Origin of the sequence: Streptomyces sp. NBC_00400 (assembly GCF_036048035.1) — a bacterium.
Classification (GTDB): domain Bacteria; phylum Actinomycetota; class Actinomycetes; order Streptomycetales; family Streptomycetaceae; genus Streptomyces.
The window spans coordinates 3,185,154-3,240,728 of record NZ_CP107940.1; the positions used below are offsets into that span (position 1 = coordinate 3,185,154).

General features: G+C 70.8%; 55 protein-coding genes (1 of these 55 cut by a window edge). 23 read left to right on the plus strand and 32 right to left on the minus strand.

Going from position 1 to position 55,575, the window contains the following annotated elements; genetic code table 11:
• The first annotated feature begins 29 nt into the window (after nt 1-29).
• A complete protein-coding gene (locus OHS81_RS13875) occupies nt 30-1,133 on the plus strand; it encodes a citrate synthase 2 (protein ID WP_328385086.1) in 1,104 nt (367 codons plus the stop codon).
• 227 nt (nt 1,134-1,360) lie between these two features.
• Nucleotides 1,361-1,891, plus strand: coding sequence for a hypothetical protein (locus OHS81_RS13880; protein WP_328385087.1), 531 nt, complete (start codon nt 1,361-1,363; stop codon nt 1,889-1,891).
• Between the two features lie 85 nt (nt 1,892-1,976).
• On the opposite strand, the gene OHS81_RS13885 is transcribed toward OHS81_RS13880, so the two are convergent.
• Entirely contained in the window at nt 1,977-2,876 is a 900-nt protein-coding gene (locus OHS81_RS13885) for a LysR family transcriptional regulator (RefSeq protein ID WP_328385088.1), read from the minus strand.
• A 107-nt stretch (nt 2,877-2,983) separates the two neighbouring features.
• Here OHS81_RS13885 and OHS81_RS13890 point away from each other — a divergent pair, with 107 nt between their 5' ends.
• Complete coding sequence (locus OHS81_RS13890; RefSeq protein ID WP_328385089.1) at nt 2,984-3,520, plus strand: allene oxide cyclase barrel-like domain-containing protein; 537 nt, start codon at nt 2,984-2,986, stop codon at nt 3,518-3,520.
• A 358-nt stretch (nt 3,521-3,878) separates the two neighbouring features.
• Here the strand turns inward: OHS81_RS13890 and OHS81_RS13895 are convergent, their stop codons facing one another.
• From OHS81_RS13895 to OHS81_RS13915, 5 genes are all read right to left on the minus strand, one after another.
• Nucleotides 3,879-4,508: a TetR/AcrR family transcriptional regulator gene (locus OHS81_RS13895; protein WP_328385090.1), complete on the minus strand. Its 630-nt coding sequence runs from the start codon at nt 4,506-4,508 to the stop codon at nt 3,879-3,881.
• Nucleotides 4,496-5,266 (minus strand): enoyl-CoA hydratase family protein, encoded by a 771-nt coding sequence (locus OHS81_RS13900; RefSeq protein ID WP_328385091.1) that lies wholly within the window; start codon nt 5,264-5,266, stop codon nt 4,496-4,498. Before OHS81_RS13900 ends, OHS81_RS13895 begins: the two co-directional genes overlap by 13 nt.
• Nucleotides 5,263-6,888, minus strand: coding sequence for a 4-coumarate--CoA ligase family protein (locus tag OHS81_RS13905; protein WP_328385092.1), 1,626 nt, complete (start codon nt 6,886-6,888; stop codon nt 5,263-5,265). Before OHS81_RS13905 ends, OHS81_RS13900 begins: the two co-directional genes overlap by 4 nt.
• Before the next feature lie 592 nt (nt 6,889-7,480).
• Nucleotides 7,481-7,696 (minus strand): DUF397 domain-containing protein, encoded by a 216-nt coding sequence (locus tag OHS81_RS13910; protein WP_328385093.1) that lies wholly within the window; start codon nt 7,694-7,696, stop codon nt 7,481-7,483.
• The gene (locus OHS81_RS13915) at nt 7,693-8,649 is read right to left on the minus strand and encodes a helix-turn-helix domain-containing protein (RefSeq protein WP_328385094.1); all 957 of its coding nucleotides are present in this window, start codon (nt 8,647-8,649) and stop codon (nt 7,693-7,695) included. The genes OHS81_RS13910 and OHS81_RS13915 overlap by 4 nt, the downstream gene beginning before the upstream one ends.
• Before the next feature lie 211 nt (nt 8,650-8,860).
• On the opposite strand from OHS81_RS13915, the gene OHS81_RS13920 reads away from it, so the two are divergent.
• The 3 genes from OHS81_RS13920 to OHS81_RS13930 all read left to right on the plus strand — a co-directional run bounded on the left by OHS81_RS13920 (nt 8,861) and on the right by OHS81_RS13930 (nt 10,441).
• A complete protein-coding gene (locus tag OHS81_RS13920) occupies nt 8,861-9,229 on the plus strand; it encodes an ATP-binding protein (RefSeq protein ID WP_328385095.1) in 369 nt (122 codons plus the stop codon).
• Nucleotides 9,226-9,720 carry a hypothetical protein gene (locus tag OHS81_RS13925; protein ID WP_328385096.1) on the plus strand — a complete coding sequence of 165 codons (495 nt, stop codon included), beginning with the start codon at nt 9,226-9,228 and terminating at the stop codon, nt 9,718-9,720. The genes OHS81_RS13920 and OHS81_RS13925 overlap by 4 nt, the downstream gene beginning before the upstream one ends.
• A gap of 214 nt (nt 9,721-9,934) precedes the next feature.
• Nucleotides 9,935-10,441 (plus strand): hypothetical protein, encoded by a 507-nt coding sequence (locus tag OHS81_RS13930; protein ID WP_328385097.1) that lies wholly within the window; start codon nt 9,935-9,937, stop codon nt 10,439-10,441.
• Nucleotides 10,442-10,578: 137 nt separating this feature from the next.
• On the opposite strand, the gene OHS81_RS13935 is transcribed toward OHS81_RS13930, so the two are convergent.
• From OHS81_RS13935 to OHS81_RS13965, 7 genes are all read right to left on the minus strand, one after another.
• Nucleotides 10,579-11,742: an acyl-CoA dehydrogenase family protein gene (locus OHS81_RS13935; RefSeq protein ID WP_328391142.1), complete on the minus strand. Its 1,164-nt coding sequence runs from the start codon at nt 11,740-11,742 to the stop codon at nt 10,579-10,581.
• A 73-nt stretch (nt 11,743-11,815) separates the two neighbouring features.
• On the minus strand, nt 11,816-13,843 hold the full coding sequence (locus OHS81_RS13940; protein ID WP_328385098.1) for an acetyl/propionyl/methylcrotonyl-CoA carboxylase subunit alpha: 2,028 nt from the start codon (nt 13,841-13,843) through the stop codon (nt 11,816-11,818).
• A 7-nt stretch (nt 13,844-13,850) separates the two neighbouring features.
• Nucleotides 13,851-15,449 (minus strand): acyl-CoA carboxylase subunit beta, encoded by a 1,599-nt coding sequence (locus OHS81_RS13945; RefSeq protein WP_328385099.1) that lies wholly within the window; start codon nt 15,447-15,449, stop codon nt 13,851-13,853.
• On the minus strand, nt 15,446-17,122 hold the full coding sequence (locus tag OHS81_RS13950) for an acyclic terpene utilization AtuA family protein (protein ID WP_328391144.1): 1,677 nt from the start codon (nt 17,120-17,122) through the stop codon (nt 15,446-15,448). Before OHS81_RS13950 ends, OHS81_RS13945 begins: the two co-directional genes overlap by 4 nt.
• A gap of 128 nt (nt 17,123-17,250) precedes the next feature.
• Entirely contained in the window at nt 17,251-18,078 is an 828-nt protein-coding gene (locus OHS81_RS13955) for a TIGR03084 family metal-binding protein (RefSeq protein WP_328385100.1), read from the minus strand.
• 387 nt (nt 18,079-18,465) lie between these two features.
• Nucleotides 18,466-18,675 (minus strand): hypothetical protein, encoded by a 210-nt coding sequence (locus OHS81_RS13960; protein WP_328385101.1) that lies wholly within the window; start codon nt 18,673-18,675, stop codon nt 18,466-18,468.
• A 17-nt stretch (nt 18,676-18,692) separates the two neighbouring features.
• On the minus strand, nt 18,693-19,592 hold the full coding sequence (locus tag OHS81_RS13965; protein ID WP_328391146.1) for an EamA family transporter: 900 nt from the start codon (nt 19,590-19,592) through the stop codon (nt 18,693-18,695).
• A 180-nt stretch (nt 19,593-19,772) separates the two neighbouring features.
• Between OHS81_RS13965 and OHS81_RS13970 the strand changes: the two genes are divergently transcribed.
• Complete coding sequence (locus OHS81_RS13970; RefSeq protein ID WP_328385102.1) at nt 19,773-20,678, plus strand: LysR family transcriptional regulator; 906 nt, start codon at nt 19,773-19,775, stop codon at nt 20,676-20,678.
• A gap of 260 nt (nt 20,679-20,938) precedes the next feature.
• Nucleotides 20,939-21,556, plus strand: a complete 618-nt coding sequence (locus OHS81_RS13975) for a GOLPH3/VPS74 family protein (protein ID WP_328385103.1) — start codon at nt 20,939-20,941, stop codon at nt 21,554-21,556.
• Between the two features lie 457 nt (nt 21,557-22,013).
• Here the strand turns inward: OHS81_RS13975 and OHS81_RS13980 are convergent, their stop codons facing one another.
• A complete protein-coding gene (locus tag OHS81_RS13980; protein ID WP_328385104.1) occupies nt 22,014-22,802 on the minus strand; it encodes a calcium-binding protein in 789 nt (262 codons plus the stop codon).
• A gap of 427 nt (nt 22,803-23,229) precedes the next feature.
• On the opposite strand from OHS81_RS13980, the gene OHS81_RS13985 reads away from it, so the two are divergent.
• Both OHS81_RS13985 and OHS81_RS13990 read left to right on the plus strand, forming a co-directional pair.
• Nucleotides 23,230-24,156: an aminoglycoside phosphotransferase family protein gene (locus OHS81_RS13985; protein WP_328385105.1), complete on the plus strand. Its 927-nt coding sequence runs from the start codon at nt 23,230-23,232 to the stop codon at nt 24,154-24,156.
• A gap of 175 nt (nt 24,157-24,331) precedes the next feature.
• Nucleotides 24,332-24,604: a hypothetical protein gene (locus OHS81_RS13990; RefSeq protein ID WP_328385106.1), complete on the plus strand. Its 273-nt coding sequence runs from the start codon at nt 24,332-24,334 to the stop codon at nt 24,602-24,604.
• A gap of 255 nt (nt 24,605-24,859) precedes the next feature.
• Here OHS81_RS13990 and OHS81_RS13995 read toward each other — a convergent pair whose 3' ends face one another.
• The gene (locus OHS81_RS13995) at nt 24,860-25,267 is read right to left on the minus strand and encodes a hypothetical protein (RefSeq protein WP_328385107.1); all 408 of its coding nucleotides are present in this window, start codon (nt 25,265-25,267) and stop codon (nt 24,860-24,862) included.
• Nucleotides 25,268-25,744: 477 nt separating this feature from the next.
• Nucleotides 25,745-25,924, minus strand: a complete 180-nt coding sequence (locus OHS81_RS14000; RefSeq protein ID WP_328385108.1) for a hypothetical protein — start codon at nt 25,922-25,924, stop codon at nt 25,745-25,747.
• A 314-nt stretch (nt 25,925-26,238) separates the two neighbouring features.
• On the opposite strand from OHS81_RS14000, the gene OHS81_RS14005 reads away from it, so the two are divergent.
• From OHS81_RS14005 to OHS81_RS14020, 4 genes are all read left to right on the plus strand, one after another.
• Complete coding sequence (locus OHS81_RS14005) at nt 26,239-26,496, plus strand: hypothetical protein (RefSeq protein ID WP_328385109.1); 258 nt, start codon at nt 26,239-26,241, stop codon at nt 26,494-26,496.
• On the plus strand, nt 26,471-26,998 hold the full coding sequence (locus tag OHS81_RS14010) for a DUF6879 family protein (protein ID WP_328385110.1): 528 nt from the start codon (nt 26,471-26,473) through the stop codon (nt 26,996-26,998). The genes OHS81_RS14005 and OHS81_RS14010 overlap by 26 nt, the downstream gene beginning before the upstream one ends.
• Before the next feature lie 21 nt (nt 26,999-27,019).
• A complete protein-coding gene (locus OHS81_RS14015) occupies nt 27,020-27,874 on the plus strand; it encodes a helix-turn-helix domain-containing protein (RefSeq protein WP_328385111.1) in 855 nt (284 codons plus the stop codon).
• A 73-nt stretch (nt 27,875-27,947) separates the two neighbouring features.
• Entirely contained in the window at nt 27,948-28,586 is a 639-nt protein-coding gene (locus tag OHS81_RS14020) for a DUF5753 domain-containing protein (RefSeq protein ID WP_328385112.1), read from the plus strand.
• A gap of 108 nt (nt 28,587-28,694) precedes the next feature.
• Here the strand turns inward: OHS81_RS14020 and OHS81_RS14025 are convergent, their stop codons facing one another.
• From OHS81_RS14025 to OHS81_RS14035, 3 genes are all read right to left on the minus strand, one after another.
• A complete protein-coding gene (locus OHS81_RS14025; protein WP_328385113.1) occupies nt 28,695-28,817 on the minus strand; it encodes a DUF397 domain-containing protein in 123 nt (40 codons plus the stop codon).
• 271 nt (nt 28,818-29,088) lie between these two features.
• Nucleotides 29,089-29,298, minus strand: coding sequence for a DUF397 domain-containing protein (locus tag OHS81_RS14030; RefSeq protein ID WP_328385114.1), 210 nt, complete (start codon nt 29,296-29,298; stop codon nt 29,089-29,091).
• A gap of 27 nt (nt 29,299-29,325) precedes the next feature.
• A complete protein-coding gene (locus OHS81_RS14035; protein ID WP_328385115.1) occupies nt 29,326-30,177 on the minus strand; it encodes a helix-turn-helix domain-containing protein in 852 nt (283 codons plus the stop codon).
• Nucleotides 30,178-30,366: 189 nt separating this feature from the next.
• Here OHS81_RS14035 and OHS81_RS14040 point away from each other — a divergent pair, with 189 nt between their 5' ends.
• Nucleotides 30,367-30,936: an ATP-binding protein gene (locus OHS81_RS14040; protein WP_328385116.1), complete on the plus strand. Its 570-nt coding sequence runs from the start codon at nt 30,367-30,369 to the stop codon at nt 30,934-30,936.
• 879 nt (nt 30,937-31,815) lie between these two features.
• Nucleotides 31,816-32,259: a hypothetical protein gene (locus OHS81_RS14045; RefSeq protein WP_328385117.1), complete on the plus strand. Its 444-nt coding sequence runs from the start codon at nt 31,816-31,818 to the stop codon at nt 32,257-32,259.
• Between the two features lie 62 nt (nt 32,260-32,321).
• Here the strand turns inward: OHS81_RS14045 and OHS81_RS14050 are convergent, their stop codons facing one another.
• From OHS81_RS14050 to OHS81_RS14060, 3 genes are all read right to left on the minus strand, one after another.
• On the minus strand, nt 32,322-33,305 hold the full coding sequence (locus tag OHS81_RS14050) for a LysR family transcriptional regulator (protein ID WP_328385118.1): 984 nt from the start codon (nt 33,303-33,305) through the stop codon (nt 32,322-32,324).
• Between the two features lie 207 nt (nt 33,306-33,512).
• Nucleotides 33,513-36,488: an FAD-binding and (Fe-S)-binding domain-containing protein gene (locus OHS81_RS14055; protein ID WP_328385119.1), complete on the minus strand. Its 2,976-nt coding sequence runs from the start codon at nt 36,486-36,488 to the stop codon at nt 33,513-33,515.
• 142 nt (nt 36,489-36,630) lie between these two features.
• Nucleotides 36,631-38,223, minus strand: coding sequence for an FAD-binding oxidoreductase (locus OHS81_RS14060; RefSeq protein WP_328385120.1), 1,593 nt, complete (start codon nt 38,221-38,223; stop codon nt 36,631-36,633).
• Between the two features lie 54 nt (nt 38,224-38,277).
• On the opposite strand from OHS81_RS14060, the gene OHS81_RS14065 reads away from it, so the two are divergent.
• Together OHS81_RS14065 and serC are read left to right on the plus strand one after the other, a co-directional pair.
• Nucleotides 38,278-39,357 carry a helix-turn-helix transcriptional regulator gene (locus OHS81_RS14065; protein WP_328385121.1) on the plus strand — a complete coding sequence of 360 codons (1,080 nt, stop codon included), beginning with the start codon at nt 38,278-38,280 and terminating at the stop codon, nt 39,355-39,357.
• A 125-nt stretch (nt 39,358-39,482) separates the two neighbouring features.
• A complete protein-coding gene (gene serC, locus OHS81_RS14070; protein ID WP_328385122.1) occupies nt 39,483-40,601 on the plus strand; it encodes a phosphoserine transaminase in 1,119 nt (372 codons plus the stop codon).
• A 121-nt stretch (nt 40,602-40,722) separates the two neighbouring features.
• Here serC and OHS81_RS14075 read toward each other — a convergent pair whose 3' ends face one another.
• From OHS81_RS14075 to OHS81_RS14090, 4 genes are all read right to left on the minus strand, one after another.
• Complete coding sequence (locus tag OHS81_RS14075) at nt 40,723-42,603, minus strand: BRCT domain-containing protein (protein WP_328385123.1); 1,881 nt, start codon at nt 42,601-42,603, stop codon at nt 40,723-40,725.
• A 140-nt stretch (nt 42,604-42,743) separates the two neighbouring features.
• Nucleotides 42,744-43,589, minus strand: coding sequence for an SDR family oxidoreductase (locus tag OHS81_RS14080; RefSeq protein WP_328385124.1), 846 nt, complete (start codon nt 43,587-43,589; stop codon nt 42,744-42,746).
• An 84-nt stretch (nt 43,590-43,673) separates the two neighbouring features.
• Entirely contained in the window at nt 43,674-44,546 is an 873-nt protein-coding gene (locus OHS81_RS14085) for an ABC transporter permease (RefSeq protein ID WP_328385125.1), read from the minus strand.
• Nucleotides 44,543-45,619: an ATP-binding cassette domain-containing protein gene (locus tag OHS81_RS14090; RefSeq protein ID WP_328385126.1), complete on the minus strand. Its 1,077-nt coding sequence runs from the start codon at nt 45,617-45,619 to the stop codon at nt 44,543-44,545. The genes OHS81_RS14085 and OHS81_RS14090 overlap by 4 nt, the downstream gene beginning before the upstream one ends.
• A gap of 97 nt (nt 45,620-45,716) precedes the next feature.
• Between OHS81_RS14090 and OHS81_RS14095 the strand changes: the two genes are divergently transcribed.
• A complete protein-coding gene (locus OHS81_RS14095; protein ID WP_328385127.1) occupies nt 45,717-46,487 on the plus strand; it encodes a TetR/AcrR family transcriptional regulator in 771 nt (256 codons plus the stop codon).
• Between the two features lie 37 nt (nt 46,488-46,524).
• Complete coding sequence (locus OHS81_RS14100; protein ID WP_328385128.1) at nt 46,525-46,980, plus strand: PPOX class F420-dependent oxidoreductase; 456 nt, start codon at nt 46,525-46,527, stop codon at nt 46,978-46,980.
• An 82-nt stretch (nt 46,981-47,062) separates the two neighbouring features.
• Here the strand turns inward: OHS81_RS14100 and OHS81_RS14105 are convergent, their stop codons facing one another.
• Both OHS81_RS14105 and OHS81_RS14110 read right to left on the minus strand, forming a co-directional pair.
• Nucleotides 47,063-47,707, minus strand: a complete 645-nt coding sequence (locus OHS81_RS14105; protein ID WP_328385129.1) for a dihydrofolate reductase family protein — start codon at nt 47,705-47,707, stop codon at nt 47,063-47,065.
• Nucleotides 47,708-47,867: 160 nt separating this feature from the next.
• A complete protein-coding gene (locus OHS81_RS14110) occupies nt 47,868-48,863 on the minus strand; it encodes a hypothetical protein (protein ID WP_328385130.1) in 996 nt (331 codons plus the stop codon).
• A 167-nt stretch (nt 48,864-49,030) separates the two neighbouring features.
• Between OHS81_RS14110 and OHS81_RS14115 the strand changes: the two genes are divergently transcribed.
• Nucleotides 49,031-49,714 carry a GDSL-type esterase/lipase family protein gene (locus OHS81_RS14115; RefSeq protein WP_328391148.1) on the plus strand — a complete coding sequence of 228 codons (684 nt, stop codon included), beginning with the start codon at nt 49,031-49,033 and terminating at the stop codon, nt 49,712-49,714.
• Nucleotides 49,715-49,830: 116 nt separating this feature from the next.
• Entirely contained in the window at nt 49,831-50,829 is a 999-nt protein-coding gene (locus OHS81_RS14120) for an aldo/keto reductase (protein WP_328385131.1), read from the plus strand.
• Nucleotides 50,830-51,105: 276 nt separating this feature from the next.
• On the opposite strand, the gene thpR is transcribed toward OHS81_RS14120, so the two are convergent.
• From thpR to OHS81_RS14135, 3 genes are all read right to left on the minus strand, one after another.
• Entirely contained in the window at nt 51,106-51,675 is a 570-nt protein-coding gene (gene thpR / locus OHS81_RS14125) for an RNA 2',3'-cyclic phosphodiesterase (protein WP_328385132.1), read from the minus strand.
• Nucleotides 51,676-51,881: 206 nt separating this feature from the next.
• Nucleotides 51,882-53,318: an MFS transporter gene (locus OHS81_RS14130; protein WP_328385133.1), complete on the minus strand. Its 1,437-nt coding sequence runs from the start codon at nt 53,316-53,318 to the stop codon at nt 51,882-51,884.
• 28 nt (nt 53,319-53,346) lie between these two features.
• Nucleotides 53,347-53,811 carry a MarR family winged helix-turn-helix transcriptional regulator gene (locus OHS81_RS14135; protein WP_328385134.1) on the minus strand — a complete coding sequence of 155 codons (465 nt, stop codon included), beginning with the start codon at nt 53,809-53,811 and terminating at the stop codon, nt 53,347-53,349.
• Nucleotides 53,812-53,941: 130 nt separating this feature from the next.
• On the opposite strand from OHS81_RS14135, the gene OHS81_RS14140 reads away from it, so the two are divergent.
• Complete coding sequence (locus tag OHS81_RS14140; protein WP_328385135.1) at nt 53,942-54,145, plus strand: hypothetical protein; 204 nt, start codon at nt 53,942-53,944, stop codon at nt 54,143-54,145.
• Here OHS81_RS14140 and OHS81_RS14145 read toward each other — a convergent pair.
• A protein-coding gene (locus tag OHS81_RS14145; protein ID WP_328385136.1) for an NCS2 family permease crosses the window boundary here: on the minus strand, nt 54,138-55,575 show its 3' portion. It continues 35 nt past the right edge of the window; 1,438 of the gene's 1,473 nt are visible here — the last part of the coding sequence; the start codon falls outside the window, past its right edge; its stop codon occupies nt 54,138-54,140. The two genes, OHS81_RS14140 and OHS81_RS14145, sit on opposite strands and share 8 nt — an antisense overlap.

The window sequence follows — 55,575 nt, forward strand, 5'->3', positions numbered from 1 at the left end:
TTGCCGTCCCCATTTTGAGGAGCTGCCTGATGTCCGACTTCGTACCCGGGCTCGAGGGAATCATCGCGTTCGAGACGGAGATCGCCGAACCGGATAAGGAAGGCGGCTCGCTCCGCTACCGCGGGGTCGACATCGAAGATCTCGTCGGGAAGGTGTCCTTCGGAAACGTCTGGGGGCTGCTGGTCGACGGGGCCTTCAACCCGGGTCTGCCGCCCGCCGAGCCGTTCCCGATCCCCGTGCATTCCGGTGACATCCGGGTCGATGTGCAGTCGGCGCTCGCCATGCTCGCGCCCGTGTGGGGCCTCAAGCCGCTGCTGGACATCGACGAGGCGACGGCCCGTGACAACCTTGCCCGCGCCGCGGTGATGGCCCTGTCGTACGTGGCCCAGTCGGCGCGCGGGCCGGGCCTGCCGATGGTGCCGCAGAAGGAGATCGACACGGCGGAGACCGTCGTGGAGCGCTTCATGAAGCGCTGGCGCGGGGAGCCCGACCCCCAGCACGTCAAGGCCGTCGACGCGTACTGGACCTCGGCCGCCGAGCACGGCATGAACCCCTCCACCTTCACCGCCCGGTCCATCGCCTCCACGGGCGCGGATGTGGCGGCCGCGCTGTCCGGTGCGGTCGGCGCGATGTCCGGCCCGCTGCACGGCGGCGCGCCGTCCCGTGTCCTCGGCATGATCGAGGAGATCGAACGGTCCGGCGACGCCTCCGCGTACGTCCGGCGGGCGCTGGACGCGGGCGAGCGGCTGATGGGCTTCGGCCACCGCGTCTACCGCGCGGAGGACCCGCGGGCGCGGGTGCTGCGGCGCACCGCCCGGGACCTGAACGCCCCGCGCTTCGAGGTCGCCGAGGCCCTGGAGAAGGCCGCGCTGGAGGAGCTGCGCAGCCGCCGCCCCGACCGGGTGCTGGCCACCAACGTCGAGTTCTGGGCGGCCATCGTCCTGGACTTCGCCGAGGTCCCGGCGCACATGTTCACCTCGATGTTCACCTGTGCCCGTACGGCCGGCTGGAGCGCGCACATCCTGGAGCAGAAGCGGACGGGCCGACTGGTCCGGCCGTCGGCCCGGTATGTGGGGCCGGCCGCGCGCGGCCCGGAGGAGATCGCGGGGTTCGGGGACATCGCGCCTCGCTGACCGCTGCGCTTGGCTGGTGTCCCACGTTGTCGGCTGTCTCGCCGTGGTTGGTCTCGCCGTTGCTCCCCCGCTGCCTAAAGGGCGTGGGAGGTACCCCCTGCGGCGGGCGGGTCCGCTGCGCGGGGCTGTCGGGTGCCGGTGAGGGACGGGAAAAGGCTGGTGGGGGGGCGAACGTGGCTGCTCGGGCGGGAGTCGGCCGGGGAGGGCGAGAACTAGGATCGCCTCTCATGCGGATCGTCCGGATCGCGCTCCTGGTGGCGGGAGCCGTTGTCGCGCCCTTCGTCGGGTTTGTTCTCGGCGCGATGGCTGCCGCCGTCCTCGCAAGGTCACTGACCGGTGACCCGGCCACCGTGGACACGGCGATCCCGCTGGTGGGCATCGGCGGAGCTGCTGCCGCCGTCATCGGCTGGACCAGGCTGCTGCACCTCGCGCACCACCGGCACCTGCGACGGCTGCGCCGCTCCGGCCCGGCCCTGGAGGGGAGGGTCGTCGCGGCGCGCACCTCGTTTGCCAAGAACCCGCGGGGCCCGGGCCACTGGACGGTGCGGCTCAAGGTGGCCTGGACGGAGCCCAGCAACGGACGCACACACGAGGCAAGCAAGGCCTTTCGGTTCTCCGAGCGGAACGGCGAGGGCGCCCGCGACTTCCAGCGTCGCCACCGTGCCGAGTCGGCGATCGGCGTGCTGGTGCTGCCCGGTCGGCGGCGCGGGTTCTTGCTCGACGTCCCGGAGCTGCCCGCCTGGTGGGATCGCCGGTAGCACCCTCTCCAGCCCGGTCACGCCCAAGAGCAGCTAACCATCCGAGCGGGAAGCCGTCGTGGGCAGCTGAGGCCGGAACGGGTCTTCAGCGCTTTTCCCCGGGCTTGCCGGTACTCCAGTTCCAGCTGGTGAGGGTGGTGCGCATCAGCCGGGCGGCGGTCGACAGGTGGCTGCCTGCGCCCCAGCACAGGGTGACCGTGCGACGGCAGTCGGGGCTGTCGACGGGTATCCAGGCGAGGGCAGTGCGTGTGGCCTTGGGGCGGGCGAACGAGGGAACGAGAGCGATGCCGAGTCCCGCGCTGATCAGGTCCGCGATAGCGCTGTGCTCGTCGCTTTCGCAGACGATCTTCGGGGTGAGGCCTCGGGCGGCGAAGAGCTGATCGAGCAGTCGGCGTAGCCAGTGTCCCTCGCGGGCGGTGACGAAGGGCTGGTCGGCGAGTTCGTGGATGCTCACGGACGTACGGCCTGCAAGTGGATGATCGAGTGGCGTGCCCACCCCCACTGCCTCGTCGAACAGTGGCACTGTCTCCAGGCCCTCGGCGTGGATCGGCTGCGAAGCGACACACAGGTCGACATCCTGGCCCCGCAGGCGGCGGGCCATGTCCTCGGCCGGCGACCAGTGGAGCTCGACTTCGACAGCGGGATGGGCGCGCTTGTAGGCCGCCAGTGGGCCGGTGAGGGTGAGGAAGGTTTCCGACGCCAGTCTCACGGTGCCCAGGCCGTCGCTGGTGGCCTCGGCGACGGCGCGTTGTCCGGCCTGGAGTTCACCGAGGGCGCGTTCGACGTGATCACGGAAGAGCTTGCCCGCGTCGTTCAGCCGGAGCCGATTGCTCCGGTCGAAAAGCGGTGCACCCAATTCGCTCTCCAGCCGGGCGATGGTGCGACTCAGCGACGGCTGCGCGATGTGCAGTTCGTCGGCTGCCCGGCTGAGGTGTTCCAGCCGGGCCACCGCCAGGAATTGCCTGAGCGAGTTCAGCTCCACCATACCTCCGAAACTATGCCGCCATAGCGATATTGATCTTAGACAAGATAACTCACCGGTCATAGCGTCGAGGTGTTCGCATAGGGAGATCACAGCGAGGAGAAACCACCATGGTCACCAGCAGTCCGGGAACCGCTGGCGTGCGTCGGGGGGAGCGGGGGAACAACAGCCCAAGAGCGGCGCTCATAAAGCTCTTTGCGGTATCGCTGGTCACCGCTCTGGTCGGCGTCTGTGCTGTGGGCAGCGCAGACGCCGATACCCCGGAAAGGGGACAAGCCGATGTCCTCGAACTCAAGATTCAGAACGATCAGCACGCGACTACTGATCTCGGCCCGGCAGGGCCGAGCTTGGGCGATATGGACGTCTACTCCGGCACCGCCATAAGGAACGGCCGCAGAGTCGGACGTGGAGGCGGGTCGTGTCAGGTCGTTCACATCAATGGCAAAGACCTCACGACGCAATGCTTGATCACGATAGAACTTGAGCGCGGCTCTCTGACAATGCAGTCGCTCTGGGGCAGCGGAAAAAGCTCGCTGGACATGGCCATCACCGGCGGCACGGGCATCTACAGCAATGCGCGGGGTACTGCTCGCTACTGGGACATCGCGACGCCGAATGAGAGGTTGCGGGCCGAAATCTTGCACTGATATGTGCAGCGAATTCCCGAGCCCGGAGCCGTGAGGCGAGCCGCGTCGGGCGATGACTGGTTTGATCTCTGCCGCAGCGATGCCGACGAATGCGCCGGCCAGGACACGGATATCTTCCGCGGGTGCCGGACGCGCCGAGGGGGACGCGGTGGAGCCGGGCTCGGTCCCGGCTCCACCGGGCGAAGTGCCGGTGGCCCGTCTGCCGGCACGGGCCGAAGACGCACCGGAGCCGTCGCCACGTACGGCCCCGCGCAGCGGGCCCGGCCGCCGCTGGGGGTACCTCCCGCGCCCTTCAGGCAGTGGGGGAGCAACGGCGAGACGCACCACGGCGGGAAAGCCGGCAACGGGGGAAGGCGCCCTACCCGGCAGGGGCAAGCACGGCGTCAATAATCTTCGCCCACTGCTCGACGACCCGGTCGCGACGGGTCTTGTCATCGGTCAGCAGATTGGCGAGGCCCAGGCCGCGGGCCATGTCGAGCAGGCCCTGGACGGTTTCCCGTACGCCGGGCACGGCCTCGTCGGCGTCGAGCAGGGCCACCGCCGTGCGGTGTGCCTCGCGGCCGACCTTGGCCTCCAGGGCGGTGACCCGCTCGCGTAGCTGCTCCTCGTCGGAGGCGGCCACCCACAGGTGCAGCGCGGCGCGGAACAGCGGGCCCGTGTAGAGGCCGACCAGCTCCTCGACGATGATCCAGGTGCGGGCCATGGAGCCGGCCGGCGGCAGATTGCGGGCGACCGCCTTGACCGCGCCCTGCCGCTTCTCCGCGACGTGTTCGACGGCCGCCGTGAAGAGGTCCTCGCGGGTGCGGAAGTGGTGCTGGGCTGCACCCCGCGAGACACCCGCGCGCTCGGCGACCACGGAGACCGTGCTGCCGCTCCAGCCGCGCTCGGCGAGGCAGGAGACGGCGGCCTCCAGCAGTTTGAGGCGGGTGGCGCGGCTGCGTTCCTGCTGGGGCTGTTTGGGGCCGCGGGCCGGGGTCACCGCGCCCATGCCGGGGCCCGCCGCTCCAGGAAGGCGGTCATGCCCTCGCGGGCCTCGGCAGAGCCGAAGAGCCGCGCGGACTGGTCGGCGAGCGCTTCGGTGTCGCGGTCGAAGGCGGCCAGCACCTCGGCGGTGACCAGCTTCTTCGACTCTGCCAGGCCCTGTGGTGAGCCCTTGCGCAGCCCGTCCAGTACGGGGGCGAGGCCGGTGTCGACATCGTCGGCCGCGAGGGTGACCAGGCCGATCCTGGCCGCCTCCGCCGCACCGAACTTCTCGCCGGTCAGGTAGTAGCGGCCCGCGGCGCGCGGGTCCAGCCGCGGCAGCAGCGGCAGGGAGATGACGGCGGGGGCGAGGCCGAGGCGGGCCTCGGTGAACGCGAAGGTGGTGTCAGGGCCCGCGACGGAGATGTCGCAGGCGCCGAGCAGGCCGAGGCCCCCGGCCCGGACGTGTCCGGTGACCCGGGCGACGACCGGTTTGGGCAGCGCCACGATGCTGCGCAGCAGCCGGGCCAGGCCGAGCGGCCCGTCCTTCGCCGAGCCCGCGGTGGCCTCGGAGAGGTCCGCGCCGGCACAGAACGTGCCGCCGGTGTGGGTGAGCACGACGGCGCGGGTGGCGTCGTCGGCGGCGGCGTCGGCGAGGGCCTGGCCGAGTTCGGCGACCAGGCGGGTGGAGAGGGCGTTGCGGTTGTGCGGGGAGTCCAGGGTGAGGGTGGTGATGCCGTGCTCGTGGGAGCGCGGGACCAGGGTCGTGGCGGGTGCGTCGGTCATCGGGGCGTCGAACTCCTTTCCCTGGCGCGCAGTTCGCGCCGCAGGATCTTTCCGGTGGTGGCGCGCGGCACGCTCTCCAGGAATTCCACGCGGCGCACTTTCTTGTAGGGGGCGACCTGGTCCGCAACGTACGCGATGACCTCGTCCTCGCTCAGGCTGGCCCCCCGCTGCCGGACCACGAACGCCTTGGGCACCTCGTTGCCGTCCGCGTCCACGACGCCGATGACCGCCGCGTCGGCGATGGCGTCATGCCCGAGCAGCAGCGCTTCGAGATCGGCGGGGGCGACCTGGTACCCCTTGTACTTGATCAACTCCTTGACCCGGTCGACGACATACAGCCAGCCGTCGCCGTCCGTCCGCCCGACGTCGCCGGTGTGCAGCCAGCCGTCGGGGTCGATCATCGCGTCGGTTTCGGCGGGCCGCCCCAGATAGCCCTTCATGACCTGCGGTCCGCGGATCAGGATCTCGCCGCTCTCCCCCGGCGGCACGTCCTCGCCGGTCGCCAGGGACACCAGGCGCATCTCGGTGTTGGGGATCAGCTTGCCGACGGCGCCGGGCGGCGGGTTCGGTGCGTCGAGAGGGACGCAGTGCGTGCCCGGCGACAACTCGGTCATGCCGTACGCCTGCAGGACCGGCGGCAGGCCGAGCCGCCGGGAGCAGGCCGCCGCCAGCTCGGCGTCCAGGGGCGCCGCGGCGGAGACGAGGTAGCGGAGGGAGGAGAGGTCGTAGTCGGCGACCAGCGGGTGTTTGGCGAGGGCGAGGACGATCGGGGGCGCGACGTAGACGGCGGTGATGCGGTGCTTCTCGATCGCGTCGAGGAACTGCCGCAGGTCGAAGCGGGGCAGCACCACGACGGTGGCGCCGTTGCGCAGGGGTGCGTTCATCAGGGCGGTCAGACCGTAGATGTGGAAGAAGGGCAGCACCGCCAGCACCCGGTCGTCCGGTTCGCTGGAGACCAGCGGGGTGAGCTGGGCGAGGTTGGTGGCGATGCTGCGGTGGGTGAGCATCACGCCCTTGGGGGTGCCGGTGGTGCCCGAGGAGTAGGGCAGGACGGCCAGGTCGTCGGCCGGGTCGAGGGGGACGGACGGTTCCGGGTCGGTGCAGGCGACGAGGTCCTGGACCGAGCGGTGGCCCTCGGCCCGGTCGCAGACGAGGATCTCGGCGATCCCGCCGGACTGCTGTGCGGCGCCGCGCGCGGTGTCCAGCAGCGCCGGTACGGTCACGATCCAGCGGGCCCCGGAGTCCGCCAGCTGTGTGGCGAACTCGCCCTCGGTGGCCAGCGGATGGACGGTGGTGACCGCCGCCCCGCAGCGCGAGGCGGCGTAGAAGACGACGGGAAAGAGCACGCTGTTCGGGCTGTGCAGGGCCAGCACCTCGCCCTTGCGGACCCCGGCCGCGGCGAGGGCGGCCGCGAGCCGGCGGGTGAAATGATCCAGCCGGTCGTAGCCGAGGGTGGTGCCGTCGAGGCCGTCGACCAGGGCGGGCCGGTCGCCGTACTCCGCCACCCGCCCGAGGACGGCCTCGTGGATCGGCAGTTCCACGGGCGCGACGTCGGCGTACTCGCTGCGGAACACGTGGGAAGCGTGGGATGCGTGGGATGTGCGGGACGCGTGGGACACCATGCCGGGGCCTTTCCCTTCGAGGGTGGGTGCGGCGGGGCGGTGCGGGGCGGGTACGGGCGGGGCGGTACAGGTCCGCCCCGTCGGCCGATCGGACGGTCTTCGGCTGCCGGCCGACACGGGCAGCAGCATGGCCCACTCAGTACGGCTTGGGCAGTCCCAGTGACCGGTGCGAGACGTGAGGGAGAATCGTCTCGCGGCTGACCGACGCGAATCCGCACCGGATGTGGGTCGGCGTCTCTAAAGGGACTCCTGCGCACATGAGTTCCATCCCCTCGCGGCACTGGACTAGCGGCCTTCAGAGAGTGACAGCGACACCAAGAACAATCAAGCGTGCTTGCATAATTTGCCGCGCACCGAGGACCGCCCAGCCACCCGAGTGGGCCCGCTGTGCACCAGCACAGCACTTCGCGCCGGCCGGCCTCCTCCCGCATGGCCTCCAACAGCGCACCCAACCGCGGACGTTGCTGGGTAAGTGCGTCGTCACCGAAGTCGATCCAACGGCCACGCCTTCCCCACAGGCTCGACGGCACCAGTACGGCGAACGGCCCGCCCCGAATACCCCGGGACAGGCCATTCCATCAATGCTGTTCGACTACTGGTTGAACCGACCCTCGCTGACCGCGTCAACGAAGCCGGCCACCTGAGCGCGGCTCAGCAGCAGCGCGGGCCCGTTCGGGTTCTTACTGTCCCGCACCGCGACCGACTCGCCGTCGACGATGCCGAACTCGACGCACTGTGCTCCGGTGTCGGACCGCGACGACTTCCACCAGTCCACGGCAAGCGTCGAGGCGTCGTCAATGTGGCTCATACTTGATCCCTTATCTCTGCGATGCGATCGGCGGATGCCTCGACCGGCAACGCTGCTGCGCGCAGTCGCTCGAAAGCGTCCTGATAGACGCCCACCTGTTCCCGTTCCTCCACGTAGAGGGCAGAGGTCAGGCTTTCCGTGTGGACGACATCGAGGTCTGGATGTCCCTCGAATCCGAGGACCGAGAACGACCCCAATTGCCCAACGTGGGGTGGGGAGTCCGTCGGCAGAATCTGAATGTTGATGTTGGGTCGCCTGCTCAGTGAGTGCAGCCGCGACAGCTGATCGTGCATCACGCCTTCGCCGATACCACGCGTACGCAGTGCGCCCTCAGCGATGATCGCCCACAGGTCGAGCGGCTGTTCACGCGTCAGCACGCTTTGACGTGCGAGACGCACCTCGACCAGAGCATCGATTCTGCCCTCGACAGCGGCCGACATCGCCGTTGCCGTGATGATCTCCCGAGCGTATTCGCCCGTGTGCAACAGCCCCGGAATGGCGCCCATCTGCCATGTACGGATGTTCGTCGCCTCAGCCTCCAGGCTGATCAAGTCTTCATAGACCGGCGACAGTACGCCGCGGTAGCTGTGCCACCACCCGCGCCGTGCGCCCTCGCGCGTGAGGGCGAGCAGGGCGGCGCGCAACTCCTCGTCGTCCATGCCGTACAGATCGAGCAGCATCTCAACGTCAGCCGGCTTGGCCGCGCTCCGGGCAGTCTCGATGCGAGACAGCTTGGGAACGTTGATGCGGCCGGCCGACTTCTCGGCGACCTCTTCGAGCTTGAGGTCGAGGGCGTCCCGCAACGCGCGCAGCTTGGTGCCGAGCCTGCGCCGGCGGACCGTTGGTGCGCTCACGTACCCCTCCATTCCTGAGTCCTGGCCGACAGTCTGCCGCTTGAACTCCAGCCATGTCACCCGGCAAACCCCCAGCACGACGGACAATCTCGCAGCCATATGCAAATTCTCATTTCACTCCTGAGAGGGTTGCACATCTGGTGTGAGAGAGAGCACTCTGGTCCGACGAAAAGTGACCGTGCCAGCCGTTGGCGTCACGAAGCGCTGCGCCGCTTGGCACTGCCTGTAGGGAGTTTGCATGGCGACCATGCGGCCTTATGCATTACAGGAAGGGTGCTGTCACCCGCCGTCCGAGGTGCCGAGACAGGCGGTGATCCCCAGTAGCCCAGAAGCACCCGCCGCGGCCCGCCGCTTCGTCTCCGAGGTCCTGGCGCAACACGCCCCGAACCTCGCCGAGTCGACAGTCGACGACGTACGGCTCATCACCTCCGAGATGGTGACGAACGCCTACCGCTACGGGACCGAACCGGGCGACTCCGTACTCGTCGTCATCGTGCCCGCGATCGAACTGGTGCGGATCGAGGTGCACGACCCGCGCCGCAAGCGCCCCGAGTACAAGCCCGAGTCCGTCACTCGGGCCCGCGGCCGCGGCCTGTTCATCCTGGATGCCCTTGCAAAGCGGTGGGGTGTCGACGACCGGCCGTTCGGCAAAATCGTGTGGGCGGAGGTGGCGTGTTGACCGCCACCGCACGCCCCCTCCGGGCCATACCTGGCCCCGGGTTCATCGCCCGCGTTGTCGTGTCGACGTGGATCGATTGGGTGCGCAATGTCGAGGACGCCGTTCCGTGGCTGCTGATTGGCCACCCGTCCGCGCGGCCTCTGGTGGAAACGCGCGAGACCGTCGAAGACAGCCTCTTGGGCATGGCCGATGCGATGGAGCTGTCGCCCCCGAACGAACTCGTGCCGGACATCGGTGATCGCCTGCTGATCGGCGGGCGCATAACGGCCCTTGATTACGGCCACCCCATGTTCGTACTCGAGGTGCCCAAACCATCGGCGCAGTGGCGCGCACTGGTCGCCCGCGGCGGGCACACGTGCGTGACACTCTGCCTCGACCCGATCTCGGCCGGCGCCAACCGGGATGCTGTCGAGGCGTGCCTCTCGCGCTCGATCGCTAACGGGCGGGCCCTCATGGGTGCCGCATCCGCGCGCGTCGGTAGCCGGCCCTAGACCGGCTGGGGTCGCGACGCCGACGTTCCGCCTTCCGCGGCCTCCGGCCCCGGCCACCCCCGGGTTGGCCGGGGCCTTCCCGTGCTTGAAACGCAGACGGCCCATGCACCCCTTCCCCACCCCAGATACGGTCGGCACGGACACCACCGGACCGCTCCGCGAGGCCCGGGACCGCATCCGCGAGCTGCTGGCAACGTAGGGAGACCCGGAGAGCATGACCACCATCGCCGTTACCGGCCACATGGACCTCACCGAGAGCACCGTGCCGCTGGTGCGGGAGGCACTGCGGAACCTGCTGCACGAGCACCGCGCGGGCGAGTTGACCGGGATCACCTGCCTGGCACGCGGCTCCGACACCCTGTTTGCCGAGGCGGTCGTCGAAGCCGGCGGGCGTCTGGTCGTCGTCCTGCCCTCGCGGGACTACCGGCAGGCGAAGGTCAAGCCCGATCACGCCGCTGCCTTCGACCGGTTGGCCGCTGCTGCCGAGGTGGTGACCATGCCGTACGACGCGGCGAACCGGGAAGCGTACGAGGCGGCCAACGGAGAACTGCTCAAGCGGGCCGACCGGCTCGTGGCGGTGTGGGACGGCATGCCCTCCACGGGGAAGGGCGGCACCGCCGACACCGTTGAGCTGGCCCGCGATGCCGGGTTGCCGGTCGATGTCGTATGGCCGGGCGGGGCGGAGCGCGGCGCCCAGGGGAACGCGTCCGCATCGTCATAGCCGTTCATGGCGTCACGGCCGGTCCGCATCGTCATGGCTGTTCGGGCCGTCACGGCCGTTCGCGGTGACCTTGCCCGGCGCCCGCCAGCGCCCGCCGGTGCCGGCCCGGCACGGCACGGCACGGCAGCATGGCGCACTCAGTACGACTTGGGCAGGCCCAGTGACTGGTGTGAGATGTAGTTGAGGATCATTTCGCGGCTGACCGGGGCGATCCGCGCCACCCGGGCGGCGGTGATCAGGGAGGCGAGGCCGTACTCCTGGGTGAGGCCGTTGCCGCCGAGGGTGTGGACGGCCTGGTCGACGGCGTGGACCGCGGCTTCGGCCGCCGCGTACTTGGCCATGTTGGCGGCCTCGCCCGCGCCCATGTCGTCGCCCGCGTCGTAGAGGTGCGCCGCCTTCTGCATCATCAACCGGGCGAGTTCCAGCTCGATATGGGCCTGGGCGAGGGGGTGGGCGAGGGCCTGGTGGGCGCCGATGGGCTCCTTCCACACCTGGCGGGTACGGGCGTAGTCGAGGGCCCGGGCGAGGGCGTAGCGGCCCATTCCCAGGGCGAACGCGGCGGTCATGATCCGCTCCGGGTTGAGCCCGGCGAAGAGCTGGAGGAGTCCGGCGTCCTCGTCGCCGACCAGCGCCTCGGCGGGCAGCCGGACCTCGTCCAGGGTCAGTTCGAACTGCTTCTCCGGGGCGGCGAGTTCCATCGCGATCGGGCTGCGGCCGAAGCCGGGGGTCTCGCGCGGCACGATGAACAGGCAGGGCTTGAGGCGGCCGGTGCGGGCGTCCTCGGTGCGGCCGACGATCAGGGTTGCGTCGGCGATGTCGACGCCCGAGATGAAGACCTTGCGGCCGTTGAGGACCCAGTCCCCGCCTTCCCTGCGGGCGGTGGTCGTGATGCGGTGCGAGTTGGAGCCGGCGTCCGGCTCGGTGATGCCGAAGGCCATCTTGCGGGAGCCGTCGGCGAGGCCGGGCAGCCAGGTCCGCTTCTGCTCCTCGGTGCCGAACCGGGCGATGACCGTGCCGCAGATGGCGGGCGAGACGACCAGCATCAGCAGCGGACAGCCGGCCGCCCCCAGCTCCTCCAGGACGAGGGAGAGTTCGACGATGCCGCCGCCTCCCCCGCCGTACTCCTCGGGGAGGTTGACGCCGAGGTAGCCCAGCTTGGCGGCCTCCGCCCACAGTTCGTCGGTGTGCGTGCCCTCGGCCACGACCCGGGTGACGTAGTCGCGGCCGTAGCGCTTGCCGAGCGCGGCGACGGCGTCGCGCAGGGCGCGCTGTTCCTCGGTCTCGATCACAGGGTTGCTCATGGCGCTGCTCATGACGGCTCCTTGTGTGCGGTGGGTGAGGTGCGGTGGGTGAGGTGCGGTGAGGTGCGGTGGGTCAGCCCGTCCCGGTCGCCTCGGCCGTCCCGGTCGCCTCGGCCGTCCCGGTCGCCTCGGCCGTCCCGGTCGCCTCGGCCACGACGGCCAGCAGGGCCCCGACCTCGACCTGTTGGCCGGTACGCACGGGCAGCGCGGTGACGATGCCGGCGGCCGGGGCGGTGATCTTGTGTTCCATCTTCATCGCCTCCAGCCAGAGAAGGGGTTGGCCGGTCTCGACCCGGTCGCCCTCGGTGAGGCCTTCCGCGATCCGTACGACCGTGCCGGGCATCGGCGCCAGCAGCGAGCCGGGTTCCGTACGGGCCGTGGGGTCGGGGAAGCGGGGCAGGGCGGTGAAGGCGTAGGAGGCGGGCGCGGTGGCGCCCGTGCCGGGGGCGGGGGGCGCGTCGACGTGGACCCGGTCGCCGTAGCGGGTGACCGCGAACGGCCGTCGCAGGCCGTCGACTTCGAGCACCACCTCGTCCGGTCCCAGGGCGAGCAGCCGGACGCCGGGGAAGTCCTCGGCCGACAGCCCGTCCCGGCCGAGCCGGTAGCGGATCTCGTACGCGGTGCCGGAAGAGGTGCCGGTGGTGGTGCCGGTGGAGGTGCCCGCGCAGGCGTAGGTCTTGGTCTGCGGTCCGGAGGGGACGTTGCGGAAGCCCCCGAAGCGGGAGCGGCCGTGGGCGTCGGCGAGGGCCGCGGCGAGTGCGAAGAGGCCTGCCCCGGCGTCGGCGGGCTTGGTCAGTGCGGGGAGGTTGCGGTCGTAGAAACCGGTGTCCAGCGCCGCGGGGTCGGTGAACTCCGGGTGGCGCAGGGAGCGTACGAGCAGGTCGCGGTTGGTGACCGGGCCGTGGATACGGGCGCGCTCCAGGGCGCCCGCGAGTTTCCGTACGGCCTCGTCCCGGGTGGGCGCCCAGGCGATGACCTTGGCGAGCATCGGGTCGTAGTGGACGCCGATGGTGTCGCCGTCGGTCACCCCGGAGTCGAGGCGGACGCCGTCGGGCAGCTCCAGGCGGTGCAGGGTGCCGGTCTGCGGCTGCCAGCCGGCCGCCGGGTCCTCCGCGTACAGCCGCGCCTCCACGGCGTGTCCGTGCGGCCGCGGCGGTTCGGCGTCCAGGGGGCGGCCCTCGGCGATGCTCAGCTGGAGGGCGACGAGATCGAGGCCGTGGACCGCCTCGGTGACCGGGTGTTCGACCTGCAGGCGGGTGTTCATCTCCAGGAAGTACGCCCGTCCGTCCGCGGAGACCAGGAACTCCACGGTGCCCGCGCCCCGGTAGCCGATGGCGCGGGCGGCCTGCTCGGCGGCCCGGTGGAGGGTGGTGCGCAGCTCGTCGGAGAGTCCGGGGGCCGGGGCCTCCTCGATGACCTTCTGGTGGCGGCGCTGGAGGGAGCAGTCGCGGGTGCCGAGCGTCCAGACCGTTCCGTGCGCGTCGGCGAGGAGCTGCACCTCGACATGGCGCCCGCCCACGACGTACGGCTCGACGAACACCTCGCCGTCCCCGAACGCGGATGCCGCCTCGGCCGCTGCTGCCTTCAACTCCCCTTCGAGTGCGGCAAGTTCGGTGACCATGCGCATTCCGCGGCCGCCGCCGCCCGCCGCCGCCTTCACCAGCAGCGGCAGATCGGCCTCGGTGGCCCGTGCGGGGTCGAGGGGGGCCAGCAGCGGCACCCCGGCCCCGGCCATCAGCTCCTTGGCCCGTGTCTTGGACGCCATGGCCTCGATGGCGGCAGGTGGCGGCCCGATCCAGGCCAGGCCCGCTTCGGCCACCGCGGCGGCGAAGGCGGCGTTCTCGGAGAGGAAGCCGTAGCCAGGGTGGACCGCGTCGGCGCCCGCGGACCGCGCGGCCCGCACCAGCAGATCGCCGCGCAGATAGGTGTCGGCCGGGGCGTCGCCCGGGAGCCGTACGGCGGTGTCCGCCTCGCGGACGTGCGGGGCGTCCGCGTCCGCGTCCGAGTGCACGGCGACGGTGGAGACGCCCAGCTCACGGCAGGTGCGGAAGACCCGCCGGGCTATTTCGCCGCGGTTGGCGACAAGGAGGGAACGGATCACTTCTGCCTCACATCCGGAAGACGCCGAAGCCGCCCCGCGCGCCCTCGACCGGCGCGTTGTGGAGGGCGGACAGACACAGGCCGAGGACGGTCCGGGTGTCGCGCGGGTCGATGACACCGTCGTCGTAGAGCCGTCCCGACAGGAACATCGGCAGCGACTCCGACTCGATCTGCTGCTCGACCATGGCGCGCAGCCCGGCGTCCGCCTCGTCGTCGTAGGGCTGTCCCTTGGCCGCGGCCGAGGCGCGGGCGACGATCGAGAGCACCCCGGCCAGTTGCTGGGGTCCCATGACGGCGGACTTGGCGCTCGGCCAGGCGAACAGGAACCGGGGGTCGAAGGCGCGGCCGCACATGCCGTAGTGCCCGGCGCCGTAGGAGGCGCCCATCAGGACGGACAGGTGCGGGACCTTCGAGTTCGACACCGCGTTGATCATCATCGCGCCGTGTTTGATGATGCCGCCCTGCTCGTACTCCTTGCCGACCATGTAGCCGGTGGTGTTGTGGAGGAAGAGGAGGGGGATGTCGCGCTGGTTGGCCAGCTGGATGAACTGGGCGGCCTTCTGGGACTCCGCGCTGAAGAGCACGCCCTGCGCGTTGGCGAGGATGCCGACCGGGTAGCCGTGCAGCTCGGCCCAGCCGGTCGCCAGGCTCGGCCCGTAGAGCGGTTTGAACTCGTCGAAGTCCGAGCCGTCCACGATCCGGGCGATGACCTCGCGGGGGTCGAAGGGTGCCTTGAGGTCGCCGGGGACGATGCCCAGCAGCTCTTCCTCGTCGTACGCGGGTGGCGCCGCGGGTCCCGGATCGGGCTGCGGTTTGCGCCAGTTGAGGCGGGCGACCACCCGCCGGGCCCGGCGCAGCGCGTCCGGCTCGTCCACCGCGAAGTAGTCCGCGAGCCCGGAGGTGCGGGCGTGCATCTCGGCGCCGCCCAGCGACTCGTCGTCGCTCTCCTCGCCGGTCGCCATCTTCACCAGCGGCGGCCCGCCGAGGAACACCTTCGCGCGCTCCTTGACCATGATCACGTGGTCGGACATCCCCGGGACGTACGCGCCGCCCGCGGTGGAGTTGCCGAACACCACGGCCACGGTCGGGATGCCGGCCGCGGACAGCCGGGTGAGGTCCTTGAACAGCGCCCCGCCCGGGATGAAGATCTCCTTCTGGCTGGGAAGATCGGCGCCGCCGGATTCGACCAGCGAGATCACCGGCAGCCGGTTGGCGAAGGCGATCTCGTTGGCCCGCAGCGCCTTCTTGAGCGACCAGGGGTTGCTGGCGCCGCCGCGCACCGTCGGGTCGTTGGCGGTGATCAGGCACTCCACACCGGCGACGGTGCCGATGCCGGTGACCAGCGAGGCACCGACCTGATAGTCGCTGCCCCAGGCCGCGAGCGGCGACAGCTCCAGGAACGGCGTATCGGGGTCGAGCAGCAGCTCGATCCGCTCCCGGGCGAGCAGCTTGCCGCGCCCCCGGTGCCGGGCGACGTATTTCTCCCCGCCCCCCGCGGTCGCCTTGGCGTGTTCGGCCTCGGCCTCCGCGAGCTTCGCGAGCATCGCCTCCCGGCGCTCCGCGTACTCGGCGCCCGCCGTGTCGAGCCCGGTTTCGAGCACGGTCAAAACAACACCTCCGGTATGTCCATGTGCCGCGCGCGCAGCCACTCCCCCACGGCCTTGGCCTGCGGATCGAACCGCGCCTGGGCCGCGACGCCCTCGCCGAGCAGCCCGTCGACGACGAAGTTGAGCGCGCGCAGATTCGGCAGTACGTGCCGGTCGACCGGCAGCTCGGCGGTCTCCGGCAGCAACTGCCGGAACCGCTCGACGGTCAGCTCATGTGCCAGCCACCGCCAGGCCCGGTCGGTACGGGCCCACACCCCGACGTTCGCCGAGCCGCCCTTGTCGCCGCTGCGGGCACCGGCGACCAGGCCGAGGGGCCCGCGCCGGGTGGCCCCGGCGGGCAGCGGCTCGGGAAGCGGCGGATCGGGCAGTCTCGTGAGCCCCCGCGTCCCGGGCGCCGGGGGGATGGCGACCCGGGTGCCGTCCGCCAGTACGGCCACCTGCGGCACCCCGGCCGCGTCCACCGCCACCGCCTCGAAGACCCCGTACGGGGTTCCCCTACCGGGCGGCGCGGTGACATGGAAGCCGGGGTAACTGGCCAGCGCCAGCTCGACGGCGGCGCCGCTGACCACCCGTCCCACCGCGTCCTGGTCGGCGTCCCGCACCACCAGCCGCAGCAGTGCGCTCGCCTCCTCCTGGACCTCCGCGTCCTCGTGGTCGGTGCGGGCCAGCGTCCAGCGCACCTCGGCCGGCCGGTTGCCCGCCGCGTCGAAGGCCGCCTCCATCTGCCGGCGGACCAGCACGGCCTTGGCCGTCACCTCCAGCCCGGTCAGGACGAAGGTGACCTCGTTGCGCCAGCCGCCGAGGCGGGTCAGCCCGGTCTTGAGGGTCGGCGGCGGCGCCTCGCCGCGCACCCCGCTGATCCGGACCCGGTCCGGGCCCTCCTCCGCCAGCCGCACGGTGTCCAGCCGCGCCGTCACATCGGGCCCGGCGTAGCGGGCACCGGCCGTCTCGTACAGCAGCTGGGCGGTGACCGTGCCGGCGGTGACCGCGCCGCCGGTCCCCGGGTGCTTGGTGATCACCGCGCTGCCGTCGGCGGCGATCTCGGCGAGCGGGAAGCCGGGCCGCAGCAGGTCATGGGCGCCGAAGAAGGAGTAGTTGCCGCCGGTGGCCTGGGCACCGCATTCGAGGACGTGCCCGACGGCCACCGCGCCGGCCAGCTGGTCCAGATCCCCGGGCCGCCAGCCGAAGTGCGCCTGGGCCGCGCCGCTGACCAGCGCGGCATCGGTGACCCGCCCGGTCACCACCACATCCGCACCGGCCCGCAGACACGCCGCGATCCCCCCGCCGCCCAGGTAGGCGTTGGCGGTCAGTACCCCTTCGCCCCACCCCCCGCGCGCCAGCAGATCATCGCCCTCCACATGCGCCACGCTGACGGACACCCCGACCTTGTCCGCCAACTCCCGTACGGCATCGGCGAGTCCGGCCGGATTCAGCCCGCCCGCGTTGGCGACGATCCGCACCCCGCGCTCGGCGGCCAGCCCGAGCCCGTCCTCCAACTGCCGCAGGAAGGTCTTGGCGTAGCCGCGCGCGGGGTCCTTCAGACGGTCCCGGCCGAGGATCAGCATGGTCAGCTCGGCGAGATAGTCGCCGGTCAGGACGTCCAGGGGGCCGCCGGTCAGCATCTCGCGCAGCGCATCGAAGCGGTCGCCGTAGAAACCGGAGGCGTTGCCGATGCGGAGGGTGGCGGGGTCGGCACCGAGGGGGCAGGGGGGCGGGGGCGAGGGCGGGGTGTTTGTGGTGGGGTGCGTGCCGGGGGTGGGGGTGCCGCGGGTGGGGGTGCCGCGTGCGGGGGTGCCGTCGGTCACGAGGTGCCGCCCTTACGGGATGTCCCCCGATGATCCTTCCCGGACGGCTCCCGGCCGTTGCCCGGCGGGCCCGCGAAGGCCTGGGCGATCTCCAGCCACCGTTCCGCGTCCGCCCCTTCGGCCCGCAGGGACGGCAGGTCGGCACGGTGTGCCCGCTGGGTCACCAGCAGACAGAACTCCAGCGCGTCCCCGGTCACCCGCTGCCCGGCTTCCGCAGGCCCGTACTCCCACACCGTGCCGTCCGGACCTCGCAGGTCGACCCGGAACTCCTCCTCGGGCGGGGTGAGTTGATGCGTCGCATAGGCGAAGTTACGGGTCCGCACCCCGATCCGGGCGATATGCCGCAGCCGGGCGGTGGGCCGGCGGGTGACACCCAGCGCATCGGCCACGTCCTGGCCGTGCGCCCAGGTCTCCATCAGCCGGGCGGTGGCCATCGAGGCGACGCTCATCGGCGGGCCGTACCAGGGCAGCTTCTCGCCCGCCGGACGGGCGGCGAGCGCCCGCAGCAGCTCTTCGCGGTCGTCGCGCCAGCCGGCAAGCAACTCGGCGGGCGGCACCTTCGCCCCCGCCTCGGCAGCCTCGTCGACAAAGGTCAGCGGCGAGGCCAACGCCTCCTGCGCGGCCCGCGCGAATCCCTCCGGGTCGGTGGCCGAGAGCAGGGCCTGCCGGTCGGTCCAGGCGAGATGGGCGATCTGGTGGGCGACGGTCCACCCCTCGGCGGGCGTCGGCGCCGCCCAGCGCTCCGCCTGCAGCCCGGCGACCAGCGCGTCCAACTCCTCGCTCTCCGCCCTGAGATCGGCCAGTACGGCGCCGGGATCGGACACGCGACACTCCCCTCATCGACGCGACTGCCGTAACAGCAGGGCGTGTTGGCATGCGACGACGGCCGCGGCACAGAGCGGCGGCCCGCCGGTGTGGTGCGGGTGCGGTGTGGTGCGGGTGCGGTGCGCTCCGAGCGTGGCAGCGCCGACAGAAACAATCAAGCACGCCTGCATGATTTTCTGATCCGTCGATGGCTTCGAGCCATGGTTTGCCGCATGAGGCATGAGACATGAGGCATGAGACATCGGACATGGCGGGGCGAGGCTGACGTCTACGAGGCGGTCCCCCCGAGCGGGGACGATCCCGTGGGGTCAATCCGGTGGGGTCAACCCGGTGGGGTCAACCCGGTGGCGGCAATCCAGTGATCAGCCGACGCCGCCGAGCGCCGCCTACCGCTCAGGAGCACGGCGACGAGCAAGGGCACCGGGGTCGATGTCGACCGGGAAGGGACGTTCGACGGCGGTCGTCTCCGCGGCCTGGACGAGGCGGTCGAGGTAGCCGCCGTTCTCCAGCTCGCCGAGGTAGAGGCGCGGTGCCGGCTCCAGCTCCAAGCGCCAGTAGTGGGCGATCCCCGCCGCGGCGTAGAGAGCCGGCTTCATTTCAGGTCTTGCACCTGTCAGTGCGCCCCCGCCCCCGCACCCCGTACCGCCCCCACACTCGCCGCCACGACCAGCCCGATCGCCAGCACCTCGGCCCAGCCCAGCGCCTGGTGCAGGACGAGGAACCCGGCGGTGGCCGCGGCGGCCGGCTCCAGGCTCATCATCACGGCGAAGCCGGAGGCCGGGAGCTTGCGCAGGGCGAGCAGTTCCAGGGTGTAGGGCATGACGGACGACATCAGGGCGACGGCGGCGCCCAGCCCCACCGTGACCGGGTTCAGCAGGGCGGCGCCCGCGCCGGCAATGCCGAACGGCAGGCTGAGCAGCGCCGCGACGGTCATCGCCAGTGCCAGCCCGTCCGCCTGCGGGAAGCGCTGCCCCGTACGGGCGGACAGCAGGATGTAGGCGGCCCACAGGCCACCGGCCGCCAGCGCGAACGCCGCGCCGGTGAGGTTCAGTCCGTCGAAACCCTCGCGTCCCAGCAGCACCACTCCGCCGAGAGCCAGCGCCGCCCACACCAGGCTCAGCAGCCTGCGTGAGGTCGCCACCGAGAGGATCAGCGGCCCAAGGAACTCCAAGGTGACCGCGGCGCCCAGCGGGATGCGGTCGATCGCCTGGTAGAAGAGCGAGTTCATACCGGCCAGTGCGACGCCGAAGGCGAGCACCGTGGCCCAGTCGCCCCGCGAGTGGCCGCGCACCTTGGGACGGCAGACGACCAGCAGCACCAGCGAGGCGACGACCAGCCGCAGCGTGACCACGCCCAGCGCACCGGCCCGCGGGAAGAGCAGCACCGCCACCGACGAGCCGAACTGCAGCGAGACGATCCCGCCGATGACCAGCGCCACCGACACGAGCCGCCCGCGCGCACCCGACGCCCCGGCGGTCCCGGCGGCCCCGGCCTGGGCCTCGGCCGTCAGCACCTCGGGCGAGGGCGGCACGGGGTGCGGAATCCCCCCGCCGTCACCGCCGGACACGGTAGGGACGGGAGCGACAGGGATACGGCCATCGGGGCTCTCGGACGATGCATTCACGCCACCACGCTACGGGGCCTTCTTCCGGTCCGTGAAATGCCTTTTCCCCTGTTGTTATGCTCCCCACGCATGAGCATCGAGCTGCGTCATTTCCGCTGCTTTCTCGCCATCGCCGACACCCTGAGCATCACCCGTGCCGCCGAGCGCCTGCACCTGACCCAGCCGGCCGTCTCCCGCACCCTGCGCCAGCTGGAACAGGAACTGGGCCTCCGCCTCGTCGACCGCTCCACCCACCACCTCGCGCTCACCCCCGACGGCCTCTCCTTCCGCGACCAGGCCGCGATCGCGGTGACCGCCTTCGACCGGGCACTCGGCCAGGCACCGCACACCGCCTGGCCGCTGCGCCTGGGCCACGCCTGGTCGGCCGCCGGTACGGACACCACCGCACTGCTCCGCCGCTGGCACGAGGAGCACCCGGCAACCCCGCTCGAACTCCTCCGCATCGACGACCGCACGGCCGGTCTCGCCCGCGGCGATGTGGACGCGGCCCTGCTGCGCGGCGAGGTCCGCGCCCCCGGCCTGATCACCGACCAGCTCACCACCGAGCCCAGGGTCGCCGGCCTCCCCGCCGACGATCCGCTGGCCCACCGCACCGCCCTCTCCCTCACCGAGCTGACGGACCGCACCATCGCCCTCAACACCGTCTCCGGCACCACCACCCTCGACCTGTGGCCCGCAGCAGCCCGCCCCGCCTCCACGATCACCATCGGCAACACCGACGACTGGCTGGCCGCCATCACCGGCGGCCGCGCCGTGGGCGTCACCACCTCCGCCACCGCCGACATGCACCCCCACCCATCCATGGCCTACGTCCCCCTGACCGACGCCCCGCCCGTCCCGGTGGTCATCGCCTGGCGCGACGGCCCGGGACACCCGCGGATCCCGGACCTGGTCAGACTGGCCCACGAGGTCATCGGGAGGGCGGCGGGCGGAGGGGCACCGCGCGCCGGGGGAATGACACCGGACACCGGCTGAGGCGACGCCGACCGCTGCCCGCATCACGACGCCGACCGCTGCCGCATCACGAAGTCCGCATCACGAATCCGGAATCCGTGGGATGCAGCCACCGCCTTCGCTCCATAAGCTCGTAGGAGGAACGCCCACCGGCGGGCGGCGAGACCCACCCGGCGCCACACCGGATGCCGGGGCCGGTCGCCGGGCGACGCGTCGCGCCTGATGCCCAAGCGAGTTCTTGCTCGTGCTCGTGCTCCTGATGCCCTGACGTGGAGCCCTTCATGACCACACCGCGGGACCTGTTGTTCGTCGCCATGGACCTGGAATCCAGTCGCACTCTGGAGCGCGGCAATCTGTCGCTCGCGCTCGCGGGCGCCGAGCTGATCGACCTCCTGGAGGCGCAAGCCGTCAGCCTGGACGGCGACCGCATCGTGCCGGGCTACCGGCCGGCCGTGGCCGACCGCCTCATGGACGAGGCCGCGTCGTCACTCGACCAGCAACCGCCGTACGAGTCCGTCGACGACTGGCTGTGGCGCCGAGGCCGCGGCCTGTCCACGGCCTACCTGACCGCCTTCGAGGCGGAAGGACAGCTCACTCGGCAGCCCCGCAGCCGCTGGATCCCCTTCCGGTCCGGCGGCCAGATGACGCTGGCCGACACGCCCGCACGCCGCGGGGCGGCCAGCCGCTGGACCGCGGGCGAGCCCGTCCTCGACGGCCTTGCGGCAACCCTCAAAATCCGCGGCGACCGGACGGAGGAACCCGCGAACGTGGACGACACTGCGGTCGAGACCGTGCTCGCCGCCGTCACCGACGCGGTGAACGAGCTGGAATTCGAACGCCAGCGGCGAGCCATCGACGAAGAGGCCTTCAGCAACATCTGGCGCGGCCCGGGCGGATGACGACGACCGCACGAACGCCGTGCCCGGTCAGCCGGACCAGCGCGCGAGCGGCCGCGTCCGGCCTGCCGAACCACGGCCACGGTACTGGTGGGCTCGCGTTTTCACCTGTCGTCAATTCACCATGGACCGCACCCTATTGATGACCGTGTGTGGTCGCCGGAGGCATGCTGGTTCCGGGTTCCACCCACCCCGGATGCGAAGCGGGATGTGAGGACGCGGTGGCAGACAGGGGCGGCGACGGAGGCAACCGTCCCAGGGCCTGCTGTCGGATTGCTGCGGTGCGGCTGGCAGTCTCGGGGGACGCCGAGATCGTCGATCGGTGTGGAGAGCGCGTAGGGATGGAGCGGCTGACCGGCTCGCCGACCGGGAAACAGCCAGGGCTCAAGAAAACCCAGACCGAAGGGGCTCCGGCCTGAGCCTTCTGCGCTTGTTGGAGGAGGGATGACCCTCCCGAGGGTTACTTCACGTCGACGTAGTCCGCCGCGGAGGCGACCGCCGGGGTGGTGGACGTGCCTGCGAAGGAGTAGCGGAAGTAGCCGTCCGCCGTGGCCTTCGTCGTCGTCCTCAGGTTGCCCTTGCTGTCCGTCGTGACGGTTTTGAGGGTCTTGTAGGTGCTGGTTCCCTTCTTTTTGAACTGGAGCTTCACCGGCTGCTTGGTGTAGCCCCCGTACTTGTAGGTCTCCCAGTCAGCGCGGGTCAGGGCGCCTGCGACGGTGAGCGTCTTGTTCTTCTTCACCGGTTCCGGCGAGGCGTTGACGCTCAGCCTGGAGTTGCGCAGGACCTTCGCCTTCGCGGCGGAATCCTTGGTGATGTAGTCACCGTCGTTGGCCAGGGCGTGGGTTCTCACGGTCCAGGTCCCGGCCGTGGTGTTGTCCTGGGGGTCGATGCGCGGGTCGATTTTCAGCGTGTAGGTGCAGGTGGTCGTGGTGAAGCTCTGGCGCACGCACTTGCCCGCGATGTTGTCGGGCATCACGAGACCGTAAGAGTCGCCGTTCGGGAGGAGTGTGTGCCACATGACCGGGAAGGTTCTTCCGGCCTCGATGCCCGAGTCGTCCGTGGCGGTCACCGCGATGGTGAACGTCTTCACGTCCGTGGTCCCCAGGACGATGTCCTTCCCTCCGTTGACGACCACCTTCGTGATCTTGATGTCGCCCGAGAGGTCATCTGCCTGGGCGGCCGCCGGAATCGTGAGCGCGGACAGGGCGAGGGCCCCGGCGAAGCCTGCCACGGTGGTGCGGTGATGCATGAAGGCGTTTCCTCCATGTTCCAGCGCCCCAGGAAAGTCCCAAGGCGGAGCTGACAATGCCCACCCAGTACGGGGGTGGCACGGACATGACCATCAGGTCGCAGGAATGGTTGCCCATCGATCACACGGCTGCCAGGACGGGCGGAGGCTCACACCGTCTTCCGGCCTCGGGTTTACTGGTGTGCTCTCGTATTCAACTGTCGCCGGTTCACCGACGACCCCAACCTGTTGGTGACCATGTGTAATCGCCAGCGGCGTATCGACTCCATGCCGACCCCGGTGCCCTTACTCAGACACCAGCCGCGAAGCAGGCAGCGGGTAGCGTGCCGTCCTTTTGCTCTGGAGAAGCCCGCTGACGGAACGGGTGGCGGTGGGCATTCCGGAGAGTGAGAGTCCACTCGGCCTGTCTCACGTACTGTGGTTTCGCATGACCGACTCCGAGATCGAGATCACCGCAGAGCTGGTGCACGATCTTCTCAAGGACCAGCATCCGGACCTTGCAGGGCTGCCCATCCGCGAGGTAGCGGGCGGCTGGGGCAACCAGATGCGGCGCCTTGGGGATGAGTTGGCCGTGCGCATGCCGCGCATGGAAGGTGCCACGGATCTCCTGCGCAAGGAGTGCCGGTGGCTGCCTGTCCTGGCCCCGCGTCTTCCGCTCCCGGTCCCGACGCCTGTGCGGATCGGCGAACCGTCCGCGCGCTTTCCGAGGCCGTGGAGCATTATGACGTGGGTTCGCGGCGAGCCACTGGACTACACCTCGATCAGTCGCGGCGACCACGCGGCTGACACTCTGGCGGGCTTCCTCAGGGCGCTCCATGTGGAGGCGCCCGCTGAGGCGCCGGCCAGTTCGGACCGCGGCGCTCACCCCAAGAAGTGCACGGGCGGCTTCGAGGAGTTCTTGCAAGCCATTGCCCCCGGCGGCTTTGACGCCGACGTCCGGGCCGTCTGGGACGTTTGGGACGACGCTGTTGCGGCCCCCGAGTGGGAAGGCCCGCCGGTATGGCTGCACGGTGACCTCCATCCCGCGAATGTCGTCGTCTCGGACGGGACACTCTCGGGCGTGATTGATTTCGATGCCATGTTCGCCGGCGATCCGGCGTGGGACCTGGCGGCCGCGTGGCTGCTGCTTCCCGCGGGCGCGGGCTCACGGTTCTTCGAGGTGTACGCGCATGCGGACGAGGCGACGATCCGGCGCGCCCGAGGGTTGGCTGCCATGAAGAGCCTCTTCCTCATCCTTATGGGCCAGAACGGGGAGCAAGGCCTTCCGGGCGGCAAGCAGACATGGGGACCCGCAGGCCGGGCAGCGCTCGATCGTGTTCTGACATCCAGTTCGGGCTGCCCCTCTCCTGCCTAGGCCCCGCCCCCGTCTCCGGGCGTGATACCGGTGGGCTCGCGTCAACTGTCACCAGTTCTCCGAGGGGTCCAGCCTGGTGGTGACCGCCAGTGGTCTCCGGAGGCGTATCGGCTCCAGGTGCCTCCGGCCTCGGAGGCCAGCTTGGCCGTGGTGACCCGGTGGCCCGAGTCGGGCCGTGGGCATCGTCAGCTACCGCGAGAGCAGCAACGGCGTGTACTACGACGGGATCGTGCGCGCGGTCACGTGCGCGAACGCCGACCAGAACCTGTACGCCGTCACGCTGTACAAGCCGACGTACGACCGTGAGTCCACGTACTACGTCTACGGCACAGACCAGGTGACCGAGCCCAACCGGACGGCGGGACCCGCGAACACTGAGCAGTCGTACGCCGATCGCTGGCGGGAATTCGACCGGCAAAACGCCGGGTGGCGCCCGGCGGACGAGTAGCCGCTCACAGGTCGTTTTCTCCCCGCCTGGCCGCCGGCCGGGCCCGGCCGGCGGATCGCCGCCCTGGCCCGCGAGCACGGCGTCAGCCGCGGCGGCCAGGGCGCCCCGGCGGTTCCGGCCCAGCGTAAGGCCCGCCGCGAGTACGAGAACCGGGTCAGCACCCTCGCGCCGACCCAGCCATGATCGTTCTCAGCGCCAACGGCTGTACCGATGTTCCCCGTGCCCGAACTACCGCCCCCTGCCGCCTCTCCCGCCCTATCGCCCCGGGCAGGCGTAATCCGGACGCACCCGATGCGGACTGCACGCGATCAGGTTGAGCGAGAGAAAACGGCCGCCGGTCACCCACCACCCGCCGACCCGGTCCTCACCGGCCGCCAGCGCCCGCACGGTCTCCTCGTGCGACAAGCCCTCCGGGTACGAGCCGACGAAAAGTTCGGCATACCGTGCGAGTTGATCCGCATACCAGTCCGCCCCCTCCTTCGGTTCATCGAACGTCGCCTCGATCCGGGAGGCCGGCTTCAGCAGCCAGTCCGCGCACTCCAGCGGCATCACCTGGGCAGAACGGAACTCCGGGTGGCCGGGGCGCCGGTGAGCGTCACCAGGCTTCACGAGCACATCGCCGCTGCCGAGCCAGACATAGGCGTGGTGGTGGGGTCCGGGCATCTCTCTCCCTACTGCGAACGCCTTACGTGCGTTGGTCTTGCCTGCACTGGTCCGAACGGGCGGCCCACGTCCCGGTTACGGGATGAGGGCCGCCCGGTCCACGGCCTACTGGCGGCCGCAGCCTTGGCCGTCGCCACAGCCCCCGTTGGGGTTGCCGCCCTGGTTGTCGTCCTCATCGCCGCCGTACTTGACCAGATCGAGGCGGTATCGCATGGTGCTCTCCTCGGGTGCAAAGTCGCCGCGCGGTCGGTCCGCGCGTCGTCGTGCCCTTGCGAGGGCCCCTCGTGGGCCCGCCCGCTCCGGCCGTGTCCTGCCAGGGAATGGCGGCCGGGGCGGGAGTTTTCACAGGCCGCCGCGGGTCCGACGGAACGCCGGCCCGCCGAGCAGCCGCTTCAGCGATCGCGCCAGCTACGACCGCCCGGATCCATGACGGGTTCGCCCCCGTAGCGCGGTGCGGCTTTGCGGCGCCCCGCCCCTTCACGGCTCCGGCTGGTGGCGCGCGCGGTGGCGGGCGATGAGGACGTTGAAGTCGGTCACCCTGCTGCTGTCCCGGGCGGCTGCGGCCTGCTGACGGCCGCGCTCCAGGTCCTGGCAGGCCTTGCACTCCTGCATGAAGGACGCCGCCACGGACGTGGGGCGGGATTCGGAGATGGCCATACAGATGCCTCCATCGGGCGTCGTCGGACCGAGCGGCGACCCAGTCCAAACGGGAGGGGGCTACGCCGGATGGCGACGCTAGAGGCGTCGGGTGTGTCGTCGCCATTAATGTGCATCGATGTGCAGAGAGCCCTACGTTCAGGGGAGTTGGCTGCTTTTCCCTTGATCCGAGCCGCCTCTCGCCGCGATTGTTGTGCACATCAGCGCACATTGCAGAGCTGAAGCCAGAGGACCGTCAGGGTCCTACACGTCATCGACACCGGCCGCGAGGCGACCCCTGAGGCCGCCCGCTCAACCCTTCACTGGAGGCTGACGTGCAACTACAGTTCATCGGAGTCGACCCGAACTCAGACATCGACGAGTCACCGACCGCTTGGGTGGATCTTGAGAACGCCGACATCGTGATCCAGAGCTACACGGCGGATGACGCCACGCGAGCCCAGTGTGTGCAGAACAATGCACCTGGGCACGCCCAGCTCGTCCCTGACCACGAGTCGGTCATCCGTGTCCCCGCCCGACTGGTGCCGATCCTGAGGGAGGCGTGCGATGCCGCAGAGCGTGCCAAGCTTTAGCAGCATGTTGGAGGCCGCTGAGCATTCAGCGGTGCACCTCGAAATGCGTGACGCGTATGGAGTCAGCGGTGAGTCCGATGACTTCACCACGTGGCAGCGCACCGGTCAGCGGGATATCGACCGCCACTCGGCTCACTGGGCACCCTGGGTCGACCTGGTCTCGCGGGCCGTCTCCCGTGGCCTCATCGTCCGGCGGGCACGCATCATTTCCGAGCCGGTCTCCGACTACATCCGGTTCGAGCACGCCGGCACCACCGTCAATCTCTCCGCCGGAGAGCAGGTTCGGTGGTTGCCTCGTCGGCGCGCCTCCGACATCGCTCTACCAGGAAACGACTTCTGGCTCTTCGACGGCCGACTGATCCGGTGGAACCACTTCGCCGGTAACGGCTCCTCGGGAGGCCCGGAGATCGCCGACGACCCGGCCACGGCGAAGCTCTGCTCGGAGGCTTTCGAGGCTGTGTGGGCACGCGCTGTCCCGCATGAGCAGTACGAAATCTGCTAGGAAAAGACACCTCGCTCCCTCATGCCCGTTTCCCCTTCCTCGTCCGCGCAAGCCGCACGCGAAGCAGTTGCCGTGCGGCTGCGCGATCTCCGCAAAGGGGCCGGGCTGACGGTCACCGATCTGGCCGGTCGGTGTGGCTGGCACCATGCCAAGACGTCCCGCATCGAGAACGCCCGCACTGCGCCTTCACCCAACGACATCAGACTGTGGTGCGACGCTTGTGGTGCAGAGGGCGAGGCAGCCGGAATAATCACTCTGTCGCTGCACGCCGAGTCCATGTACACCGAATGGCGCCACCAGGTCCGCGACGGCCTCAAACAATTGCAGAACCGCTCCGTGCGGTTCTTCCGTGAGACCACGCTGTTCCGCGTCTACTCCTCAACCCTTGTTCCCGGCCTCCTGCAAACCGAGGGCTACGCGGCCGCGGTGCTGCGAAGGGCTGCCGAATTCCGGGGACTGGCCGTCGACGACAGCACCGAAGCCGCTCAGGCACGGGTTGAGCGCTCCCGCGTCATCCACGAGCCGGGACACCGATTCGTACTGCTCATGGAAGAGGCAGCGCTCCATTACCGCATCGGAGACGCGGACACGATGGCCGGCCAACTCGGCTCCATACTTACCGCCGGTTCCCTGCCGTCCGTGTCACTCGGCATCATTCCCAAGGCAACCCACGACCGTGTGCTGGGACCACGTGAGACTTTCCACATCTACGACGACACTCTGGTATCCGTCGAGTTGGTGTCAGCACGAGTACGGGTCAAGCAGCCTTCCGAGGTCTCTCTGTACCTCAAAGCCTTCGAGCAATTGCGCAGCATGGCCGTGTACGGCGCCGAAGCGCGGACACTCATACTGAAGGCGCTCGAAGAATTGACCTGAATCCACAAGGCACTCACACCAGCAGCCTCCTCGCGGTCCAGATGAACGCAACCACACGATGGGGACTCAATCAGTGACCACAGACCAACAGAAGCTCAAGGCACTCGAATCCCAGATCCGGCCCTGGCAAAGTCAACTGTCCTCGGGCCACCGCCCGGTACAAGAGAACTGGTGCGCCACAATCGAGCAGACCAGGGTGGTGCACGCGTGGGAAGAATCCATCATCGACGGCATGCTGCAAACGGCCGACTATGCACGGCATATCTTCATCCGCTACGCGGAAATGCGGAACTCTCCTCGGGATACCGACGAAGCTGTCCACGCTAGGCTCAAGCGTCAGGAGATGCTCTACCAACCGGGCCGCAAGTTCCACATCCTTATGTGGGAGGCAGCACTGCACGCCCTGATCTGTCCGCCCACTGTGCTCGCCGCCCAGCTCGACCATCTCGCCGGCGTCATGGACGTGGATTCGGTAGAGCTGGGAGTAGTGCCTTTTCACGCACCTTTGAAGATCCCACCGGCCAATTCCTTCATCATCCTGGATGATCGGGTGGCGGTCACCGAGGACTGGCACGCGGAACTATGGCTGGAAGATGCGGACACCATCGCCACGTACCTGAAGATCTGGAACACGCTTCGAGAGTCCGCTGTCTACGGCGCCCAGGCCCAGAACATCATCAACAGGGCCCGGCGATCGGTCTCTTCAGCCTGATGCCCGGCCCTCGGGCGCTGCGGCAGATGCCGCAGCGCCTCAAGGCGCCGATTCATCGGCCTTCACCATCTCCACGAAGGAGGCCCAGGCAGTCTCAGCGAAGAGCAGTCAAGGGCCGGCCACGTTCGTGCTGTCACGTACGGCCGTGACCCGCGGGACGTTGCAGGCCACTTCCACGCACTCGCCCTGCGAACCGCTGCAACTGGACTTGTGAAACTTGAATGTGATCACCGGTCCTCCTTCAGCAAGCTCGTGAGCCGGACTCGGGCGCCTTCAGGAGACAGCGCGGTTCTCCGTACGCTTCCGCGCACCCGTCGATAGCGCGGACGGCGGCAATCAAGCCGGTGGTCTCATCAGTTGTGTCGAGTGGAGTCTCACTGAGCTCCCCACGGCGAAGGTCTCCCCGGGCCGAGCTCCCCACGGCGGGGGGGGCTCCCCGGTCCGAGCCCCCAACCACCTGGTTCCGGGGGACCTCACTGCCGCAGAGCTGGGAAACGTAGCCTCAGGCGGCCGCTGCGTCGTCCCCCTGCAACGTCGATATGAACGAGGCCCACGCGCCCGCCCCGAAGGCGAGGCAAGGGCCGGCGGGACGCTTGCTGTCACGTACAGGTATGACGCCAGGGAAGCCGTCGGCGACTTCGACGCAGTCGCCACCCGTGCCGCTGTAGCTGCTCTTGCGCCAATTGGCGGTCTCAGGGTTCAGTTTGATCATCTTCGTTGCCTCTCTCGGTCCTGGTTGCTACAGGTCCTGTCGCACCTGGGCGATCAAGTCGAGGCTGTCCCCCGGGCTCAAGGCGATTGACCTGAGCGAGTCAAAGATGAGCGTATATTCCGCCGTCTCTTCCTGGGTTTCCATGTACAGAGTCCCGGTGCGGTGCTCGATGCACACAACGTCGGAGTACGTGGGGTTGGGGAACCCGAACAGCACGAACGAACCGGACAGTCCCGCGTGCGCTCCCGCTCGGTCCGGAATGACTTGCACCTCAACGGAGGGGTGCTCAGCCATGCTCTCCAGATGCTCCAACTGCTCGCGCATCGCCTGGCGGCCTCCCACCTGGAGCCGGAGGGCCGCCTCGGTCTGGATCACGCACATGCGAGGCGGATCAGCGCGCTCCCACACTTCCTGCCGCTTTATGCGTGACTCCACCAATGCCTCGATCTCCTCGTTCCCGAGCGTCGACGGCGGGGCGGAGAGCACGGCCCTCGCGTAATCGGGGGTCTGCAGCAGTCCGGCGATGAGGTTGCTCTGGTACGACCGGATGTAGTCGGCCGACTTCTCGTAGTCGATGAAGTCCGTGAACGACGGACGCGCGAGTCCCGCACGCTGCACCCAGCCGGGCTCCCGGCTGCGCTGCGCAAGCGACACCATGTCGTCAACGACAGCCGGTTCATCCACCTCGTAGAACCGCAACAGGTCGCGCAGCTCGCCGAGCGAGATCCCAAGGCGCGCGTTCTCAATCTTGTTGATCTTTGTTCGATGACATCCGATGCGCTCGGCCGCTTCCTGCGGGGACTTACCTGCCCGCTCACGGAACTCGACCAGCTTCGCAGCGACACGTCGCCGTCGCACCGTTGGACGCGCTCCGGCCATGAAGTACCCCCTCTGTACATGTTCGTTGGCTGAACACTAACCGCCAATAAAGATCTTGGCACTAGTGCCAATTGCTCACTTGCCGATTTAGCGATCGCCTAGCACTCTGGAGACGTAGTCACTGAGGGTGTCAACCAAGTCACCACGCAGTGATCTTGACGCTCCGTCATGCGCTCCAAGGGGATAGCTATGTCCACACGCGCCCGGCCAGCAGCAACACGACTCACACCCGCTCTGGCGACTGCCGCAGCCCATCTATTACCCGCAGACGACCGAAGCGCCGCTCGTGCCCGCGCCGCGCTCCGTCGACAGCTTCGGGTCTGGCGCATCAGTGGCGAACTGGCCGAGTCCGCTGAGCTGTTGTTGTCCGAGCTGGTCACGAATGCCGTGCGGGCGCAGGTACAGACGCAGGGGCCCGCCGCCCCGGAAGTCGGGGTCCGGTTCGTGTGGGCGGGCGGCCGCCTCCGGCTGGAGGTGCGGGATGCGAGCGACGAGCTGCCCGTGATGGGCGATGCCAAGGAGGACGAGGAATGTGGGCGTGGTTTGGTGCTGGTGGACGCCTTGGCAAGTGGCTGGGGCGTCGACCGGGACGGCACCGGAAAGACCGTGTGGGTCGAGTTGACCGAGTGGCGCGAGGCGGGCGTGGTGGGCGAGTTGGCCCGGTCGGCAGGGTCGGCGGCAGGCGACACCTCGGGACCGGGACCGGCACCAGCACCGGGACCGGGACCGGGACCGGGACCGGGAACGCTCAGCCTCTGACTGCCCCACGGCCTCCCGTGGCCTACCGGGCGGAGGCTACGGCCCGCTATCCGACCGCATCCTCCAGCCACGCACGCGGATGGGTGTACCTACGCGCTCACGGCGCGCCTCGAGCCGGCCCATGGCCTCGACGCCTGGACTGCCCGTACCGCGGCCTCCCTTCGGGTGCCGTACGTCCGGGAGGCAGCGTGACGCTCGGGGCCGCATCGGCTCTCCTCACGCCCGGCTTCTGGTGTGAGCGGTTTGTGTATCGGTCCGTCCATGCGGATCGCCTCGCTTCCTGGTCGGCTCTCGCCACGCGCAGCCCCGTACGTGCGGTACGGCTGATGGGCGCGGATGCGCAGGAGGTGGCTGCCGGTCTCCCCGGGGACGAACGGCAGCGGGTGCTGGGCGAGTTGGGCAGGCCTGGGCAGGTAGGGGCCGTGGCCGCACTCCTGCGGGGCGAGCCGTGCGGGCTTGCGCTCAACTGCGGCGGGGCGTGGGTGGAATGGTCGGCCAGTTCGGTCCTCTTTCTGCCCCTCGTCGACGGGGCGGCGCCGGGAACACCTTGTCCGTGTCGAGGGGGTAAGGCGGTGGGGTTCGGGGCGCGTCTGACGCCGACGGGCGGGCTCGCGTAGACATCGGCCTGTACATCGAGGCCGGATTGCCCGCAGCCGGGAGCCGGCACGCACCGTCGGGGGTCCCACTACGGGGCGGCCCCGGGAAGCCCCTGAGAACGGCCGGGGCTGCGTCTCGTCCGCGTGAACGAGGGAGCGGCGGCGGGCGGGGACGACCATGGAACCGGCCGTCTGCGCGGCACGAGCCGGCATCGCAAGGCCCGTTGCGGGCCGTGCGCCCGGCCATAGGCACAGCCCTGCACCCGGATCAGAGAGGATCAGCATGAACACCCCGATGCCGCACGTCGTCGAGCCGACCGGCGGAGACGCGCGCCCTCCGCACCTCCGGCGGGCGCTGCGCAGCGCCAAGCTGCTCGTCGGCGGCTACGCATTGCTCAGCGGGCTGACGCTGCTCGCCATCATCCTGCTGCGCCACCACCCCGACCTGGTGACCGATGCCGTGTGGGTGCGCGCGTCCATCGTCGTCGCGACCTCCCTGCTCATGGTCTCGTTCGCGGTGCGGACGGGACGTGGCCACAGCCGGTCCTATCTGCGGCTGCGGTTGGCGTCCGGCATCATGCTGGTGGCCATCGCGGTCATCGTCGCGCTGCCCGGCGCCTTCCCGGTGTGGCTCAAGGTCGAACAGGGCGTGTGCGGCGTGCTCTTGCTCGGTGTCGTCGTGATCGTGAACGGCAGGCGGGTGCGGTCGGCGTTCGCCGCCCGGTAGCGGGAGCCCACGCCACGCTTCACGACACCGCCCTCACCACATCGCCCTCACGGCACCCGCCCTCACGGGTCCGCCGGCGCATTCCGCAGTACCGTCGCGGCGGCGCGGCGGATGGCGGCCACCGTGGGCAGGGTGCGGTTCCTTGCCGCCCAGGCCAGGGCCGCGGCGCCCGGGGGCAGGTCCGGCACCGCGACGTAGCTGATGCCGGGCCGGGGGAAGAGGTGGCGGGCGGCGGCGGGGAGGAAGGCCATGGCCTGGCCCCGGGAGACGGCGAGCAGCAGCGCCTCCATGTCGGGAACCACCGGCCCGTACCGCACGGGAGAGCCGTCCGGACGTGGGTCGGCCGCCCAGAAACGCCACCACATCCGGGGGCATTCGGGCGGGACGTCCACGACGGGGCGCCCGGACAGTTCGGCCAGCGGCACCTCGTCCCGGCCGGCCAGGGGGTCGTCGGCCGGGAGGCATGCCACCCGGGGTTCGGTGGCCATGGTCAGCGTCTCGATGCCGGGCGGCACCGGCGGGCGCAGGAACAGCACATCGACCTCGCCGCGCTCCAGCGCGTCGAAGTGGGTCGCGAGATCGAGGCCGCGGACGCTGGTACGCAGCCGCGGATGGCAGGCGTGCAGCTCGTCGAGGACGGCCCGGGTGTACGGCATCGCGGCCTCGGCGCCGATGGAACCGATCACCAGCCGGCCCTCGATCTGCCGGGCGTGGGAGCCGGCGGCCCGGCAGAGCCCGGCCATCGCCTCCACCACGGCGCGCGCCTTGGGCAGCAGTGCCGCTCCCGCCGGGGTGATCTCCACATGACGCCGGGATCGCTGCAGCAGGACGACGTCCAGCCGTTCTTCGAGCGACCGCAGTTGGCGGCTGAGCGCGGGCTGTGTGACATACAGCCGGGCCGCTGCCCGGCCGAAGTGCAGCTCCTCCGCCAGGATCAGGAACGATTCCAGCTGCTGGACACTCGGGGCCTGCCGGGAGGCCGTCCACGGAGTGTCGGCGGGCCCGGGTGCCCCCGGGCCGCCCACGCCCGGACCGTGCTCCGTCATGCAAGGACGTTATCAATCGGCCGTGAACCCTCATCAGGATCAGGGTTCCGCCGGACGGCCGTGGTGGCGCAGGATCGAGAGGTTGCGGAATCGGGGCCGACCCTGAGCCGACGCGGCCGGCGCTGAGCCCTCACTGCCGGCGGGGGATGGGAACGCCCGCCGGCGGCCCCGGGCCCCGGCCCCCCGCCCCTGCGCCTCACCGTCGCCTCAGGTGCCCTCCTCCCCCAACGCCCCCGCCTCCTCCAAAGCCTCCGCCAGCACCTCCGCCAGATGCCGGCCCGGGCGGTCGCCGAGCTGATCGAGCTGGGTGCGGCAGGAGAACCCGTCCGCAAGGACCTCCGTCCCTTCGGGGGCTTCCCTTACCGCGGGCAGCAGCTGGTCCTCGGCGCACGCCACCGAGACGTCGTAATGGCCGGCCTCGAAGCCGAAGTTGCCGGCCAGGCCGCAGCAGCCGCCGGTCAACTGGCCGGTGAGGCCCGCGCGTTCCCGCAGGCGGCGGTCGGCGGCGTCGCCGAGGACCGCGTGCTGGTGGCAGTGGGTCTGGCCGGCTACGGGGCGGTCGATGCGCGGGGGCTGCCAGTCGGGGGCCAGCTCCTCCAGGGCCTGGGCGAAGGTCCGTACGGAGCGGGACAGTCGGGCGGCCCGGGGGTCGTCGGGCAGCAGTTCCGGGAGGTCCGTGCGGAGGGCGGCGGCGCAGCTCGGTTCGAGGACGACCAGGGGGCGGCCGTCACGGAGGAGGGGGCTCAGGACCTCGACCGTGCGGCGCATGACGGTGCGGGCCTGGTCGAGCTGGCCGGTGGAGACATAGGTCAGGCCGCAGCACAGGGGGCGGTGGCGGCGCGGCAGCGGAAGGGCTCCGGCCGGGCGCAGGGGCGCGGTCGGCGGCAGGAGGGGACGCAGTCCGGCGGCCTCCAGGACGCGGACGGCGGACCGGCCGACCTCCGGGGAGAGGTGGTTGGTGAAGGTGTCGGGCCAGAGGATGACCGTGCGGCGGCCGGGAGGCCCCGCGGTGCCGGTCCCGGAAGCTGCCCGGTTGCCCGCCTCGGAACCCCCGCCGCCCACCGTCCCGCGCCGGCGCCACCACCAGCGCGTGAACGTCTCCGTGGCCAGCCGGGGGATCGGCCGCTCGGGTGCGATCCCGCCGAGGCGTTTGGCGACGGCGGCCAGCGGGGTACGGGCGAGCACGTTGAGGGCAGGGGCCAGGGGGGCCGCGGCACGCAGCCACTGAGGGAGACGGCCCATGGAGTAATGGGCGGCGGGGCGCAGCCGGCCCTCGTAGTGGTGGTGCAGGAACTCCGCCTTGTAGGTGGCCATGTCGACCCCTACGGGACAGTCGCTGCGGCAGCCCTTGCAGGACAGGCACAGGTCGAGCGCGTCGCGTACCTCCGGCGACTGCCAGCCGTCCGTGATCACCTCGCCCGCCAGCATCTCGTGCAGCAGCCGGGCCCGGCCGCGGGTGGAGTGCTGCTCCTCCCCGGTGGCCCGGAAGGACGGGCACATCACGTCCGTCGAGCCCGGACCGGTCGCCGCATTACGGCACTTGGCGACGCCGACGCAGCGCCGTACGGCCGCGGAGAAGTCCCCGTTGTCGTGCGGGTAGCCGAACTCGACCGGGACCGGGCGCTTGGGCAGCAGCTCGAAGCGCAGGTTCTCGTCGAGCCGGGCGGGACGGACCAGCATGCCGGGGTTCAGCCCGGCGGCCGGGTCCCAGAGCGACTTGAACCGCTCGAAGACGCCGACGAGTTCCGGGCCGTACATCTTCGGGAGCAGTTCGGCGCGGGCCTGGCCGTCGCCGTGCTCGCCGGAGAGCGAGCCGCCGTGCGCCACGACCAGTTCGCCCAGGTCGTAGGAGAACTCCCGGAAGCGGCGGATGCCGGGCGCGGTCAGCAGATCGAAATCGATGCGGATGTGGATGCAGCCGTCGCCGAAGTGGCCGTAGGGCGTACCGCGCAGGCCGTGCTGGGCGAGCAGGGCGCGGAAGTCGCGCAGATACGGGCCGAGCCGGGCCGGTGGGACGGCGCAGTCCTCCCAGCCGGGCCACGCTTCGGAGCCGTCGGCCATCCGGGTCGCGGTGCCGGAGGCGTCCTCGCGGATCCGCCACAGGGCGCGCTGGCCGGCCGGGTCGGTGACGAGGGTGTGGTCGGTGGCACCGTCCGCGGCCGCCGCCCGGCACAGTGCCTCGGCCCGTGCCGCCGCCTCGCCGGGGCTCGTGCCGCCCATCTCGACGAACAGCCAGGCGCCGCCCTTGGGCAGCCCGGCCGCGCTGCCCACCAGGTCGGCGGCCATCCCCTCGACGGTCATCGGCTGGTGCGGGAGCAGGGTGTGCGCGGCCTCGGCGGCGGCGCTCTCGTCGGGGTAGCCGAGGACGGCCAGGGCCCGGGCGGCCGGGGTCTCCACGAGCCGTACGGTCGCCTCGGTCAGCACGCCGAGGGTGCCCTCGCTGCCGGTGAGGGCGCGGGCGAGGTCGGTGCCGGCCTCCGGGAGCAGCGCGTCCAGGGCGTAGCCGGAGATCCGGCGCGGGAGGTCGGGGTAGCCGGTGCGCAGCAGCGCCAGCTCCGCGTCCACCAGCGCTTTCACGCCGTCCCGCAGGCGCGGCGGGAGGCCGGTGGGGGCGCCGGTGCGGTCCGTGCCACGTCCGGCCCGTACCCGCTCGCCGCCGTACGTCAGCAGCTCCAGTTCGCGGACGCTGTCGGCGGTGGTGCCCCAGGCCACCGAGTGCGAGCCGCAGGAGTTGTTGCCGATCATGCCGCCGAGGGTGCAGCGGCTGTGGGTGGAGGGGTCGGGGCCGAAGGTCAGTCCGTGCGCTCCGGCGGCCGCCCGCAGGTCGTCCAGGATGACGCCGGGCTGGACGACGGCGGTGCGGGCGGCGGGGTCCAGCGACACGATGCGCCGCATGTGCCGGGTGAAGTCCAGCACCACCCCGACGCCGGTCGCCTGCCCGGCGATACTGGTCCCGCCGCCGCGCGGCACCACCGGCACCCCGTGCTCCCGGCACACCCGCAGCGCCGCCGCGACATCCTCGGCGTCCCGGGGCGCGACCACCGCCCTCGGCACCCGCCGGTAATTGGACGCGTCCATCGTCATCAGCGCCCGGTCGGCCGCGGCGAACGAGACCTCCCCCCGCACCGCGGCCGCCAACTCCTTCTCCAGGTTCCGCTTCTCCGTCTCCGTGCGATCAGCCATGTCTCCAGCCTGCCCACTGGGGCGGGTTCATGGGCGGTCGGCGGGCCCGATCGCCGGGGCGAGTCGCGGCCGGCGGGCGGGGGTGAGCCGTGGCGGTCAGCCGGAGAGGGGGCAGACCCGCGGTCAGCCGGACAGGGAGCCGTCAGCCGGAGCGGCGGGCGGCCACCGGCGTCCGGCCGACCGGAGCGGCAGCGGCCGGTGTCCGGCCCGCCGTAACGGCCCCCGCCGGGTGGAAGCGAAAGACGTTCGCCGGGTCATGGCGGGCCTTGAGACCGGCCAGCCGCCGGTGCTCGTCGGCGTCGTGGACACTGCGCGCCACCTCTTCGGCATCCGGCCGCTCCCCGTGCCTGCCGAAGAGGAAGTTCACGCTCCGGCCGAGCCGCCAGGGCGCGACGGCCGCCAGCGCCTCGGCGTGCAGCGCCCGTACGGTCGCGAGGGCGGCATCGGGCCGCCCGTCGGAGCACCGCGTATCGGGGGCGCCGGGCCCCTCGCCCGCCTCCCGCCCGATCAGCGGCGACAGCACCCGCAGGGCGAACCGGGCATCCCGGTGGCCGACGGAACCGGCCGGCTCATCCGGCCCGCCACGCTTCGCCATCGCGCCCCCGAGATGGTTGAGCTGGACCACGCACATGACCGGGGCGGCCGGTCCGGTCAGCGCCGCCACCCGCTGCAGCGCGGCCGCGTCCAGCCCGCTGAGCAGCGCGTTGTCGCCGTCGTAGGCATGCGGATCGCTCGGGTCGCGGTGAATGGTGTGCGACTCGGCGTACGGCATCTCGCGCAGGTCGTCGCTCACCGCCGGCCCCACCGCGCGCAGCGGCGCCACCAGCCGCTCGCCCTCCGCGGCGCTCCCCGTGAAGGCGATCCGGATGTGCGCGAGATGGCGGCCGCGCAGCGGTTCGGGCAGCTGCGGGAGGTCCGGGTACGCGATCAGCGCGAGCGACGAGGTCAGCTCGTCCGGGACGGTCGCGGTCCAGTCCACATACGCCGCCAGCGCCGCGTCGATCTGTTCCCCGCCGAACACCAGCTGCCCGCCGTACAGCCGCGCCACCGGCACCAGCCCGAACTCCATCGCGGTCACCACCCCCAGGCCGTGGCCGCCGCCGAGCAGCGCCCGGAACAGCGCGGGATCGGTCTGCGCGGTGACGTGCCGCAGCCGGGCGTCGGCGGTGACGAGGTCGACGGACCGCACGTGGTCGGCGGCGAAGCCATACGTACGGGCCAGCACCCCGACGCCGCCCCCGAGGGTGTACGAGATGACGCCGACGCCCGGGGAGGAGCCGTTGAGCGGCGCGAGCCCGCAGGGGGCCGCCGCCTCGACGACCTGCCCCCAGACGGCGCCCGCCTCGGCCCGCGCGGTGCCGGCCGCCGCGTCCACCCGCACCCCGGCCATCCGCCCGGTACTGATCAGCAGCCCGCCGTCGGTGGCCGCGGACAACCCGTGCCCGGTGGCCTGGACGGCGACCGGCAGGCCCTGAGCGCGGGCGAAGCGCACCGCGGCGACGACGTCCCCGGCGCACTCCGCGCCGACGATCACGGCGGGCCGGTGCCGGTACGCCCGCTGGAACCCGGACCGTTCGGCGTCGTAGCCGTCGTCGCCGGGGACGAGGACGGGGCCCCGGCACTCCCGGGCCAGGGCGGGGAGGGCGGCGGGGTCGGATACCTGAGCGTGGCCGTGGGTGTCGCCGTCAGCGTGGGCGTCGGCGTGGTGCGTCCCTGCGGGGTGGTTGATCTCCATGCCGCGCACCCTGCCGCGATAACTTGACACCTGCCGTCATATATAAAGTCGCCTGTGAAATCGGACCGGCTGCTCTCGATCCTGCTGCTCCTCCAGACCCGTGGCCGGGTGCCGGCCGCGGAGCTCGCCGAACGGCTGGAGGTCTCCACCCGGACCGTCTACCGCGATGTCGAGTCGCTGTCGGCGGCCGGGGTGCCGGTCTATGCCGAACGCGGCCGGCACGGCGGGATCGCGCTGCTGCCCGGCTTCCGTACGGATGTCACGGGGATGACCACCGACGAGGCGCGCGCCCTGTTCATCCTGGCCGCGCAGGGCGCGCACACCGCCCTCGGCCTGGACGAGGCGCTGGGTTCGGCGCTGCGCAAGGTGATGGCGGCGCTGCCCGCCCCGCACCGTCCGGCCGCGGAGCTGGCCGGCAGCCGCATCCTGGTCGACCCCGACAAGTGGATGAGCGGCCCGCGCCCCGCCGTCGACCTGGACGAGCTGCACACCGCCGTCTTCACCGACCGACGGCTGCGCATCCGTTACCGCCACAGCGGCGAGACCCGGCTGCGGACGTACACCGTCGACCCGTACGGGCTGGTCGCCAAGGCCGGCACCTGGTACCTCGTCGCGGACCGGCGCGGCCGGCCACAGCTCTTCCGCGCCGACCGGGTGGCCTCGGCGACCCTCACCGACGCCCCCGTACGGCGTCGCGCGGGAGTCGGCCTCGCCGGCGTCTGGCAACAGCTACGTCGCCAGGTCGAGGACCGGCCCGCGGGCGTCAGGGTGACCGCCCGGATCCGCCGCGACCGCCTCGACCTCGCCGTACGGATCCTGGGCGCGGCGCTGACCGGACCACCCCGTACGGGTGACGGCGAGGGCTCCGGGAACGGCGAGAACTCCGGATGCGGCAGGGATACGCACGACACCGGGACCGGCAAGGAGGCGGACGCCACCGGGAACGCCGAAAGCGACTGGGCCGTCATCGAGCTGGCCTACCCGGTCATCGGCGCCGTCCGCCAACTGCTCCAGTTCGGCGACTCCCTCGAAGTGCTCGACCCGCCCGAGGCCCGCCGGGTGATGGCCGAGGCCGCGGCCGCCCTCACCACCGTCTACGCGGACGACCACCCCGACCGGACCACCACCGGGTAGCTCCCCGCGCCCCCACCACCGGGTAGCGCTCCGCCCCTCCGGAACCGTCCACCGTACGAGCACCCGGCATCTCATCCGCTGGACGTGCCGCCGAACCCCGCAGCACAACGGATTAGGCTTCCCCCGTGGCTGATATCCAGATCCCCGCTGACATCAAGCCCGCCGACGGACGCTTCGGCGCGGGCCCCTCCAAGGTGCGTACGGAGGCGCTCGGCGCCCTCGCCGCCACCGGTAGCTCCCTTCTCGGCACGTCCCACCGCCAGGCCCCGGTCAAGAACCTGGTCGGCAAGGTGCGCGACGGCGTACGCGACCTCTTCCAGCTCCCCGAGGGCTACGAGGTCGTGCTCGGCAACGGCGGCTCCACCGCGTTCTGGGACATCGCGACGCACGGCCTGATCGAGCGCAAGTCCCAGCACCTCAGCTTCGGTGAGTTCTCCTCGAAGTTCGCCAAGGCCGCCAAGCTGGCGCCGTGGCTGGAGGAGCCCACCGTCCTCTCCGCCGACCCGGGCAGCCACCCGGACCCGGAGGCGGAAGCGGGTGTGGACGTCTACGGCTTCACCCACAACGAGACCTCGACCGGTGTCGCCGCCCCCATCAAGCGGGTCGCGGGCGCGGACGAGGGCGCGCTGGTCCTGGTCGACGCCACGTCCGGCGCCGGCGGCCTGCCCGTGGACATCGCCGAGACCGACGTCTACTACTTCGCCCCGCAGAAGTCGTTCGCCTCCGACGGCGGTCTGTGGCTGGCGGCCTTCTCCCCCGCCGCCCTGGAGCGCGCCCGCGCCCTCCACGCGTCCGGCCGCCACATCCCGGAGTTCTTCTCGCTGCCCACGGCGATCGACAACTCCCTCAAGAACCAGACGTACAACACCCCGGCGCTCTCCACCCTCTTCCTGCTCAACGAGCAGCTGGAGTGGATCAACGGCCAGGGCGGCCTGGACTGGGCGGTCCGCCGCACCGCCACCTCCTCGCGCACCCTCTACGGCTGGGCCGAGGACTCCAAGTACGCCACCCCGTTCGTCACCGACCCGGCCAAGCGCTCGCAGGTCATCGGCACCATCGACTTCGACGACAACATCGACGCCGCGGCCGTCGCCAAGGCCCTGCGCGCCAACGGCATCGTCGACACCGAGCCGTACCGCAAGCTTGGCCGCAACCAGCTGCGGATCGCGATGTTCCCGGCGATCGACCCGTCGGACGTCGAGGCCCTGACGGCCTGCATCGACCATGTGATCGGCAAGCTGTAGCCGGTGTAGCCGGCTGACGGCACCAGGCATCACACGCCACCACGGGCCCCGGCGGGCGACCGCCGGGGCCCGTGCGCTGCCGGACCGAGGTGGCCCGGAAGACCCGCCCCGGTAACGTGCGTCACTGGATCGAGTCCCAGTATTCACGCAGCCACCCGCCGTCCGGCGCGTCCCCGAGCGCCTGTCCCGCGCTCCGGGCGTCCGGTACGACATCGAGCTCACCCCAGCGCACCGGCCAGGCGAGGCGCTCCTCCACCGTCCAGGCGAGAACTCCGTCCAACGACTCCCTCCCCCGGCCGTCCGGAGCGATCACCACCCCTTCTTCGAAGACCGCGCACCATGTCCCGTCATCCGGCGCGAACTGCTTCCTCGCGAAAAACCAGTAGTTGTCACCCAACGGCTTCGGTACCCGCGGTTGGTGGAGGAAGGTGAAGTCGCCGAGGACATCCCCCGATTCGGCGCGGAGGAACCGCAGGGTGGTGGGGCTCATCGCGACCAGGACGTCGCCGGCGCCCCACAGCAGCACACCGCTCTCGGGCGGGACGTCCAGGGTGCGCAGTCGCTGCGGCTCGTCCCCGTCCAGCGACCACACCTCCACCCGCCCGTCGGCCGTGAGCCAGGCTCCCGCGTCGCCGGACGGGGCCCAGGCCCAGGAATCGGCGTAGACCATGCCCTCTTCCACCGGTGTGACGTCGAGGCGGTAGCGGAACCGGTCCTCGTCATAGATGAGGACACCTGGCTGTATCCCGGCGGCGTTGCCCTCGCCCACCAGGGCCGCCAGCCGCGGCACCTCGCCCCGCATGCCCCATTGCAGCGCCGAAACGCCTTGGTGCCCGGTCCCCTTCCCGATCGGCCGGCCGGTCACCGCGTCGAGGAAGCGCAGCCCCTGGTCGTAGTGCACCAGCAGCCGGTCATCCGGGCTCCACGCGGCGAGTTCGCCGATACGGGCCAGCCAGCCCACCTGCCCGGACGAGACGTCGATGACGAAGGCCTCCGCGCGGCCCCTGCTCCCGCCCTGCGCCTGCAACCGGGCGCCGTCCCGTGACCAGCGGACCCAGCCGTCGGCCTGGAGTGTGATGCCCTCGTGCGCGTCCATCCCCTCGGTCCGCAGATCCTCCCGGAGCCTGCCGGCCAGCAGGAACGGATGCGCGGGCGGGGCGTCACGGGTCGTCCAGTGCAGCTCGCCGCTGTCCATGGGGACGACGCAGCCGCCCACCTCGCACGGAGTCCCGGAATTCACGAAGACCCGTCTCCCGTCGGGCGCCAGCGCCCAGGGCACCGGCCGCGGCGCGCCGTCCGTGATCAGGCACGCGGCGAGGGTGACGGAACCGAGGAAGGGGCTGAACGGGTCGAAGACACCGACGTGGTGGGTGTGATGCGCGAGGCCGATGCGGTGGCTGTCGGCCGACCACTGGATGCTGCGCTCGTAGCCGGGCCGGCCGATGCCGCCCTCGACACCGATGGCGTTGACGCAGCGTCCGGTGGCTGTTTCCCAGATCTGCAGGGTGCCGCCGTAGTCGTCGCCGCTCACGGTGCCGGTGGCCAGATAGCGGCCGCAGGGGCTGAGAGCGTAATCGTTGATCTCTGCCCGATGGCCGTACGGATGGCGAAGGTGTACGCCCTCCCTCTTACGGACCTCTCGCGTGGCGGCGCGGTGCTCCTCGGTGATGCCCTGCGCGCGCTCCAGCTTCAGCAGCCGCGCCCGCAGGGCCACCAGATCCGAAGCCGCCCCGGCCCCGGGCTCACCGCGGCCGGAGGCGTCCTCGTCGGCGAGCACGGCCCGTAGCGCCGTGTCGTCGAATACCGGGAGGTTGCGCCTCCGCGCCTCCTGGAGCTTTCTCCCCTCGTTGTAGTGGAGGCTGTCCACGAACACCAGATCCGTCCGGCTGGTCACCGCACCCCTCACCCGGGCACCCAGCTCCTCCAGCCGCCGCTGCGCCTCGTCCTGGCGCAAGCCGTCGAAGCGGCCGATGAGCACGATCGACTTCCCTCGTACGTCCATGCTGCAGACCGTAGCCACAGCCACTGACAACGGCCTTTGCACGGCGGCCAACAGCAGTCCCGGAGGCTGGAGTTGCTCTGCGGAGGAGGGAACTGCTCCCCGGGAGGCGGCTCACCGGGGCAGGCTGATGAGGACCATGGTCAAGCGAAGAGGTTGCGGTTCCGGCGCACGAAATCGGCAAAACCGAGGGCTTCACGGCCCGTGAGGTCGGCCACGGTTGAAGTGACGGTCCCGGCACCGCCGTCGCGGTAAGCGCGGGCAACTCCTATGAGGGCATTGACGTGGAACTCCGACATCCCGCGGCTCAGCATTGCCGCGCGCGCTTCGTCGTCCGGCAGACCCACGTAGCGCACCGGCTTGCCGAGGATGCCGGAAAACTCTTCGGCGGCTTCAGCGTAGGTCAGCGCCTTCGGCCCGGTGAGGTCATAGACGCAGCCGTCGTGGCCGTCAGTGGTGAGAACCCGCGCTGCCACACAGGCGATGTCGCCGATGTCGATGAAGCTGATGGGGGCGGTGATCAAGGGGAAGCTGAACTCCCCGGCCTCGCGGATGGACGGCTGGCGCAGGAAGTTCTGCAGATAGAAGTTGGGCCGCAGGATCGTCCAAGGCAGACCGGACATCACCAGCGACTGTTCGACAGGCTGATGTAGCCGGGCGATCGGTGTGAGTCCTTCGTCGGCCCGCCAGACCGACAGTTTGACCACCCGAACACCCACCGCACAGGCGGCTTCCAGCAGGTTGAGTTCGTGCGTCGTTTGGGCGGGGCTCGTCGCACCGAGAAGGAATACGGCCTCGACGCCATCGAGTGCAGGCCCGATCGTGTCCGGCATGGACAGATCGAGCGTCACTGCCTGGCCGCCCGACTTGATCACCTGAGTCGTGGTGTGCGGATCACGGTAAGCCGCCCGCGCGGCTACACCGTCGGCATGAAGACGAGCGAGGAGAGCCGTTCCGACGTTCCCACTCGCGCCAGTCACCAGAATCATCGTCACATCCTCCAGGCGGTAGCAGCGAGTATGCCAAGAATGGGAACGGCCGTCCTCTGACGGACGCGAGGCAGGCCCGGTCACCTAGCGGCTCAGCCGCCGGAAGCGCCGTACCGCCAGCGGCAGGAAGACCGCGGTGAGGACGACCGGCCAGAGCACCGCCATCAGCACCGCATGCTGTTCGACCCAACTGCCGCCCGTGGTGGCCGGGTTGCCGAAGAGCTCCCGGATGGCTCCGGCCGTCGAGGAGACCGGGTTCCACATGGCGATCGTGCCCAGCCAGTCCGGCATCATCGACGGCGGGGTGAACACGCTGGAGATCATGCCGAAGGGGAAGGCAACGGCGTAAAGACCGCCGGCCGATTCCTGGTTGGGCGCCAGGAGTCCGAGAAAGACCCCGATCCAGGTGAGGGCGAAGCGCAGGAGCAGCAGCAGGCCGAAGGCGGCGAGGGTGGCGGCCGGGCTGCCGTGGGAGCGCCAGCCGACGACCACGGCGATCCCGGCCAGCACCACGAGATCGACGGCCGCGCCGATCACATCGGCGACCCCGCGCCCGGTGACCACGGCGGACGTCGCCATCGGCAGGGAGCGGAACCGGTCGGTGACCCCGTGGTCCCGGTCGACGACCACGGCCACCGCGGTGTTCATGAAACCGAAGGAGATCGTCATCGCGAAGATGCCGGGCATCGCGAACGTCGGGTAGTCCACCCCGCCGCCGACGTTCATCGCGCTGCCGAAGACATAGACGAAGAGCAGCACGGAGACGATCGGGAAGCCCAGCTGCCAGGCGATGATCACGGGCTGCCGGACGAGATGGGTCAGATCCCGGCGGACGAGGGTCAGACAGTCGGCGAAGGCCCAGTAGAGACGGCGCGCGGGGCCGTCGTCCGCACCGGCCGGCCCCCACGGGGCAGGGCCGTCGTCGTACGGGATCTGCGGCACGGTGCCGGCGCTCATGCGGCCGCCTCCTTCCCGGCCTCGGCCGTACCGCGACCGGTGGCCGCGGCGCGCCCCGTGAGGCGAAGAAAGACCTCGTCGAGCGTCGGGCGGCGCAGCCCGATGTCCTCGACGCCGATGCCCTCGTCCTGCAGGGTGCGCGCGACCTCGGTCAGCGCCGCGACGCCCTCCGCCACCGGGGCGCCGACCCGCCGCTCCGCTTCGTCCGTCGTGGGCGGTACACCGTTCGCGGCGACCCGTGCCACGGCCCGCACCGCGTGCGGGAGACCGGCCGGATCGCGCAGCACCACCTGAAGGCGCTCGCCGCCGACCTGCCGCTTCAGTTCGGCGGGCGTACCGTCGGCGATCGTCCGCCCGTGTTCGATGACGGAGACCCGGTCGGCCAACTGGTCTGCCTCGTCGAGGTATTGGGTGGTCAGCAACACGGTGGTGCCGGTCGCTGCGAGCCCGCGGACCGCCTCCCAGACCTCGTTGCGGCCACGCGGGTCGAGGCCCGTGGTCGGCTCATCCAGGAAGAGCACTTCGGGTGCGAGGATCAGGCTCGCGGCGAGGTCGAGCCGGCGGCGCATCCCGCCGCTGTAGGTACGGGCCGATTTCCCGCCCGCGTCGCCCAGCCCGAACTGGTCCAGCAGCTCCGTCGCCCGCACCCGCGCCCGGCGGGCGCCCAGGTGGAAGAGCCTGCCGAACATCTCCAGATTCTGACGGCCAGTCAGGACACCGTCCACGGCGGCATACTGGCCCGCCAGTCCGATCCTGGCGCGCACCTGCTGCGGCGACCGCGTCACCTCGCGTCCGGCGACCGCCGCCCGTCCGCCGTCCGGCCGCAGCAGGGTGGCCAGGATGCGCACGACCGTGGTCTTGCCCGCGCCGTTCGGCCCGAGCAGGCCGTGCACCGTGCCGCGGTGGACGGTGAGGTCGAGGCCGTCCAGGGCCCGCTTGTCGCCGTACCGCTTCTCCAGGCCCTCCGCGAGAACCGCCGCATCCGGCGGTGGCGGCGGTGGCGCCTGCGCGGCAGCCGTCGCCCCCTCCTCTCCCCTTACGCCGCACCCTGCCCCGTTCGTCCTGCCGGTCATCGTCGAACCCCCTCCGGTCGGAAACTGGGTACACCGTACCCGATTACGCGTACGCCGTACCTAGTTTTTAGGCCGGGCGGCATAAGATGACCGCACGATGACGACGACAGAACACAGCGGCGGCGGCGATATCTCGCGCAGCCTGGAGCTGCTCTGGGGCCTCGGCGAGCGGCCCAGCCGCGGCCCCAAGCCGGGCCTCACCCTCGAACGCATCGTCACCACGGCGGTGGCGGTCGCCGATTCCGACGGGCTCGGCGCCCTGTCCATGCGCCGCGTCGCCACCGACCTCGGCGTCGGCACCATGTCGCTCTACCGCTATGTGCCGGGCAAGGCCGAACTCCTCGACCTGATGCTCGACAAGGTCGCGGAGTTCGACGCCGATGCCCACCCCGACCCGGCCGTCGGCTGGCGCCCCGCGATGGAAGCCCTCGCCCGTGGCAGCCGGCGGCAATACCAACGGCATCCCTGGCTGCTCCAGGTCGACCAGGCCCGCCCGCTGCTCGGCCCCAACGCCCTGGACTCACTGGAGCACTCGGTGCGCGCCCTGGCCGGTACCGGTCTGACCGACCGCGAGAAGATGCACGTACTGGTGACCTTCGGCGGCTTCCTCGCCGGCGTCGCCCGCACCGAGCTCAACGCCGCCCTTGCCGAGAAGAGGACCGGCATCAGCAACGCGGACTTCTGGCAGTCCCAGGAGCCGGTGCTGTCCAAGGTGATGCTGAGCGGCCGTTACCCCGCCCTCGCCGCCCTGGACGAGGACACATTCGCCGATGACGGCACCTCTGTCTTCGAGCTGGGCCTGACCGCGCTCCTCGACGGATTCGAAGCGCTCATCGCCGCCCGCACCGCCCGAACGGACGCACCATGAAGTGACGAAACGGGCCGGATGTGCCTGTATGGGAGCCATGACGAACCCCCCGAGCCCCGGCCTCGCCCCCTTCGAGCGGCAAGGGGCGATCCTGCTGACCACGTACAAGCGGGACGGCACCGGCGTCGGCACGCCGATGAACCTCGCCGTCGACGGCGATCACGCCTACCTGCGGACGTACGGCAGCGCCTGGAAGGCCAAGCGGATGCGGAACTTCCCCGAGGTGGAGATCTGCGCCTCCACCTGGCGGGGCCGTCCCACCGGGCCCACCGTCGCGGCGCGGGTGCGGCTGCTGGATCCGCAGACCCGGGAGTACCGGCGGGCCGAGCGCTCCCTGACCCGGAAATACCCCCTGATCCACGGACTGTTCGTACCACTGCTGCACCGGCTGAAGAAGGAGCGGACACTCCATTACGAGCTGCGGCTGGTCGAGGGCGCGGCCGGGGACGGGGAACAGGGCGAGACCGGGGCAACGGGCGGGGCCGGGGCGTAGGGCAGGCCGGGGAACAGGGCGCGGCCGGGGCCCACTGGGACGGGCGCGGCGACCGCGTCGGCGTCCCGAGTGGGCCCGTGTGTCACCTTCGCCAGAACAGGTGGTGCGTCACGCCGCTCGGGCTGGGCACGACGTCGAGATGGAAGCGGTCGAGCAGTTCGTCGGGGGACTCCCAGAGCCGCACCCCGGAACCGAGCTCCACCTGCGAGACGGCGACATGCATCGTGTCCACGAGGTCGGCGTCAAGGAACTGCCGGATGGTCGTGGCCCCGCCACCGAGTCGGACGTCCTTGCCCTGCGCGGCCTCCCGCGCCCGCTCGAGGACCGAGGCCGGGTCGCCGCCGACGAAGTGGAACGTGGTGTCGGAGAGCGTGAGCGAAGGACGCTCGTGGTGGGTCATGACGAACACCGGGGTGTGAAACGGGGGCTCGTCACCCCACCAGCCGTTCCACTCGTGGTCGCTCCAGGGCCCGCGGTAGGGCCCGAACTTGTTGCGGCCCATGATCTCGGCGCCGATGTTGCGTGCGAAGTCCCGCGTGAAGTAGTCGTCGAGGCCGCGGCTGCCTCCGGGGTCGGTGCGCATGGGCCAGCTCGCCGTGGCGCCGGCCCAGGCGAACAGGTCCCCGGGGTCCGCATGGCCGAACGGTCTCTCCAAGCTCTGGTGCTCACCGGCACCGAATCCGTCACGCGAGACGGTGAAGTTCTGGACTCTCAGCAGCTGAGCCACGCGTTTCCTCCTGCCGTTGTCGATACCGATGTCGGTATCGGTATCGGGGGCGATGTCAGTGTCGGGGTCGACGTCGGTTCGGTGTCGGTGTCGGTGTCGGTGTCGGTGAGACTGCCGGGGGCGGGCAAACTCATCGCCGCGGCGGTGACAAAGACCCGCCCTACCGCCGCCGCAGCAGCCTGCGCAGCCCGACGACCAGCGCCGTGGCCACCGCGAGGATCACCGCCCCCTTGATGAAGCCGGGGTCCAGGTCCGTCCCCTGACTCCCCTTGCCGCCGTGGCCGCCTGCGCCGTCGCCGTTCGACGGGTCGTCCTTCACCGAGTCCGGCAGCTGCGCGTCGCTCAGGCCGACCGGTTTGACCTCGCTGTCGTTGCCCTCCGAGCCGTACATCAGGGTGCGGCCGTCGCGGGTGAAGGTGACCGATTCGCCCTGCTGCTGGATCGGTACGCCCACACTGCCGAGGTCCTTCGGGCGGCCGTCCTGCCAGCGGAAGATCCGGGCGCCGAAGTAGCTGCGCAGCACCAGACGGGTGCCGTCGGGGGAGAACGCACCGTCGGTCACCCACAGATCGACGGGCGCGACCTTGCGGAAGACGTTGGTGGCGGAGGTGGTGAGCCGCTGCGGGCCCGCGTAGAGGGCGCCACCGCCGTCCTGCTTCTTGCTGGCGATATAGACCCGGCCGGTCTTGGGGTGCACCATCAGCGCTTCGGCGTCCCGTGGCCCGTCCGCGTACTTCACGTCGAACTGGGTCGCCGTCACCGTCGCGTCGCGCAGCTTCTTCGGTTCGGGGAAGCGGTAGATCCAGACGTGGTTCCAGCTGCCGCCGAGGTTGTCGCCGATGTCGCCGACGTAGATGTTGCCGTCCGGGCCGGTCGAGATGGCCTCGACATCGCGCGGCCTGCCGATGCCGCGCAGGGTGATCCTGGCGACCGTACGGCCGGACCTGCCGTCGACGGCGTAGACGTACGGGCCGTCGTCGCTGTCGTTGTGGGTCCAGTAGATCCCGGGGTGCGCCCGGCTGGCGGCCAGGCCGCTGGACTCGGTGATCCGGGGATCGCCGATGGTGAAGCCGTCGGGCTCGTCGGCGGCGGCGGGCACCACGGCCGCCGACCACAGGATTCCCGCGGCACCGGCCGCGCACAGAAGCGAACGCATGGGCACAGACTGCCATCTGGGACCACCGGACGTGGCCGCAAGTCACCGGCCTCCCCACTGCCGGCCGCACCAGGTCGGCACACCGTCACCGCACCACGGACCGGGGCGTGTCCAGCGTCACGTACCGAGCAGTAGGGGACCTCGGCCATCATGGCCGGATGAGGATCATGTTCGTCGGTGACTCGATGACCATTGGGAGCACCGGCGATTTCACCTGGCGCTACCGGATGTGGCAGCACCTGAACGCGACGTTCGACGGCCCGTACCGCATCGTCGGACCACGCCACACGCTCCACGACCCGGCCACGGGCGCCCCCGCCTCCGCCGCCTACGCCGACCCCGGCTTCCCCGAGGAGGCCCGCCGCCACCTCGCCGGCTGGGGCGAGGGCTGGCTGCACATGGCGCCGCTGATCGGTGACATGGTGCGCCGGTACGACGCCGACACCCTGCTGGTCTCGCTCGGCCTGATCGACCTCGGCTTCTATACGAACGCCGAGCAGACCGCGGAGAACGTGCGGGAGTTCGTGGCCCGGGCCCGGACGGCGGCGCCGCACCTGCGGGCGGTGCTGATGCCGGTGATACCCAATGTGCGGGCGGTCGCGGACCCCGCGTTCGGCGCGCAGTGCGAGCGCTTCAACGAGCTGCTGGCCAAGGCCGTCGCCGATCTCTCCACCCCCGGCTCACCGTTGCTGCTGGCCTCCGAGCCGGACGGCTGGGAGATCGATCACGCCACCTACGACGGGACACATCCGTCCGAGTGGGGGGAGCGACTGCTCGCGGGGGCGTTCGCCGGGGCGATGCATCAGGCGTGGGGGGTCGGGGCGGCGTACGGGGTGCTGTCGGCTCGCTGAGGCACCACCCGCCCCATGGAGCGCCCGGCCCCCCGGCCCGGGAACCACGAAGAGGCCGTCCGCCACCCCTCACGGTCCTTGCATCGAGCGCACTCCAGGGCGTTGGCTGGACCACCATGAAGTACACGCAGCTCGGACGCACCGGACTCAAGGTCAGCCGACTCGTCCTCGGGACGATGAACTTCGGGCCTCAGACGGACGAGGCCGCCAGTCACACCATCATGGACGCGGCGCAGGGCGCGGGCGTCAACTTCTTCGACACCGCCAATGTCTACGGATTCGGCGCCGACAAGGGCCGTACCGAGGAGATCGTCGGCAGTTGGTTCGCCAAGGGCGGCGGCCGGCGGGACAAGACCGTGCTGGGCACCAAGGTGTACGCCAACATGGGAGTGGAGGGCGACAAGGTCTGGCCCAACCACGACAAGCTCTCCGCGGTCAACATCCGGCGCTCGGTGGAGGCCAGTCTCAAGCGGCTGGGCACCGACTACATCGACCTCTACCAGTTCCACCACGTCGACCGGGACACCCCCTGGGACGAGATCTGGCAGGCCATCGACGTCCTCGTCCAGCAGGGCAAGATCCTCTACGCCGGCTCGTCCAACCACGCGGGCTGGCACCTCGCGCGTGCCAACGAGGCGGCCGCCCGCCGCGGTGCGCTGGGCCTGGTCAGCGAGCAGTGCCTCTACAACCTCGCCGAGCGGCGCGCCGAGATGGAGGTCATCCCGGCCGCCCAGGGCTACGGCCTGGGCGTCATCCCGTGGTCCCCGCTGCACGGCGGGCTGCTGGGCGGGGCCCTGCGCAAGGAGCGCGAGGGCGGCGCGGGCCGCTCGGCGGTCGGCCGCTCGGCCGATGCCCTCGCCAACTCCACGATCCGTGCGCGGATCGAGTCCTACGAGGATCTGCTCGGCACGTACGGACTGGAGCCCGGCGAGGTCGCGCTGGCCTGGCTCCTGACGCGTCCCGGCGTCACCGGGCCGATCGTCGGCCCCCGCACGACGGACCAGCTCGCCTCCGCGCTGCGCGCCCTCGAGCTGACCCTCCCGGACGAACTCCTCGCCTCGCTCGACGAGATCTTCCCCGGCCCCGGCCCTAGCCCGGAGGCCTTCGCCTGGTGAGCGGGCCGCGCGCCCGGCGGCCGGTCGGACCGGCGGCCGGGCGCGCGGCGGCGGCCACGGCAGGGCTCAGTGCAGCGCCGCCGCCACGACCACGACGATGAGCAGGACGGCGAGCAGGCCGGACATGATCCGGTTACGGGTTTTGGGGTCCACCCCTTGAGCGTAACCGGGACCGGTCCGCGCGTTTCGGCGGCCCGGGGCCTGCCCGGCCGCGGGGGCCGGACGGCAGGGCAGTGGCGCGGCAGCCGTTCGGCAAAACGGCGGCCGAGCAGCCGTTCAGTGGCCCAGCGGCCAGGACCCCACCGTTTCGTAGTGGGGCTGCTTGCCGGCCACCCCGGGGACGGGCGGATGGCTGCGCACCAGGGCCAGGGCGTCGACCGTCCAGGGGGAACCGGCGAAATCCTTCAAGGCGGCCGCGTACGGGCGCAGGTCCAGATCGGGGATGCGGTTCCGGGCGAGGGTGAGGTGAGGGGTGTACGGGCGGTGCTCGTCCTCCATGGCCACGCCCGCCCGGCGGCCCGCTGCCGACGCCGCGCCCGCGAGCGTGCGCATGGCGGGCCGGTCGCCGTCGGCCCCGGCCCACACCACCCGGTCCGAGAAGCGGCCGCCGCCGGCGATCCGCAGGGGGTAGGAATCGCGGCGACCGGCGGCGCGGCCCAGGCGTTCTTGCAGGTCGGGGACGATCTCCTCGGGCACCTCGCCGTAGAAGGCAAGAGTGAAGTGCCAGCTGTCCCGGCCCGTCCACCGCAGCCGGTCGGCGGCCGGCAGCTTCTTCAACTGCGCTACCTCGGCGGCCAGTTCCTCGATCGCGGGCGCGGGGGGCAGGACGGCGGCGAAGAGTCTCATGCGGTCAGTGTGGCGCAGGGCTCGTGCCGTCCGGCAGATCACGGTCCGGCAGATCGCCGTCCGGCAGATCGCGGCCCGGAAGCGCGCCGCCCCGGCTCGGAGGCCGGGGCGGGCCGGGGATGGCCGGGCAGGGCGGGACGAGTCGGGCGGGGAGCCCGCCGACCGGGTCAGCCGGGCCGCCGCCCCCCTACGTCACCGCCCCACCCCTACGCCGCCGGAGCCATGCTCCTCTCCGCGGAGGCAGAAGAGGTGGCGACGGAGACCCGGGGCACAAAGGCGACGTGCTGACGGCCCCGGCGCAGATCGATCTTCAGGCGCAGGCCGCCCACCCTGGCGAGGATCAGGCCGATGACGACCGCGGACACCATGGAGACCAGGCCGCCGGCCAGGAAGCCGGTCCGGGCGCCGAAGGCGTCGGTGATCCAGCCGACCACGGGTGCGCCCAGCGGGGTGCCGCCCACGAAGACCATCATGAACAGGCTCATCACCCGGCCGCGCATCAGCGGATCGGTGGCCATCTGGATGCTCGAATTGGCGGTGACGTTGACCGTCAGGCCGACCATGCCGATCGGGGCGAGGAGCGCCGCGAAGACCCAGAACGACGGGGCGAGCGCGGCGGCGATCTCCAGGGCGCCGAAGAGGACCGCCGCGCCGACGAGCAGCCGCAGCCGGGAGCCGGCGCGGCGGGCGGCGAGCAGCGCACCGATCAGCGAGCCCGCCGCCATCAGCCCGTTGAACAGCGAGTAGGTGCCGGCGCCCTGGTGGTAGACGTGGTAGTCGAACGCGGTCAGCCAGATCGGGAAGTTGAAGCCGAAGGTCCCGATGAAGCCGACCAGGACGATGGGCCAGAGCAGGTCGGGGCGCCCCGAGACGTACCGCAGCCCCTCCCGCAGCTGGCCCTTGCTGCGCGGGACCCGGTCGACCTTGTGGAGTTCGGAGGTCCGCATCATCAGCAGCCCGGTGAGCGGGGCGATGAATGAGAGGCCGTTGAGCAGGAAGGCCCAGCCGCTGCCGAAGGCGGTGATCAGGACACCGGCGACGGCGGGCCCGATCAGCCGCGCGGACTGGAAGTTGGCGGAGTTGAGGCTGACCGCGTTGCGCAGCTCGTCCTGGCCGACCATCTCGGAGACGAAGGCCTGCCGGGAGGGGTTGTCGAGGACGGTGACCAGGCCGAGGACGAAGGCGACCAGGTAGACGTGCCAGACCTGCACCTGGCCGCTCAGGGTGAGCACGGCGAGGGCGAGGCCGGTCAGGCCCATGGCGGCCTGGGTGAACAGGAGCAGCTTGCGCTTGGCGAAGCGGTCGGCGATGACGCCGCCGTAGAGCCCGAAGAGCAGCATCGGCAGGAACTGCAGCGCGGTGGTGATGCCGACCGCACCGGACGAGCCGGTGAGGCTGAGCACCAGCCAGTCCTGGGCGATGCGCTGCATCCAGGTGCCCGTGTTGGACACCATCTGGCCGGTGGCGAAGAGGCGGTAGTTACGTATGCGGAGCGAGCTGAACGTGCCCTTGCGCGGTGTGGCGGCGGGGCCTGTGGCGACGTCCGGGGCGGGGCCCTGTGAGGTCGCGGTCGCGTCGTCGGAAACCGTGTCGTATGGGGAGTTCGGTGCGGGGGCGGAGTGTGCTCCGGATCCCGTACTCAACGTGGGTTCGCCTCCTCGGCCTCGGGTTCTACAGCTGTGCGAGCTTCTCCAGCACGGGCGCGGCGGCCCGCACCTTCGCCCACTCGTCCTCGTCCAGCCCGGAGGCCAGCTCGGCGAGCCAGGCGTTGCGCTTGCGGCGGCTCTCCTCGAGCATCGCCTCGGCCTGCTCGGTCTGCGTGACGACCTTCTGGCGGCGGTCGTCGGGGTGCGGTTCGAGCCGGACCAGTCCCTTGGCCTCCAGCATGGCCACGATGCGCGTCATCGACGGCGGCTGCACATGCTCCTTGCGGGCCAGCTCACCGGGGGTGGCGCTGCCGCAGCGGAACAGGGTGCCGAGCACCGACATCTCGGTGGGGCTCAGCGATTCGTCGACCCGCTGGTGCTTGAGGCGGCGCGACAGGCGCATCACGGCGGACCGCAGAGCGTTCACCGCGGCCGCGTCGTCTGGGGGTGCCTCCCGGCCGTCAGGCTGGGGGCGGGACAGTTCCGGCATGGTCTTTAGCATAACTCATTACCCTTTCTAAGGAAAGCCAGGGGGTACTGCCCGTCGAGCTTCACCCGTACGGGTGAGGACGCGGCCGAAAGCGACACACCTGACCGCCTGCGGACGGGACCGTTTCCGTATGGGATCGCAAGTGCTCAGCCTGCGCGTGGACGGGGAGCTGCTGGACCGGATACGGCAGCACGCCGCAAAACGCGGAATGAGCGTCCAGGACTATGTGGTCCGGACGCTCATCCGCGAGGATTTCGACGAGCGCTTCCAGTCGTCTCTCGACGAGACGAAGAAGCTGACGGAGAAGCTGGGGGCGCGCCGGCCCGCTACTTGACGCCGAGCGCCTGCTCGATCGGGTCGAGCAGGAAGTAGACGAGGAAGCAGAGGCCGACCACGTTCAGCAGCCAGGGGATCTCCTTGAAGCGGCCGGTCGCCGTGCGCAGCAGGATGAAGGCCAGCACGCCGATGCCGATGCCGTTGGTGATGCTGTAGGTGAACGGCATCGAGACCATCGTCAGGAACGCGGGAATGCCGATGGTGAAGTCGCCCCAGTCGATGTCCCGGACGTTCGAGGCCATGATCAGGAAGCCGACGACCAGCAGGGCGGGCGTCGCGGCCTGCGAGGGGACGACGGTCGCCACCGGCGCGAAGACCAGCGCGAGCAGGAAGAGGCCACCGGTCATCAGGTTCGCGAGACCGGTGCGGGCGCCCTCGCCGACACCGGCCGTGGACTCCACGAAGCAGGTGTTGGCGGAGGCGGAGCCGAAGCCGCCGCCCGCGACCGCGATGCCGTCGACCATGAGGATCCGGCCCATGTTCGGCAGCTGGCCGGTCTCGTTGTTCAGCAGGCCGGCCTCCTCACCGACGCCGATGATGGTGCCCATGGCGTCGAAGAAGCCGGACAGCAGCACGGTGAAGACGAACAGGCAGCCGGTCAGCACACCGACTTCCTTGAAGCCGCCGAAGAGACTGATCTGACCGATCAGACCGAAGTCCGGGGTGCCGATGATCTTGTCCGGCACGTTGGGGACCGCCAGGCCCCAGGACGCGTCCGGGATCTGCACCAGCGCGTTGATGACGATCGCGACCACGGCCATGCTGACCATGCCGATCAGGATCGCGCCCCTGACCTTCCGCACGACCAGCACGAACATCAGCACCAGGCCGAGGACGAAGACCAGCACCGGCCAGCCCTTGAGCTGTCCGCCCTGCCCCAGGCCCATCGGCACGGTGGTGTGCGCGGCGTCCGGGTTACGCGTGACGAAGCCGGCGTCGACCAGGCCGATCAGCGAGATGAACAGGCCGATGCCGATGGCGATGGCCCGCCGCAGCCCGTTGGGGATCGCGTCCATCACCCGCTGCCGCAGACCCGAGGCGACCAGGATCATCAGCACCAGACCGGCGAGCACGACCATGCCCATCGCGTCCGGCCAGCTCATCTTGGGGGCGAGCTGCAGGGACACCACGGCGTTGATGCCCAGGCCCGCGGCGACGGCGATCGGGACGTTGCCGACGACGCCCATCAGCACCGTGCTCAGACCGGCCATCAGCGCGGTGGCGGTGACCAGCTGGGCATTGTCGAGATGGTGGCCGAACTTATCGACTCCGGAGCCGAGAATGATCGGATTCAGCACGATGATGTAGGCCATCGCGAAGAACGTCGCCAGGCCGCCGCGGAGCTCACGACCGACCGTCGACCCCCGCTCGGAAATCTTGAAGAAGCGGTCGAAGCCGTTCTTGGGGGGCTTCGGACCTGGGTCTTTG

What these genes read in the sequence shown, in the direction of transcription:
- OHS81_RS13875 (WP_328385086.1), top strand. Translation starts at nt 30, where the DNA reads ATGTCCGACTTCGTACCCGGGCTCGAGGGAATCATCGCGTTCGAGACG.
- OHS81_RS13880 (WP_328385087.1), top strand. Translation starts at nt 1,361, where the DNA reads ATGCGGATCGTCCGGATCGCGCTCCTGGTGGCGGGAGCCGTTGTCGCG.
- OHS81_RS13885 (WP_328385088.1), bottom strand. Translation starts at nt 2,876, where the DNA reads ATGGTGGAGCTGAACTCGCTCAGGCAATTCCTGGCGGTGGCCCGGCTG.
- OHS81_RS13890 (WP_328385089.1), top strand. Translation starts at nt 2,984, where the DNA reads ATGGTCACCAGCAGTCCGGGAACCGCTGGCGTGCGTCGGGGGGAGCGG.
- OHS81_RS13895 (WP_328385090.1), bottom strand. Translation starts at nt 4,508, where the DNA reads ATGGGCGCGGTGACCCCGGCCCGCGGCCCCAAACAGCCCCAGCAGGAA.
- OHS81_RS13900 (WP_328385091.1), bottom strand. Translation starts at nt 5,266, where the DNA reads ATGACCGACGCACCCGCCACGACCCTGGTCCCGCGCTCCCACGAGCAC.
- OHS81_RS13905 (WP_328385092.1), bottom strand. Translation starts at nt 6,888, where the DNA reads ATGGTGTCCCACGCGTCCCGCACATCCCACGCATCCCACGCTTCCCAC.
- OHS81_RS13910 (WP_328385093.1), bottom strand. Translation starts at nt 7,696, where the DNA reads ATGAGCCACATTGACGACGCCTCGACGCTTGCCGTGGACTGGTGGAAG.
- OHS81_RS13915 (WP_328385094.1), bottom strand. Translation starts at nt 8,649, where the DNA reads ATGGCTGCGAGATTGTCCGTCGTGCTGGGGGTTTGCCGGGTGACATGG.
- OHS81_RS13930 (WP_328385097.1), top strand. Translation starts at nt 9,935, where the DNA reads ATGACCACCATCGCCGTTACCGGCCACATGGACCTCACCGAGAGCACC.
- OHS81_RS13935 (WP_328391142.1), bottom strand. Translation starts at nt 11,742, where the DNA reads ATGAGCAACCCTGTGATCGAGACCGAGGAACAGCGCGCCCTGCGCGAC.
- OHS81_RS13960 (WP_328385101.1), bottom strand. Translation starts at nt 18,675, where the DNA reads ATGAAGCCGGCTCTCTACGCCGCGGCGGGGATCGCCCACTACTGGCGC.
- OHS81_RS13970 (WP_328385102.1), top strand. Translation starts at nt 19,773, where the DNA reads ATGAGCATCGAGCTGCGTCATTTCCGCTGCTTTCTCGCCATCGCCGAC.
- OHS81_RS13975 (WP_328385103.1), top strand. Translation starts at nt 20,939, where the DNA reads ATGACCACACCGCGGGACCTGTTGTTCGTCGCCATGGACCTGGAATCC.
- OHS81_RS13980 (WP_328385104.1), bottom strand. Translation starts at nt 22,802, where the DNA reads ATGCATCACCGCACCACCGTGGCAGGCTTCGCCGGGGCCCTCGCCCTG.
- OHS81_RS13985 (WP_328385105.1), top strand. Translation starts at nt 23,230, where the DNA reads ATGACCGACTCCGAGATCGAGATCACCGCAGAGCTGGTGCACGATCTT.
- OHS81_RS13995 (WP_328385107.1), bottom strand. Translation starts at nt 25,267, where the DNA reads ATGCCCGGACCCCACCACCACGCCTATGTCTGGCTCGGCAGCGGCGAT.
- OHS81_RS14000 (WP_328385108.1), bottom strand. Translation starts at nt 25,924, where the DNA reads ATGGCCATCTCCGAATCCCGCCCCACGTCCGTGGCGGCGTCCTTCATG.
- OHS81_RS14010 (WP_328385110.1), top strand. Translation starts at nt 26,471, where the DNA reads ATGCCGCAGAGCGTGCCAAGCTTTAGCAGCATGTTGGAGGCCGCTGAG.
- OHS81_RS14015 (WP_328385111.1), top strand. Translation starts at nt 27,020, where the DNA reads ATGCCCGTTTCCCCTTCCTCGTCCGCGCAAGCCGCACGCGAAGCAGTT.
- OHS81_RS14030 (WP_328385114.1), bottom strand. Translation starts at nt 29,298, where the DNA reads ATGATCAAACTGAACCCTGAGACCGCCAATTGGCGCAAGAGCAGCTAC.
- OHS81_RS14035 (WP_328385115.1), bottom strand. Translation starts at nt 30,177, where the DNA reads ATGGCCGGAGCGCGTCCAACGGTGCGACGGCGACGTGTCGCTGCGAAG.
- OHS81_RS14040 (WP_328385116.1), top strand. Translation starts at nt 30,367, where the DNA reads ATGTCCACACGCGCCCGGCCAGCAGCAACACGACTCACACCCGCTCTG.
- OHS81_RS14045 (WP_328385117.1), top strand. Translation starts at nt 31,816, where the DNA reads ATGAACACCCCGATGCCGCACGTCGTCGAGCCGACCGGCGGAGACGCG.
- OHS81_RS14050 (WP_328385118.1), bottom strand. Translation starts at nt 33,305, where the DNA reads ATGACGGAGCACGGTCCGGGCGTGGGCGGCCCGGGGGCACCCGGGCCC.
- OHS81_RS14055 (WP_328385119.1), bottom strand. Translation starts at nt 36,488, where the DNA reads ATGGCTGATCGCACGGAGACGGAGAAGCGGAACCTGGAGAAGGAGTTG.
- OHS81_RS14060 (WP_328385120.1), bottom strand. Translation starts at nt 38,223, where the DNA reads ATGGAGATCAACCACCCCGCAGGGACGCACCACGCCGACGCCCACGCT.
- OHS81_RS14075 (WP_328385123.1), bottom strand. Translation starts at nt 42,603, where the DNA reads ATGGACGTACGAGGGAAGTCGATCGTGCTCATCGGCCGCTTCGACGGC.
- OHS81_RS14080 (WP_328385124.1), bottom strand. Translation starts at nt 43,589, where the DNA reads ATGATTCTGGTGACTGGCGCGAGTGGGAACGTCGGAACGGCTCTCCTC.
- OHS81_RS14085 (WP_328385125.1), bottom strand. Translation starts at nt 44,546, where the DNA reads ATGAGCGCCGGCACCGTGCCGCAGATCCCGTACGACGACGGCCCTGCC.
- OHS81_RS14090 (WP_328385126.1), bottom strand. Translation starts at nt 45,619, where the DNA reads ATGACCGGCAGGACGAACGGGGCAGGGTGCGGCGTAAGGGGAGAGGAG.
- OHS81_RS14095 (WP_328385127.1), top strand. Translation starts at nt 45,717, where the DNA reads ATGACGACGACAGAACACAGCGGCGGCGGCGATATCTCGCGCAGCCTG.
- OHS81_RS14100 (WP_328385128.1), top strand. Translation starts at nt 46,525, where the DNA reads ATGACGAACCCCCCGAGCCCCGGCCTCGCCCCCTTCGAGCGGCAAGGG.
- OHS81_RS14110 (WP_328385130.1), bottom strand. Translation starts at nt 48,863, where the DNA reads ATGCGTTCGCTTCTGTGCGCGGCCGGTGCCGCGGGAATCCTGTGGTCG.
- OHS81_RS14115 (WP_328391148.1), top strand. Translation starts at nt 49,031, where the DNA reads ATGTTCGTCGGTGACTCGATGACCATTGGGAGCACCGGCGATTTCACC.
- OHS81_RS14120 (WP_328385131.1), top strand. Translation starts at nt 49,831, where the DNA reads ATGAAGTACACGCAGCTCGGACGCACCGGACTCAAGGTCAGCCGACTC.
- thpR (WP_328385132.1), bottom strand. Translation starts at nt 51,675, where the DNA reads ATGAGACTCTTCGCCGCCGTCCTGCCCCCCGCGCCCGCGATCGAGGAA.
- OHS81_RS14135 (WP_328385134.1), bottom strand. Translation starts at nt 53,811, where the DNA reads ATGCCGGAACTGTCCCGCCCCCAGCCTGACGGCCGGGAGGCACCCCCA.
- OHS81_RS14140 (WP_328385135.1), top strand. Translation starts at nt 53,942, where the DNA reads ATGGGATCGCAAGTGCTCAGCCTGCGCGTGGACGGGGAGCTGCTGGAC.